Source organism: Acidovorax sp. Leaf73, assembly GCF_916855635.1.
GTDB classification, from domain to species: Bacteria; Pseudomonadota; Gammaproteobacteria; order Burkholderiales; family Burkholderiaceae_C; genus Acidovorax; species Acidovorax facilis.
The window spans coordinates 620,651-675,614 of record NZ_CAKASI010000004.1 but is presented as its reverse complement, the minus strand read 5'-3'; the positions used below and the strand labels follow the sequence as shown (position 1 = coordinate 675,614).

Genomic DNA, 54,964 nt, shown 5'->3' with positions numbered 1-54,964 from the left:
ATACCGGTCTGTGGGCGGAATTCGTGCGGCTGCGCTGGCGCACCCTCGCCCTGGCGCTGGTGCTGCTGGTTCTGTACCTGGGTCTGTTGGGCTTGGCGCAGCAGCACGGCGTGCGGTCCGCGCGCTGGCCGCTGCGCGTGCTGGCAGACGTGTACCTGTGGGCGGCCCTGCTCACGATCCTGGGTTGGGCCCATCACCGCCTCAATCGGCCCTGGCCCTGGCTGCGCTTGGCCAGTGAGTCGGTCTACCCCTGGTACCTGCTGCACCAGACGGCCATCATCGTGCTGGTGGTGTGGCTGGCGCCTGCGCAGCTGGGGCCGGTGGTGGAGCCGCTGGCCGTGGTGGCCGGGACGGTGGGGCTCTGCTGGGGGCTGACGGCGGTCGTGCAGCGTGTGGGATGGTTGCGGCCGTTGTTCGGGTTACCCGGCCGAAGCCAGGTGCCATCGGCCAGGCTGACGGAAGTGGGATTGTGTGCAGACCCGGTACCCCCCGTGCGCTGACAATACCGCCATGCCGCCCCGCGCACTTGCTTCCTCTGCCCAGCCCTTCATGCGGCCTGCGACCGACGCTGACTGTGCCAGTCTGGCCCGCGTTTGGCGACGGGCCTGGTGTTCCGCCAATCCATCCGTGGAGTCGGTGGCTCCGCCAGACCATTGGGAGGCCCGAGTCCGGGCGGAGTTTGGATTGCCCTGTGTAACACTGGTGCGTGCAGCCGGGCCAGAGATCACGGCGTTCCTGGTGCTGGACTTGGCCAGCGCCTATCTGCACCAGCTGTTCGTAGACCCCGATTTCCAGGGTCAGGGCGCAGGGGCCGAATTGCTGCAACAGGTGAACCGCCTGTGCCCGGACGGCTGGACCCTGCATGTGGCCACGGCCAACCACGGCGCGCGGCGCTTCTACGCACGCCATGGCTTGGTGGAGGGGCTGGTCGACACCCATCCGGCCACGGGCCGGGAGCGGGTGTTGTGCCGGTGGTCGCCCCCTGCTACGCCTGCCGCAGGCTGAACAGGTCGGTGATTCAGGCGGCCAGCGCTGCCTCGATATCCCCCGCCAGCTTCTTCGGCGCATCCTGCGGCGCATAGCGGCGGATCACCCGGCCGTCCTTGCCGACCAGGAACTTGGTGAAATTCCACTTGATCGCCTTGCTGCCCAGCAGGCCCGGGGCTTCGGCGGCCAGCCACTGGTACAGGGGTGAGGCATTGGCGCCGTTCACGTCGATCTTGGCCATCATCGGAAAGCTCACGCCGTAGTTGAGCTGGCAGAAGCTGGCGATCTCGTCGTTGCTGCCGGGGTCCTGGCTGCCGAACTGGTTGCAGGGGAATCCCAGCACCACCAGACCCTTGTCGGCATATTGCTTGTGCAGCTCTTCGAGCCCGCCGAACTGGGGCGTGAAGCCGCAGGCGCTGGCAGTGTTCACGATGAGCAGCACCTTGTCCTTGTATCGCGACAAGGGCACGGTCTTGCCGTTCATCTGCTGGGCTTCAAAGTCGTAGATGCTGGTGGGCATGCGGAACCTCCGGGGTTGGGATGACGGGCCATGGTAGCCCCTGCCGCCCATCCGCGTGCGGCGCGTGGCCTGCTCAGTGGGCCGTGGCGCCGGGGCGGCGAAACTGCAGCGCCGCGAGCAAGGATGCCAGCAGGATCAGCGCCCCACCCAGCACGGTCCGCGTGCTCAGGGTGGAGGCGCCCAGCAGGGCCGACGACACGCTGGCAAACATCACCTCCGACAGCATCACCAGCGCCGTGGTGCCCGCCGCCAGGCGCGCGGCGCCGAACTGCAGCGCCCAGTTGCCCAGCATGAGCACCCCCGCCAGCAGCAGGCCGGTGACGACCCAGGTGGTGTTGGGGGCAGGGAACGGCTCCACCACCCCCACTTGCAGCCCGATGCAGGCCACCACCAGCGCCATGAGCATGCAGCCGCCGAACATGGTGACCATGCGCGCAGGCCCCGGCACGGCGTGCAGGCGGCGCAGCGTGACGTTGGTGAGCGCGAACATGAAGCCGCCCAGCAAGGCCAGGCCATCGGCCAGCGACAGGTTCTGCAGCAGGCGCGTGGCGGGTGCGCCCTCGGGCAGCAGCACCAGCACCACGCCTGCAAAGGCCAGCGCCAGGCGCAGCAGTGCCGAGGGCGTGGGGCGCTCGCCCAGAATGCGCCAGGCCAGCAGCACGGCCCAGGCGGGCATCAGGTAGAACAGCAGGATCACGCGCACCACGTCGCCAATGGTCACGGCCCAGTTGAAGGCCACGTTGTTCAGCCCCGAGGCCAGCGCCAACAGCCACAACTGCGGGTGCGCCCGCACCTGCGCCAGGATCCCCGGCCGCCAGGCCAGCAGCGCCACCAGCACCACGGCGTACATCGACGCCGTGGCCCACAGCGGATGCAGCCCCGCCTGGTGCATGCGCTGAAACGGCCACCACGCCAGGCCCCAGACGAAAGCGTTGAACAGCAGGGCGGCAAAGGGCAGGGGAGATTGCATTGAGAGTAAAAATAGGCTCTAGCGCTTTATGGATAAGCGCTGGAAGCTATAAATTATGTAGCAATTTGCGCCAAGTCACACAGCGCTCAAAACAGGCACGCCCCAAGGCCAGTGCACCCGTGGAACTGGATCTGCCAGGCCAGCGGGTGCGTCCCCCTCAGGGGGAAGGCGCCGAAGGCGACTCAGGGGGATTCAGTGGTGCGTATCGTGCCGCGCAATGTCCAGCAAGTGGTTCACTTCGTCGCGGTAGTTGATGCAGTTGCGCTGGTGCCAGCGGCGGATAATCCACATGATTCCGGCCACCACGAGGCCAAAGGTGATGATCGCGCCAAACACCGATAGCCCCAGCTTGAGCGACAGGCTGTAGAACGCGCCCAGGCCCAGGATGCAGGCCTGTTCGTTGAAGTTCTGCACAGCAATCGACCGGCCCGCGCCCATCAGGTTGTGGCCCCGGTGCTGCAGCAGCGCGTTCATGGGCACGACCAGGTAGCCGCCCAGGCCGCCCAGCAGGATGAGGAAGGGTATCGCCAGCCAGATGTTGCTGATGAACACCATCAGGATCAGCAACAGCCCCATGCCAATACCCAGCGGGATCACCTTGGTGGCCATGTCCAGGCGCATGCGCATGGACGCCACCACCGCGCCCACGGCCGTGCCGATGGCCACCACACCGGTGAGGGCCGAGGCCTGCGTGGTGTTGTAGCCCAGCGCCACAGCCGCCCAGGCCAGCACGATGAACTTGAGGTTGCCGCCTGCGCCCCAGAACAGGGTGGTGGTGGCCAGTGAGATCTGGCCGAGCTTGTCGCGCCACAGGCGGCCGTTGCAGGCCCAGAAGTCGGGCAGCAGATTGAGTGCGTTGGCCAGCACGCTGCGCGAAGGGTCGGCGCGCAGGGGGCGCATCTCCACCCCGGTGTGCGGGATGCGGGTGTTGAACCAGGCCGCCAGCGCATACACCGCAATCAGAGCGGCGATGGCGGATTCGGCGGGCGTGTCCACGCCGGTGTCGATCATGGGGATGTCGATGCACAGCAGCATGTGCGACAGGTGCTGCCCCACCAGCTGGCCGCCAAACAGCACGCCGAGGATGATGGACGCAATGGTGAGCCCCTCGATCCAGCCATTGGCCTTGACCAGTTGCGAGGCCGGTAGCAACTCGGTGAGGATGCCGTACTTGGCGGGCGAGTAGGCCGCCGCACCCAGCCCCACCACGGCATAAGCCATGAGCGGGTGCGAGCCAAACAGCATCATGAGGCAGCCCACCACCTTGATGGCGTTGCTGACAAACATGACCTTGCCTTTGGGCAGGGCGTCGGCAAAGGCGCCGACAAAAGGCGCCAGCACCACATAGAAGAGCGCAAACATGGGCACCAGGGCGGCGCGCTGCCACTCGGGGGCACCTTCTGTACGCAGAAGCTCCACGGCGGCCACGAAAAGTGCGTTGTCGGCCAGCGAGCTGAAAAACTGCGCCGACATGATGGTGTAAAAACCGCGCTTCATCGAATGGCTGGTGGCAGCATCAGTTCGGCTGATGCCCTGTTAAATGTGGGGACCCTGGCAAGTGACGGACGGTTATATCACGCGGATAAACGGCCACGGTGCCAGAATCCGGTGCTTCCCACCCGGTCAAACCCCATGCCCCGTCCCATTGCCGCCACCATCCACACCGCCGCCCTGCACCACAACCTGGAGCGTGTCCGACAGGCGGCCCCTGATGCCAAGGTCTGGGCCGTGGTCAAGGCCAATGCCTACGGGCACGGCATCGAGCGCGCGTACGAAGGCCTGCGCGGCGCCGACGGTTTCGCGCTGCTGGACCTGGCCGAGGCCGAGCGCGTGCGCCACCTGGGCTGGCGCGGGCCCATCCTGCTGCTCGAAGGCGTGTTCGAGCCGCGCGACCTGGAGCTGTGTTCGCGCCTGGGCCTGTGGCACGCAGTGCATTGCGACGAGCAGATCGACATGCTGGCCGCCCACAAGACGCAGGTGCCGCACCGTGTGTTCCTCAAGATGAACTCGGGCATGAACCGCCTAGGCTTTGCGCCCCAGCGCTTTCGCGCTGCCTGGGCGCGCCTCAATGCGCTGCCGCAGGTAGACGAAATTTCGTTCATGACCCACTTCAGCGACGCCGATGGCCCCCGGGGCGTGGCGCACCAGCTGGCCGTGTTCAACACCGCAGCACAAGACCTGCCGGGTGAGCGCACGCTGAGCAACAGCGCCGCCACCCTGCGCCATGCGGCGGACGCGCGCGTGCGTGCCGACTGGGTGCGGGCCGGTATCGCGCTGTATGGCAGCGCCCCCGACTACCCGGAGCACACCGCCACACACTGGGGCATGCGCCCCACCATGACCCTCGCCACCCGCCTCATCGCTACGCAGCAGCTGCAGGCGGGCGACACCGTGGGCTATGGCTCGCGCTTCACGGCCGAGGGGCCGCTCTTGATTGGCGTGGCGGCCTGCGGCTATGCCGACGGCTACCCGCGCCACTGCGACACCGGCACACCCGTGCTGGTCAACGGCATCCGTACGCGGCTGGTGGGGCGGGTGAGCATGGACATGATCACGGTGGATCTCACGCCGCTGCAGCAGGCGGGCGTGGTCGCAGGGTTTGGCGCGGAAGTCACGCTGTGGGGCCAGGCCAGCAACGGCACGGTGCTGGGTGTGGACGAGGTGGCCGCCGCTGCGGGCACCGTGAGCTGGGAGCTGCTGACGGCGCTGGCCCAGCGGGTGCCAGTGTCGGTGGACGGCAACGCCTGATTCATCGACAAGTTCACGCACGGCCGTATGCTGGGCTGCAGCGGCGCGGCAAACTGGTGTGAAATGGCGCGGTTCTGGCCGAACATGCGGCCGGCGACCACCCACTTTTCACGGCAGGCGTTCCCTCCATGGCCACTTCCCGCAGCGACCGCAGCAGCAACAGCAAGAAGAAAACCTCCACCTGGCGCTCCGTGCGCATGCCGCACCACGGCACGGTGGCGCGCACCCTGCAGCAGCGCTACAGCCTGCGCTGGCATGGGCTGCTGATCGGCAGCTTCACGCTGCTGCTGATGTGGTGCACCTCCCATGTGCAGATGCTGCTCGGGGTGGAGTCGCTGGCGCTGCGGTATTTCGTGACCCTCTCGGTCGGCTACCTGGGCTACCTGCTGGTGCTGCGGGCCTGGGCGGCGCGGCTGGTACGGTCGGATCGGGACAAAGGGGGCGATGGCAGCAGCCTGGATGTGCCCGATGTGTCCTGGCCCAGCGGGTCGTCCGGCGGCGGCAGTGGCCAGGTGCCGCTGCCGCGCACCGGCGGCGGTGATTTTGGCGGCGGCGGCGCATCCGGTGACTTTGGCGGTGCGTGGACGCAGGGCCTGTCCAGCGGGGGCTCTGGCAGCGATTCCAGCGCGCTGGGCGACCTGGCCAGCGGCGCCGCCGACGCCATTGGCAGCGCCGACGAAGGCGCGGTGGTGGTGGTGCCCGTGGTGGCGATTTTTCTCATCGGCGCGGCGATCATCTTTGGCGCGGGCTCGCTGGCCATGCTGTTCTTTGGCTGGGACGTGCTGCTCACGGTGGCGGTAGAGATCGCCTTCTCGGTGGCCACCGCCCGTGCCGCTGTGGGCGTGGAGCGCGAGGGCTGGCTCACGGCTGCCGTGCGCCTGACCTGGAAGCCGCTGCTGGGCGCGCTGGTCTGCGCCGTGGTGCTGGGCGCCACCATCGACCATTTCATGCCCGGCGTGCAGTCGCTGCCCCAGGCCGTGCGGGTGATCCAGGGGCAGTGATGGAAAAGATGAAATGCTACTAAATTGATAGCTATAAATGTAGATCCATAAAGCGCTAGGCCCCGGTTTTCACCATTTTTCCCTCTTGGAGCGGGGGCGGGCCTCCTGCGCCTCCCGTCCCGTCGCTAGCTGCGGCAGTCCCGGCCGCCCTGGCAGCCGGTGTCGATGGCGTCCAGGTTGCTGCGCACCTGTGCCAGCAGGGCGAGCAGCTGGGCCTGCGTGGCGTCGTCACACCCCTTGAGCAGCGACGCCGCCAGCCCCCGGCGGGCGTCGCGCAGCGCCTGGTGCAGGGCCGCACCCTGGGCGCTCAGGCGCAGGCAGCGGCTGCGCTTGTCCTCGGCATTCGGTGCGCTCTCCAGCCAACCCTTGTCCTGCAGCATCCCCACCATGCGGGCCACCTGTGCCTTGTCGGCACCGCTGTGCGCCACCAGTTCGCGCTGCGTGGTGCCAGGGTGGCGCCCCACGAACATCAGCGCACGCACTTCGTTGTGCGTCAGGTCGGGGTGGATGGCGGCCATCGTGCGCACCATGTGCGCCCGGTAGACATGCAGCAGGTCGTGCATGGCTTCAAAGACATCGGCGGGTGCGTGGGTGGTCATGGCGATATGTTGTTGACAAAATCAACCAACACGCAGATCATTGGTTGACTAAATCAACATTCTACGCCATGAACGCACCTCTGCCTACCGCCACTCCCCCGGTTGACTCCGCACACCTTGCCGTCGAACGCGTCCGCCACCCATTGCAAGCCCGCCACCTCCAGGTGGTGCGGCGCACCGCCGTCAGCCCAAGTTTCGTGCGGCTCACCCTGGCCGGGCCCGAGCTGGCCGGGTTTGTGAGCGCGGGGTTTGACGACCATCTCAAGCTCATCCTGCCCCAGCCGGGCCAGGAGCGCCCCTCGCTGCCGTCCCTGCACGATGGTCGCCCGGTTTTCCCCGATCCGCGCCCCGTGCTGCGCGACTACACCCCTGCACGTTATGACGCCGCCACGGGCGAGCTGGACATCGAAATCGCCCTGCACGACGCAGGCCCCGCCACTGACTGGGCCGCCAGTGCCGCCGTCGGCCAGTGGGTGGGCATTGCCGGGCCGCGCGGCAGCATGGTGGTGCCCACCGGGTTTGACTGGCACTGGCTGCTGGGCGACGAAACCGCGCTGCCCGCCATCGCCCGCCGCCTGGCCGAGCTGCCCGCCCACACCCAGGCCACGGTGCGCATCCAGGTGCGCAACCCAGCCGACCAGCGCGTGCTGGCCAGTGCGGCACAGCTCGACCTGCAATGGGTGAGCGCGCTGCCCGCCGCCGTGGAAGCGCTGGCGCTGCCAACCGGCGCTGGGTTTGTCTGGGCTGCCGGCGAACACAGCGAGATGTCCGCCGTGCGCCGCGCCATGCTCGCCAAGCCGGGTGTGGACGCCAAGCGCATGCGCATCTCTGCCTACTGGAAGCGCGGCGCCGCCGATCACCACGAAGACTTAGTCCAGTGAACCTGAGAAATCGGCGGTACGTGAGTACCTAGCCGCCCCGCATGCTAGGCGGCGGGCGCAGCCGGGTTGTATACCCGGCGAGCACGGCAACGACGCATGCGGGGCGGCTAGGTACTCACCCAAAGGGCCGGGGCCCCACGAGTCGCAGTGCAGCGTTGCAGTCCTTGTCAAGGCGGCCAGCCTTGACTGCGGCCTGCGCCTCGCCCCGCACCCCTTGGAGCCCCGGCATACCGTCGATTTTTCAGGTTCACTGGACTACTCAGCGCAGCAGGGTAAGCCCCGCCGCCCGCTGCACTGCTTCGGTCATGTGGTGCAGCGCCTGCACGTTCAGGCGCCAGGATTGCCAGTACAGCGGCACATCCACCGGCTTGCCCGGAAGCAACTCGACCAGCGTGCCAGCCTCCAGGTCGTGCTGCACCATCGGGTCGGGCGTCATGCCCCAGCCCAGTCCGGCCCGGGTGGCCATGACAAACGCGTGCGCCTCGGGCAGCCAGTGCACGGGCGGCGTGAGTTTGCGGCGCGTGATGCGCCCCACAAACCGGGCCTGCAGCGCATCCTTGCGGTTGAACACCAGCATGGGCGCCGTAGCCAGCGCAGCAGCGGTTACCCCTTGAGCAAAGTAGCGCTGCATGAACGCGGGGCTGGCCAGCGCCCGGTAGCGCAGCGTGCCCAGCGGCAGCACCTTGCAGCCCTGCACGGGCTGCGGGTCGGCCGTCACGGCGGCCATCACCCGGCCTTCGCGCAGCAAGTTGGCCGAATGGTCCTGGTCCTCCACGTGGATGTCGAAGGTGATGTTCTGGTCCTGCGCGGCGCGTGCCATGGCGTGCGGGAACCAGGTGGCCAGCGAGTCGGCATTGACGCCAATGGCCAGGCGCGTGGACGTGTGCTGCCCACCGCCAATGGTGGCCAGTGCGTCGGACTCGCTCAGTGCCACTTCGCGTGCATGCCGGTACAGCGCCTGCCCGGCTTCGGTGGGTGTGCAGGGCGTGGCGCGGCGCACCAGCACCTGGCCCACGCGTTCTTCGAGCAGCTTCACACGCTGCGAAACCGCCGAGCGGGTGACGTGCAGCACGGCAGCCGCGCGCTCGAAGCTGCCCTCATCAATGACGGTAGCAAAAGCGTGGAGCTGGGCAGAGTCAAGGTGCATGGGGCGTAAGCCATTCTGACGGATCGTTAAAAAGTATAGCTGGCGTAACCTGCCTGCGATCCCCACAATCCACCCATGAGCTCCACAGCCTTTCTCCACGGATTCACTTCGACGGCCATCTTGATCATGGCCATTGGCGCGCAGAACGCCTTCGTGCTGCGCCAGGGCCTGCGGCGCGAGCACGTGCTGCCGGTGGTGCTGGTGTGCGCGCTGTCCGATGCGGTGCTGTTGCAGGCGGGGGTGTGGGGCATGGGCGGGGTGCTGCTGGCACGCCCCGAGTGGGCGCTGTTCATGCGTTGGGCGGGGGCGCTCTTCCTGGCCGCTTACGCTGTGCAGGCCGCCAGCCGCGCGCTCAAGCCCGGCCAGTTGCTCGTGTCCGCCAACGGGCCGGGGGCGAGCGTGCGCACCACCGTGCTCACGGTGCTGGCGCTGACCTGGCTGAACCCGCATGTGTACCTGGACACCGTGCTGCTGCTGGGCACCATGGCCACCCCGTATCCCACCTGGGGCCGGGCCACCTTTGCCGCCGGGGGCTCGCTGGCCAGCGCCCTGTGGTTCCTGGCCCTCGGGTTTGGTTCGCGCTGGCTGGCACCCTTGTTTGCCTCGCCCGGGGCGTGGCGAGTGCTGGACGCGGGCACGGCCGCCACGATGATGGCTTTGGCGGCGGCAATGGTTCTAAGCTAAGAAGGACAAGTTCGTTACACGGAGAAGCGACTTGCGCCATAGTGGGGGACTGACTGACCTGGAGTGATTCCCCATGCGTTTCAAGACACTTTTGCTCGCGGCCGCCCTGGCCACGGCGCTCCCGCTGGCCGCGCAGGCCAAGACCTTCCGCTGGTCCCGATCGGTGGATATTTCCACCTGGGACATCCACACCCAGAACGTGGGCGTGAACAACACCATGCACGGCGCGGTGTACGACACGCTGGTCGAATACAACAGCAAGACCTTCAAGCCCGAGCCGTCGCTGGCCACCGAGTGGAAGCTGGTCAAGCCCACGCAGCTGCGCCTGACGTTGCGCAAGGGCGTGAAGTTCAGCGACGGCAGCGAGTTCACGGCCGACGACGCCAAGTTCTCGCTGGAGCGGGCCAAGGCCAAGACCTCCAACTTCGCCGTCTACACCCAGGGCATTGACCGCGTGGAAAAGGTCGATGCCTACACCATCGACATCCACTCCGACCTGCCCAACCCGGTGCTGGTGAACCAGCTGACCGAGCTGCGCATCATGAGCCGCGCCTGGGCCGAAAAGAACAAGTCGGTCGAGCCCAAGGACATCAAGACCAAGGACGAAACGTACGCCCACCGCAATGCGCTGGGCACCGGCCCGTACCAGCTCAAGCAGTGGGCACCCGACCAGCGCGTGGTGCTGGAGCCCAACCCGCACTGGTGGGGCAAGGGCAAGTACCCCACCAACCTGACCGAGATCGTCTACACCCCCATCAAGGCCGACGCCACGCGCACGGCGGCGCTGCTGTCGGGTGAGATTGACTTTGTGATCGACCCCAGCCTGCAAGACTTGGCGCGCATCAAGCAGACGCCCACCCTGCAGGTGCTCGAAGGGCCGGAGTACCGCACCATCTTCCTGGGTCTGGACCAGTTCCGCGACGAGCTGCCCGGCTCGGATGTGAAGGGCAAGAACCCGCTGAAAGACCTGCGCGTGCGCAAGGCGCTGTACCAGGCGATCGACATCCAGTCCATCCAGCGCGTGGTGCTGCGCGGCCTGGCCCAGCCCACGGGCACGCTGATTGCCAACCAGGTCAACGGCTGGACCAAGAAGGCCGATGTGCGCTACCCCTTCGACCCCAAAGCCGCGCAAAAGCTGCTGGCCGACGCGGGCTACCCCAACGGGTTTGAGGTGGACTTTGCCTGCAGCGCGGGCCGCTACATCAACGACGAGCAGCTGTGCCAGGCCATCACGTCACATTGGGCCAAGGTGGGCGTTAAAGCCAAGCTGCGCTCGTTGCCGTTTGCCACCTACTTCCCGATGATCCAGCGCAACGAAGCGAGCATCTACCTGCTGGGATGGGGCGTGCCCACGTTTGACGCGTTCTACAGCCTGCAGTCGCTGGTGCGCTCGCCCGGCGCGGGTGGGGATGGCAACTTCAACCTGGGCCGCTTTTCGGACCCGCAGATGGATGCGCTGATCGAGCGTGTGAAGAAGGAAACGGACACCGCCACGCGCAACAGCCTGATCGAGCAGGCGCTGATCAAGGAGCACGAGCTGGTCTCGCACATCCCGCTGTACAACCAGGTGATCCCGTGGGCGGGGACGAAGAAGGTGGAGATCATCCACCGGGCGGACAACCGGATTGATTGGCGGTATTTGAAGGTGAATTGAGAGTGACAACCCCCTGAGGCGCTTCGCGCCTTCCCCCTTCTCTCGAATTGCTGAACAATTCGGGAAGGGGGACGCCGCCAGCGTGGCGGGGCGGCCCTTGCGCGGCGGCCCTGGCCTGGGCCGCGCCAGTTTCAAAAGCCGCGCACTCTAGCGGCGGTGATGTTTGGTTCCTGGGAAATTCAGGCCAGCGCGCGCTGCACTGCCGGGCGCTCCAGCATGCGCTGGGTGTGTGCAAACACCTTCGGGAACGAGGAAATGTCCACGCCGTCGCTTTTCAGCCAGGTGCCAATGGTGAACAGGTAACCGTCTGCCACGGTGTACTGCTCGCCCATGACCCAGGGGCCCTGGTCCGCTTTGGGCAGATAGTGGCTTTCGATGAGGTTGAAGCACTCGGTCATGTTCTGCGGCACCTTGCGCTGCATCGCCGCCTGGGCTTCGGGCTCATCGGCCCAGCGGCTGGCGCGGGGGCGGTGGGCGTGGGCGATATGCACGGTGGAGGCGAGGTAGCTGTGGAACTCCTGCATGCGTGCAAAGCCATGGGCATCGGTGGGGGCCAGGCGTGCCTCGGGAAAGCTCTGCGCCACGTAGGCCAGCAGTGCGGCTGTTTCGGTCAAGGTGCCGTGCGGCGTGACCAGCGCAGGCACACGGCCCTTGGGGTTGACGGCCAGGTACTCGGGCGTGCGTTGCTGGGCAGCGGCAAAGTCCACCCGCACCAGCTGGTGCGGGGCGCTGGCCTCTTCCAAGGCAATGCGAACGGCCTGCGCGCAGGTGCCGGGGGTGTAATAGAGCGTGAGAGTGGCCATAGGTAGTTTGCTATATATATGATAGCTGTTGGAGCTTTGCAGATAAGCGCTGGAGGCTACTTGGTTTTGAAATTTCTCAGTACAGTCCCCGCGTGCGTGCCATCAGCCGCGTGAGGCCCAGCAGCGCGTCGGTGTGGGGCGTGGGCGTGCCGGTGATCTGGCCCAGCTCGCGCACCGCGCCCACCAGGGCGTCGATCTCCATCGGCTTGTTCGCTTCCACGTCCTGCAGCATCGAGGTCTTGAACGCGCCCAGCTTGCGCGTGACGGCATGGCGGTCCTCGGGCTGCTGGTCAATCGGCAGGCCCAGTTGGTCGCCGATGGCCTTGGCTTCCAGCATCACGGCACTCACAAAGCCGCGCACCAGGTCGTCGTCGAGGATACGGTCGGTGGTGGCGCCGGTGAGCGCGCTGATGGGGTTCATGGTGAGGTTGCCCCACAGCTTGAACCAGATGTCCTTCTGAATGCAGCTGCTCACCTCCACATCGATGCCACCGCGCTGCAGCGTGTCGGCCAACGCTTGCAGGCGCGCGCTCTGGCTGCCGTCCGGCTCGCCTACGATGAGGCGGTTGCCGAAATGCTGTTTGACGAAACCCGGCGCTTCGAGCGAGCAGCTGGTGTGCACCACGCTGCCCACCACGTTGCGCGCCGGGATGGCCTGGGCAATCACGCCGCCCGCGTCCACGGATTCGAGGGCACGCCCCTGCGCGGCGCCGCCGAAGCCGTCGAGAAACCACCACGGCACGCCGTTCATGGCGGTGAGCACGATGGTGTCCGGCCCGATCAGCGGCGCCATGGCACGCGCCACGTCGGGCAGGCCCGGGGCCTTGACGGCGACCACGACCAGGTCTTGCACGCCCAGCGCTGTCGGGTCGCTGTGGGCCGTGACTGCCACCTGTGCCAAGGTGCCGTCCGCGCGCCGCATGCGCAGCCCCTCGGCCTGCAGGGCGCGCAGCGTGTCGCCGCGCGCCACCATGCTGACCGGGTGGCCCGCTTGCGCCAGGGCCACGCCCAGCCAACCTCCGATGGCGCCTGCGCCGTAAATACAAACTTTCATGGTGGTCGTGCCTTTGTCTTCCGGTGAGTGTCGTGGTGAATCGGTGTGTGGTGTCTTGTGGGCTTCAGTAGCCCGCAGGGCGCGCTGGTGTGCCCCCAGCGTCGGCGCGAAAGCGCGCCAGCAGATTCTGCGCAGCGCTGGCCAGCAGCATGGTGTCCACGCCCACGGCCACAAACAGTGCGCCCGCCGCCAACCACTGGCGCGCCTGGGATTCGGTGGTGGCCAGGATGCCTGGCGCTTTGCCCGCACGCAGGATGCGGGTGATGCCGTCGTGGATGGCGGCCTGCACGTCAGGGTGCCCTGGGTTGCCGGGGTGACCCATGGAAGCCGACAGGTCGGCCGGGCCGATGAACACGCCGTCCACCCCTGGCGTGGCGGCGATGGCGTCGAGGTGGGCCATGGCTTCCACCGTTTCTGCCTGCACCAGCAGGCAGATCTGCTGGTTGGCCTCGTGCACATACTGGGGGTAGGCCTGCCAGCGCGACGAGCGGGCCAGCGCGCTCCCCATGCCGCGCACACCCTCGGGCGCGTAGCGCGTGGCGCGCACCAGCTGCTGGGCTTGCTCGGCCGTGTCCACCATGGGCACCAGCAGGGTCTGTGCGCCGATGTCCAGGTACTGTTTGATCAGTGCCGTGTCGCCCACGGGGACGCGTGCGATGGGGTGGGGCGCCTGCACGCCGGGGGGCAGCGCGCTGCTGGCGCTGGCGATGGCCTGCAGCTGGTGCAGGATGGAGCGCAGGTCATTGGGCGCATGTTCGCCATCGACCAGCAGCCAGTCGTAGCCGGTGCCCGCTAGGATTTCGGCGCTGTAGGCATCGGCCAGCCCGAGCCACAGGCCGATCTGCGCCTGGCCCTGGGCCATGGCCTGTTTGAAGCGGTTGGTGGGTGTCTGCAATCTGAACTCCGTGCGGCAGTGCCAAGCCCGCCATCGTACGGGCTGTTGCTATTCCAGTGGGCATGGCCGCTATAGTCGGCTGCCCCCACTTCGGGGCAGCCTCAACGACACCTGCCATGGCCAAAGAAAAAACCACGTTCACCTGCACCGAATGCGGCGGTACCAGCCCGCGCTGGCTGGGCAAATGCCCGGCCTGCGGTGCCTGGAACACGCTGATTGAGCAGGTGGCCGAGGCCGGGCCGGGCAAGAACCGCTACAGCGGCTCGCAATTTGCCGGTTTGAACCAGGCCCAGGCCGTGATGCCGCTGTCGGCCATCGAGGCCAGCGATGTGGAGCGCACACCGAGCGGCATCGACGAGCTGGACCGGGTGCTGGGCGGCGGCATTGTCGAAGGTGGTGTGGTACTGATCGGTGGCGACCCGGGCATCGGAAAATCCACCCTGCTGTTGCAGGCGCTGGATGCGCTTCAGCGCGCAGGGCTGCCCACCTTGTATGTGACGGGTGAGGAAAGCGGTGCCCAGGTGGCCCTGCGCTCGCGCCGCCTGGGGCTGGACCACAGCCAGGTCAACGTGCTGGCCGAGATCCAGCTCGAAAAGATCCTGGCGACCATCGAGTCCATGCAGCCTGCGGTGGCCGTGATCGACTCGATCCAGACCGTGTACTCCGACCAGCTCACGTCCGCGCCCGGCTCCGTGGCGCAGGTGCGCGAATGTGCGGCGCACCTCACGCGTTGTGCCAAGGCCTCGGGCGTGGCCATCGTGCTGGTGGGGCATGTGACCAAGGAAGGTGCGCTGGCCGGGCCGCGCGTGCTGGAGCACATGGTGGACACGGTGCTGTACTTCGAAGGCGACACGCACAGCCAGTTCCGCCTGGTGCGGGCCATCAAGAACCGCTTCGGCGCGGTCAACGAAATCGGCGTGTTTGCGATGACCGAGAAGGGCCTCAAGGGCGTGAGCAACCCCAGCGCCATCTTTTTGAGCCAGCATTCCGAGCCTGTGCCCGGCAGCTGCGTGATGGTGACGCTGGAGGGCACGCGCCCGCTGCTGGTGGAGATCCAGGCCCTGGTGGACAGCGGTGGCCCCAGCCCGCGGCGTCTGTCCGTGGGCCTGGACAAGGACCGCCTGGCCATGCTGCTGGCCGTGCTGCACCGCCACGCGGGCGTGGCCTGCATGGACCAGGACGTGTTCGTGAATGCCGTGGGCGGCGTGCGCATCAGCGAGCCAGCGGCCGACCTGGCGGTGATGTTGTCCATCACCTCCAGCCTGCGCGGCAAGGCGCTGCCGCGCGGCTTTCTGGCGTTTGGCGAGGTGGGGCTGGCGGGCGAGGTGCGGCCCGCGCCTCGCGGCCAGGAGCGCCTGAAGGAAGCTGCCAAGCTCGGTTTCAGTGTGGCCGTGGTGCCCAAGGCCAATGCGCCCAAGAAACCCATTGAGGGGCTGACCATCCACGCGGTGGAGCGGGTGGAAGAGGCCATGAACGTGGTGCGGGGCTTGTAAGCAATGCCCACAGCCACACACGGTTGAGGCCGTAAGACAATCCCAGCCTATGAATCTGCGCAATATCCTGGTGCCCCTGGGGGCGGTGGCCCTGGTCGGGTTTGGTTTTACAGCCTATGGCTGGGCCGGTGTGGCGGCCGTGGTGGGCGGGCTGGTCATGTGGGCCCTGCTGCATTTCACGCGGCTGGTGAATGTGATGAAGAAGGCCGCCAAGCGCCCCATCGGCTATGTGGGCAGTGCGGTCATGCTCAATGCCCGGCTGGCTGAGGGCGTGAACCTGATGCATGTGGTGGCCATGACGCAGGCGCTGGGGGAACTGCTGTCGCCCGAGGGCGCTGACCCCGAGGTGTACCGCTGGACAGACGGCACCCAGTCGCATGTGACCTGCGAGTTTCGCCATGGCAAATTGGTGAAATGGACGCTGGTGCGGCCGGAGGGCGAAGTGGCCGCCACTCCCCCCCAAGGCTGACCGCTGCACAGGCCCTTGCCCTTGGCGGGGCACCATTTGCTGCACTGCACCCTGGTGCCCCGGTTCCTGGCCCGCTGCGGCCCCGTAAAATCCCGGTTTTGCGACCCACAGCAACCAAAGGATTCCCATGAGCCCCGTAGTTCCCTCGATGGCCGACCGTGACGGCAAGATCTGGATGGACGGCCAGATGGTCGATTGGCGCGACGCCAAGATCCATGTGCTGACCCACACCCTGCACTACGGCTGCGGCGCCTTCGAAGGCGTGCGCGCGTATAACACGGCCAACGGCACGGCGATCTTCCGCCTGGAAGAGCACACCGACCGCCTCTTCAACAGCGCCAAGATCCTGCGCATGAAGATCCCGTTCACCAAGGAAGAAGTGAACGAAGCCCAGAAGGCCGTGGTGCGTGAAAACAAGCTCGAATCCTGCTATCTGCGTCCATTGACCTGGATCGGCTCGCAAAAGCTGGGTGTTTCACCCAAGGGCAACCAGATCCACCTCATGGTGGCCGCCTGGGCCTGGGGCGCCTACCTGGGCGAAGAAGGCATGAAGCGCGGCATTCGCGTCAAGACCAGCAGCTACACCCGCCACCACGTCAACATCACCATGACGCAGGCCAAGGCTGTGAGCAACTACACCAATTCCATCCTCGCCAACATGGAAGCGCTGGACGACGGCTACGACGAAGCACTGCTGCTCGACAGCTCTGGCTTCGTGTCCGAAGGTGCGGGCGAAAACATCTTTGTCATCAAGAACGGCGTGATCTACACGCCCGACCTGTCGGCCGGTGCCTTGAACGGCATCACCCGCAACACCGTGTTCCACATCGCCAAGGACCTGGGCCTGGAGATCGTGCAAAAGCGCATCACGCGCGACGAGGTGTACATCGCCGACGAAGCGTTCTTCACCGGCACGGCGGCTGAAGTGACCCCCATCCGCGAACTCGACCGGATCGAGCTGGGCAGCGGATCACGCGGCCCCATCACCGAAAAAATCCAGAGCGCCTTCTTTGACATCGTCAACGGCCGCAACTCCAACTACGCCCACTGGCTCGCGAAAGTCTGAACACCATGTCCCAAGCCGCCATCGAACTCCTGGCCAAGGACCTCAATGCCCAGGGTGGGGTTTTCTGCCCCAGCCCCAAGGCCGATATGAAAATCTGGAACAGCCACCCCAAGGTGTACCTGGATGTGGCCCGCACCGGCGAGGCCAAGTGCCCGTACTGTGGCACGGTGTACCGCTTGAAGGCGGGCGAGCACGTACACGCTGGCCACTGATTGATGCCCGTGGGAACCGGCGGCGCATCGGCGCCGCCCACGTTGACCGTGGCGGTGCTGACCCACAACGAGGCGCACCGTATTGAGGCCTGCCTGAAAAGCGCCGCGTTCGCCGACCAGCTGCTGGTGGTGGACAGCGGCAGCACGGACAACACCGTGGCCATCGCCCAAAGCCTGGGCGCCGAAGTCCACAGCTATCCCGACTGGCAGGGCTTTGCCGTGCAGCGCAACCGGCTGCTGGTGCATTCGCGCGGCGACTATGTGTTTTTCCTCGACGCTGACGAGGTGATGACACCCGCGTTTGCGCAGGAGCTGCAGGCCATCGTCCGTTCGGGCGAGCAGGCAGTGTGGACCATCCGCTGGCGCATGGTGGCCTATGGGCACGAGCTCAAGTATTTCCGGTCGCAGTCGCAGATCGAGCGCCTGTTTGTGCGTGCGCTGGTGAAGGAATACACCGGGGTGGTGCACGAGCAGGCCCAGCTCCATGCCCTGCCCGGTGGCGCAGCGGTGCCGCGTCGCCTCATCAAGGCGCGGCTGCTGCACTACTCCCGCACCACGGTGCGCGGCAGCCTGGAGAAGCTCACCCAGTACGTGATGCTCGGTGCCGCCAAGCGGGCGGAGGCGGGCAAACGCGGCGGGGTCTTGCGAGGCCTGGCGTCGGGCGGGTCGATGTTCCTGCGTCTGTATGTGTTCCGGCTGGGCTTTTTGTGTGGCGGCGCGGGCTTTCTGTACTGCCTGTTTGTGGCGCTGGAGGGCTTTTTCCGGTACGCCGCCCTGCACTACGACCGCGACAGCCTGACGGGGCGGGTGATTCGCTGATGACGTCTCCGCAGGATACCCACCGCTGGTTTTCCCGTTGCGCCAGCATTGGCGCGTTCATGGTCCCGGGGCTGGCGCTGTGGCTGCCCTCGGGCTATTCCTACGGCGCCGTGCTGCTGCTGCTGGCCACGCTGGCCAGCGCGCCGCTGTGGTGGCGCCGCCCTGCGCCGCGTGCCGCCTGGTGGCTGACGGCGGCTTTTTCGTGCATGGCTGCGCTGTGGATGCTGGATGTGGGGGCCACCTGGGGCTGGGGCAGCATGGATCGGCCGGTCAAATACCTCCTGGCCTTGCCCTGCATCTTTTTCCTGATGACGTTCGAGCCCCGTGCCGCCTGGCTGTGGATGGGGGTGGCGGTCGGCGCGGTGGGCAGCGGGCTGGTGGCGCTGTACCAGACCTTCGTGATGGAGCTGCCGCGTGCCAATGGATTTACCAACGCCATCCAGTACGGCAATCTGAGCATGCTGCTGGCCGTGATGAGCGGCCTGCTGCTCGTTGTGCAATGGAAGCGCTGGTGCCTGTGGCAGCGGTTGCTGCTGGCCAGCGCCATCGGGCTGGGTGCCGCCGGCTCGGTGCTCTCCCAGTCGCGCGGCGGCTGGCTGGCGCTGGTGCTGTTGCTGCCCGTGTGTGCCTGGCTGCTGGTGCGCACCACCGGGCAGCGGCGCGTGTACTGGGGCCTGTGTGCGCTGGCGCTGGCGGCGGCTGCGCTGTCGCAGGTGCCTGCGGTGGAGCAGCGGGTGGACGAGGCGCGCCAGGAAGTGCAGGTCTACAAGGACCACGGTGACGGCCGCAGCTCGGTTGGCCAGCGGCTGGCGCATTGGCGCCTGGCGTGGCAGATGGGCTGGGACCGGCCCTTCACCGGCTGGGGCCGGGCCGGGTACACCGACGAGAAGGCCCGGCGCGTGGCCGCCGGGCTGGCGCATCCCGTGGTGCTCGAATTTGGGCACGCGCACAACGAAATCCTGGACCTGTTTGCCAAACGCGGGCTGCCTGGCGTGCTGTTGCTCATGGCGTTCTATAGCATTCCGCTCGCGATGTTCTGGCCCACGGCGCGGCGCATTCGCGACGGTGCCGGCAAGATGGACAAGGAGTCGCTCTCGCTGTGCCTGGTGGGTGTGATGGTGCCCCTGTCGTACATCGGTTTTGGGCTCACGCAAGTGTTTCTGGCTCACAACAGCGGCAACATGTTCTACCTCTTCATGTGCCCCCTGGTGCTGGCGGCCCTGCACGAGCGGCGCACGCGCATGGGCTGCCCAAGACCGCTTTAGATGAAGCTCCCCCTGAGTCGCTTCGCGCCTTCCCCCTCTCTCGCTGCGCGGGAGGGTGGCGCCACCCGTGGCCTGGCAAAGCCAGCTCCACGGTGGCACTGGCTTGGGCCGCGCCAGTTTCATGGTCTGCGGGTGACGCGTAGCGCCATGGAAAACTGAGACGAAAGATTTCCCTATGCACATTCTGCTCATCAACAACTCCCCCATCCCTGTCTACGGCTACGGCGGTACCGAGCGTGTGATCTGGGATCTGGGCAAGACGCTGGTGCAGCTGGGTCACCGCGTGAGCTATCTGGTGCCCGACGGGTCCAGCTGCGACTTCGGCCATGTGCTGCCCATCCGCCCCGACGCACCTTGGGAGGGCCAGATCCCGGCCGATGTGGACATTGCGCATTTCCAGTTCAACCCCCGCACCGAGCTGAGCCGGCCCTATCTGGTCACCGAGCACGGCAACGCGCGCAAGCCCAAGCCGCTGCCGCTGAACACCGTGTTCCTCTCGCGTGACCACGCCGCGCGTTACGGTTCCACCGAGTTTGTCTACAACGGACTCGATTGGAGCGGCTATGGCCCTGTGGACTTTGACCGCCCACGGCCCCACTACCACTTTCTGGGCAAGGCGGCCTGGGGCGTGAAGAACGTGCGCGGCGCGATCAAGGTGGCCAAGATGGCTGGCGTGGAGCTGGACGTGCTGGGCGGAGACCGCATCAACTTCAAGCGCGGCTTTCGCTGGACGCTGTCGCGCAAGATCCACTTTCACGGCATGGTGGGCGGCTCGCAGAAGACCAGCCTGCTCAATGCCTCGCGCGGGCTGATCTTTCCGGTGCGCTGGCACGAGCCCTTTGGCCTGGCCGTGATCGAAAGCCTGTACTTCGGCTGCCCGGTGTTTTCCACGCCCTACGGCGCATTGCCCGAGCTGGTGCCGGTGCACTGCGGCGTGCTGTCGGCCGAAGCCTCCGTGCTGGCCGAGGCGGTGCGCAACAACCGCTTTGACGCCCGCGCCTGTCACCAGCATGTGGTCGATCACTTCGGCGCCGAGCGCATGGCCCGCAACTACCTGCGCATGTACGAGCGCGTGCTGGCGGGTGAGAAGATCAACGCCCAGCCGCCCGTCATCCAGGGGCCTGCGCGCGAACTGCCCTGGAAGGGCTGAACCCCCCCCTGAGGCGCTGCGCGCCTTCCCCCGGAGGGGGACGCACCCAGTGGCCCGGCAGAGCCGGTTCCACGGGTGCACTGGCTTGGGTGCGCTCCGGTATCGAAGGGCGTGAACATCGCGGGCTGGTTGCTTGGCGGTGCAGGACCGTCTACCAGCGTGCACATATCGTCCTACCCGTGCCCGCTCGGACTGGGCCGGTCGAAGCCAGTGCACGTTCCGCGCGGCGGAGGCGTGTGAAAAACTGATCGAATTGGCCGCTAGCGCTTATTCATCAAGCGCAATTCGCTATCTAATTAATAGCAAAAGTCACCTCTGCCCCGCGCCCTGCGCTCCCACGGCTGCCAGCGCAGCCCGCCATTCCGCTTCCAGCACGGCCACGAGCGCCGCCGCTGGCATGGGGCGCACCGCCGCCACGCCCTGGCCGGCCCACAGGGAGAGGTAGTCCGCCCGCCCCGCCTCGGCAGAGGCCCGGCGCAGCGCGCCGGTGAGGGCGTTCTGCACCGGGTAGGCTGGCACATCGGCCTCGTGCGCGTGCAGCCGCTGCAGCATCGTGTTGACGATGCCACGCGCCGGGCGGCCCGAGAAGACGCGGGTGGTGCGCGTGTCCGTGCCGGTGGCGTGGGCCAGCGCATCACGGTAGGCCGGGCCGATGCCCGACTCGTCGCAGGCCAGGAAGGCCGTGCCCATCTGCACCGCCTCGGCGCCCAGGGCCTGGGCCGCGGCGATGCCTCGCCCGTCCATGATCCCGCCGGCCGCGATCACCGCCACGCCCCGGGGGCGCAGCGCATCCACGCACTGCGGGATGAGGGCCATGGTGCCCACCATGGACGCCGCAAAGTCGGCCTGCGAGGGGCCCTTGGCGGCAGGGGCCTTTTCTGCGGGCGCAAGGCCCTCGGCCTGCAGACGGCCCGTGGGCAAAAAAGTGCCCCGGTGGCCGCCCGCCTCCATGCCCGATGCGACCACCGCGTCCGCGCCCACATCGGCCCAGGCCACGGCCTCGGCCACGGTGGTGGCCGTGCCGATGACGGTGCAGCCCGCGCTGTGCAGCCGCTCGACCTGCGCGGCGTTCAGGATGCCGAAGGTAAAACTCGCCACGGCCGGGCGCGCTTCGACCAGGGCGTCGAACTGGGCCGCAAAGTCCTCGCACCAGCGCGCGGGCACGGCGGGCGTGAGGCCGAACTCCGCATACAGCGGCGCCAGACGGGCCACGGCCTTTTCCACCGTGGCCGCATCGGGCGCGGGCGTGTCCTGCACGAAGAGATTGAGCCCGAAGGGCCGGTCGGTGCGCCGCCGCACCTCGGCCGCCGCCTCGGCCATGGCTGCGGGGGAGCGCATGCCGCAGCCCAGGGTGCCCAGCCCGCCCGCTGCGGACACGGAGGCAGCCAGCGCCGGGGTGTCGGAACCCGTCATGGGCCCCTGGATGATGGGCAGACGCAGGGAGAGGGCGGTGCGCAGGCTGCGGTGGGGCATGGTGGCGTTCCGTTCGCTAAGAGTGAGAGGAAGAGAAGCGTTGTCAGTCGCGTAGCACTTGCTGCAGCGCATCCAGGGCCGCGGACCGGTAGCCGTGGCGCCACACCAGCAGCGTCTGCAGGGTGGTCAGGGGGTGCTGGGCCAGCAGCGCGGCGTGGGGCGAGAGCTGGAGCACCGAGCGTGGCACGATGCCCACGCTGCCACCCCCCGCCACGCTGGCCAGGATGGCGTGGTACGAGCCCAGTTCCAGCGTCTGCATGGGCGGGGTGCGGGTTGCGAACCAGTCCTGCGCCACCCCCCGGTAGGTGCAGCCAGGCTCGAACACCGCCAGCGTGCCGGGCACCACATCCTGCGGGCCGGACACGGGCGGATGCCCCGTGGGCAGCACCAGGATCAGTTCCTCGGCGAACACGGGGCTGGCTTCCAGCGCAGGGTCGGGCGACTGCCCTGGCGGCCAGGCCACCAGCACGGCGTCGAGCGCATGGGCGCGCAGCCGCTCCAGCAGTTCGCGCGTGGGGGCGGTCGACAGCTCCAGCGCCACCCCGGGCCACTGGCGGTGCAGTTGCGCCAGCGGGGCGGGCAGGCGGCTGGCGGCGGTGCTTTCCATCGAGCCCAGGCGCAGGCGTCCCGTGGGCTGGCCTGGCCGCACGGCCTGCCGAGCCTCCTCGGCCAGCGCCAGCAGCCGGTCAGCGTAGCCCCGCAGCACCTCGCCCTCGGGCGTGAGCGCCATGCGCTTGCCCTCGCGCAGGAACAGCGGAGTGCCCAGGTCGGCCTCCAGCTGGCGCACCCGCGTGGTCACATTGGACTGCACGCGCTGCAGCCGCTCGGCCGCGCGCGTGACGCTACCCTCTGCCGCCACGGTGCGGAAGATGTCGAGGGCGGCCAGATTGAGTGGGGGGGATACTTTATCCATCTTGAAAAGTATGAATGTCAAAAATTCAATCTCTTGCTAAGATCATAAGACCCCGCATCCGACGCCGCAACTCCCGTCCCACCGTCCCACCGCGCAATCGCCCCCATGCCGTGATCCAGGCCACTTCTTCTTCCACGCTTGCATCCACCCGCCGTGGCGACACCGGCTCCTCCGCGCTCCAGGTCGCACTGGCGGGCATGGCCGCGCTGGCGGCCGCCATGGGCATCGGCCGCTTTGCCTTCACACCGCTGTTGCCCATGATGCTGCACGACGGCATGGTGGACATCGCCACCGGCAGCTGGCTGGCCACGGCCAACTACGCGGGCTACCTGGGGGGTGCGCTGCTGTACATGGCCTTGCCCTGGCTGGGTCGGCGCCTGGGCGCGGTGCCCGGCAACGCGGCCCTGGTACGGGGCGGGCTGGTGGCCACGGTGCTGCTCACAGCCGCGCTGGCCCTGCCATGGCCCGTGCTGTGGCCGCTGATGCGGTTGCTGGCCGGTGTGGCCAGCGCCATGGTGTTCCTGGGCACGGCCAACTGGTGCATGGGCCGGCTGGCCCACCTGGGGCATCCGGCCCTGGGCGGGTTGATCTTTTGCGGTCCGGGCCTGGGCATCGTCGCCACCGGCCTGCCCACCAGCGCCATGGTGGCAGCGGGCTGGAGCGCCGCCACGGGCTGGGCGGTGTTCGCCGTGCTTGCCGCCTTGCTGTGCGCGCTGGTGTGGCCGGTGGTGCGGGGCAGCGAAGCCTCCTCGGTGGTGCCAAGCGCCGCAAGCACGGCGGCCACGGCGCCACCTCCGCCCGCGCCGCATCCGGCAGCCGAGCGCGCCCTGCTTGCGCTGGCCTATGGCCTGGCCGGCCTGGGCTACATCGTCACGGCCACCTTCCTGCCCGTGATCGCGCGGGCCGCGCTGCCTGCAGGCTCGGCCTGGCCCGACCTGTTCTGGCCCATCTTCGGCGCGGGTGTGGCGTTGGGGGCGCTGCTGTCCACGCGCATTCACCCAGCGCGGGACCGGCGCCTGCTGCTGGCGGGGGCCTACCTGCTGCAGGCGGCGGCCATCGGCCTGGGCCTGCTCTGGCCCGGCCCGGCAGGCTTTGCATTCGGTAGCCTGCTGCTGGGCCTGCCCTTCACGGCCATCACGTTCTTTGCGTTGCAGGAGGCGCGACACCAGTGGCCCCAGGCGGGCGCAGGCTTCACCGGCCTGATGACCGCGCTGTACGGTATCGGCCAGATCGCGGGGCCGCCCATGGCGGCGGTGCTCCTGGCGCGCGCGGGCTCGCAGGCGCAGGGGTTTGACTGGGCGCTGGGTGTGGCGGGGGCTGCGCTGGGGTTGGGGGCGGCGCTGTATGCGCTGATGGCCTGGCGCTGGAGAACGTGAGCTAAGCTAAAAATGGCCTGTAGCGCTTATCCAATGAGCGCATGCAGCTATCGATGTGATAGCTATTGGGGGAGGGGCAACCGCAGCACAAAGCACGCGCCACTCGCGCCATCCGGCCGGTCCTCGCAGTGCACCGTGCCGTTGTGGCGCCCTGCAATCGAGCGCACCAGCGCCAGCCCCAGGCCCACGCCCCCGGCGCGCTCGCTGGCGCCGGGCAAGCGGTAGAAGGGCTCGAAGATGCGTTCACGGTGGGTCACGGGCACGCCCGGACCCCGGTCGCACACGCGCACCTCGGCGTGACCCTGGCGGCGTTCGACCACCAGGGTGATCTCGCCGGTGCTGTAGCGCCGGGCGTTTTCCAGCAGGTTGCGGATGGCGCGGCGCAGAAGCTTGGGGATGCCGCGCACATCCACGGAGTCCGAACTCACGTCCAGATCGGCGTCCACGCGTGCACACTCTTCGGCGGCCAGACCGATCAGATCCACCAGCTCCACGGTACCCACATCGGCTTCGCGCGCATCCAGGCGGCTGGCCAGCAGGATCTCGTCCACCAGCTGGTCCAGCTCGGCAATGTTGCGCAGGATTTCCTCACGGAACGCGGGCGAGGGCTGCTGCCCGCCCATCAGCTCCAGCCCCATGCGGATGCGGGTGAGCGGTGAGCGCAGTTCGTGCGAGGCGTTGGCCAGCAGCGATTTGTGCGACTTGACCAGCGTTTCCACGCGCGCAGCGGCGGCGTTGAACTGGCGCGCGAGGTCGGCCACTTCGTCCTGCCCTTGCTCGGGCACACGCACCGACAGGTCGCCCTCGCCAAACTTTTGCACGCTGCGTTGCAGGGCTTCGAGCCGCAGCGTGAGGCGCCGGATGATGGGGTACACACCCACGGCCACGGCCAGGCCCACGATGCCCAGCAGCCACAAAAAGCCGAACGGTGGCCGGGTCCAGAACGCGGCGTCGCCCTGGTTCGGACCTCCGGGTCGGCCGCTCCGATCGCCGCGTGGCTGGCGAGGCGCCATCTGCAGCAGAAAGACCTGCCCGGTGTCCGATTGGATCTGGAATTCAATGCCTTCGCCCGGCTCGCTGGGCTGGCGCGTGGCCAGGCCCTTGAGCACCTGCGTGCCGTTGGGATCGCGCAGCACCATCTCGCGCGAGGGCGGCACGAACGGCTGGGCGTTCTGCGCCTTTTGTTCCTCGGCCATGCGCCAGGCCCAGCCCACGGTCAGCGTCAGCACCGCGATGCCGCCGACCACGGCCAGCCAGATGCGCAGGTACAGACGGCGGGAGAAGGGGGTGGAAAGGGACATTCAGCAAAAGTGGAGGTGCGCGCCGCAGCGGGGCCGCGCCCTACCGGTCAGTCTTGTTGTTTCGCAAAAACGTAGCCCACGCCACGCACCGTGAGGATGCGGCGCGGGTTCTTGGCGTCGGCCTCGATGGCGGCACGGATGCGGCCCATGTGCACGTCGATGGAGCGGTCAAACGCCTCCAGCTCGCGGCCGCGCACGGCCTCCATGATCTGGTCGCGCGTGAGCACCCGGCCCGCGCGCTCGGCCAGCGCCACCAGCAGGTCGAACTGGTAGGAGGTGAGGTCGGCCAGCTCGCCTGCCACGGTCACGGTGCGGGCGTCGCGGTCGATCTCCAGCGTGCCAAAACGCAGGACCTGCGTGGCCGCCGTTGCATTGCCGCCATCGGTGCGGCGGCGCAGGATGGCGCGGATGCGGGCCAGCAGCTCGCGCGGCTCAAACGGCTTGGGCAGGTAATCGTCGGCACCCAGCTCCAGGCCGATGATGCGGTCCATAGGGTCGCCCTTGGCGGTGAGCATGAGCACCGGCACCTGGGCCGCATGGCCTTGCAACGAGCGGATGCGCCGGCACACTTCCAGGCCGTCCATGTCGGGCAGCATGAGGTCCAGGATCACGAGGTCGGGCAGCGGCCCGGCGTCGGGCCCCTGCAGTTGCGCCAGGCCACTCTTGCCGTCCGCGCGGTGCGTGACCTGCAGGCCCGACTGGCCCAGGTACTCGCCCACCATCTGTGCGAGGCGGGCGTCGTCTTCGATCATCAGCAGTTGGGAACTCATGGGGGCAGTGTAGTAGCGGGTGGCTTCATGGTCGCCAAGGGCTGTCTCGGTGCGTTGTCGGCCATGTAAACCTCCCGTAAAGCCACCAAGCCCGTGCAGCCGTACGACCGCGGCCAGACTTGCCCTGCCGCGCGGTCCCGCCCGGGCCGCTTGTGTTGCACGCATGCCATGCGCAGGAGGCGCAGCTTCTTCTTGTGTGGGCACTGCTTTGCCCCTACGCTCGGAGCATGAATTCGCCCTTCCTTACGCCGGGATGCCACGGCGCCAGCCCGCCGTCCGCATGACGCTCCCGGAGCCTCGCCTTGCCCCGTCCGGGCGCGACGTCTCCGTGGCGATCGTGGAGGACGATCCGCGCACGCGGCGGCGGTTCGAGCACGCGCTGGCGCGGGCCGACCGCCTGTGGCTGGCCTACTCTGCGGGCACGGTGGGCGAGATGGTGGCTTGGCTGCGCGACAACCGTGTGGACGTGCTCCTCGTGGACCTCGGGTTGCCCGACGGGTCCGGCCTTCAGGTCATCAGCCATTGCCGCAAGCTGTCGCCCGGAACCGAGATCATGGTCATCAGCATGTTCGGCGACGAAGCCAACATGATGCGCGCCTTCGAAGCCGGCGCACGCGGCTACCTCCTCAAGGACGGGACCGAAGACGATCTCGCCGACCACGTCCTGAGCCTGAATGCCGGCGGATCGCCCATGACCCCCATCATCGCGCGCCAGTTGCTGACACGTCTGTCGCCCGCGCCAGCGACGACCAGTGCGCTTCCCGCCGATGCGACCTTGACGGCGCGGGAGCGGGATATCCTCGCCAAGCTTGCGCGCGGCTACACCTACGCCGAAACCGCAGAGATCCTGGGCATCTCGCCTTCCACGGTCCAATCGCATGTCAAGAACATCTACAGCAAGCTGGCGGTTCATTCAAAGACGGAGGCGATTCACGAGGCGCGGCAGCTGGGGCTTCTGTAGCAGGCTACCGGGCATGCCGCGGGAGGCGCCGCTGCGCGTGCTCTGGATTGCGGTGCTGTGGGTGCTTCTCTGCGGCACGGTGCAGGCCCAACCGGAGGTAGGGACGATTGCGCAGGCCCATGCGTACCTCGAACCCGATGGCGCCGAACCCTGGGCGGGGCTGGTGGCGCTTCCGCATCTCTGGGACAAGGCCTACCCCGGCAAGTCAGGGCGCGCGCGCTACCTGCTGACGCTTCCCCCCGTGCCGTCAGATGGAATCCTCAGGGGGGTCTATTTCCCCAGGGTGGGCAACCAGGTCGAAGTCTTCGTCGGCGGCGATCTGATTGCACACCGCGGCGTGCTGGGCGACGGCCGCACCGATGCGACCAAGGCGCCGCTGTGGGTGCCCGTGCCTGCGCGCCTGTTGTCACAAAGCGTCCCCACCGTGCTGGAGGTTCGTGTAGCCGTGCAAGCGGTGCGCTGGGGTGGACTGGCCGCACCGCGCTTCGGGCCTGAGGCCGTGCTTCAGCCGCAGTACCGCGAGCGCTATGTCTGGCGGCAGTGGGGCGCAGTGGCCGTGGTGTTTGCACTGGCCCTCACGGGCGTGATTGCCGCAGGGCTGTGGCACCTCAACCGGGAGCCGGTGTACGGCTATTTCGCGCTGTGCGCGCCGTTCGGGATGCTGCGCTTCGGCGACCGTCTGTGGAGCACCTCGCCCCTGGGATGGCCGGTGTGGGGTGGCATCGTGGCGTTCTCGCTGGCGGTGCACGTCCTGCTGCTGGTGCGCTTCTCGCTGGCTTTGATCGGCCTCGACGGGCTCGGGGCCCGGCGGGCGTTCTGGGTGCTGCTGCTCGCTGAAACCCTCCTGGTGTCAGCAGCTTTTGGCCTGTTCCAGCCGGAGTACTGGACCGCCGCCCTGGGATTGCTGTTCGTGCCTGCGGTTGGGGCCTATGTCATCGCTGCACGGGAAGCGATCGTGGCCCGCAAGCCCGAGGCCATCGCCTTCTGTATTGCCAGCTTCGTTCCCATAGGCGCGGGCCTGTACGACTTCCTGGAGATCCGCATCGCGACAGAAAGCGTGGGCCGCTCTTCGTACCTTCCTCTGGCGACCATGCTCTTCGTGCTCCTGATGGGCTGGCTCATCCTGGATCGTTATGCCCGCCAGGTGCGTGCATACCAGGCCCTGAGCAATTCCCTGGACGAGAAGGTGCGCCAGCGCGAGCGTGAGCTGGAGGTCAGCTACGCGCTCCTGCAGCAGGAGCATGAGCAGCACGCGGCCCTGCAGGAGCGCCAGCGCATCATGCGCGACATCCACGACGGCGTGGGATCGCAACTGGTGGGGCTGCTCAGCCTCATTGGCAAAGGCCGGTCCAGCCGGGCCGCGCTGCGTGAGCATGCCCACGCGGCGCTCGATGAACTGCGCATGGCCGTGGACGCCATGCAGCCGGTGGACGGTGACCTGGCCACCGTGCTGGCCACGCTGCGCTACCGGCTACAACCGCGGCTGGCTGCCTCGGGCATCTCGGTCGATTGGCAGGTGGACGAAGAACTGCCCACGCTGGACAGCCTCACACCGCACAGGGTGCTTCAGATCCAGCGCATCCTGCTGGAGGCATTCACCAACGTGCTGCGGCATGCGCAGGCCACCCGCGTACGGGTCAGCGCGCGCCAGCAGCCGGGGCCGGCACGCCAGCCCGATGATGAGTCGCCGTGTCTGGTACTGGAGATCGCCGACAACGGCATCGGCATGCCCGGCCCGGCTGCAGCCGGGGGCCAGGGGCTGGCCAACATGCGCGCACGCGCGCAGGCTATCGGCGCGCAGCTGGATGTCACGTCTGTGCCGGGCCAGGGGACGTGTGTGCGGATTGCGTTGCTGGGGGAGCCTGCACCCGCGATGCCAGCCACACCAGCACCAGCACCGGCAGCCCCAGCAGCGCCGTCGATGTGAAGAACTGCGCATAGCCAAACGCATTCACGTAGTCGCCCGAGAAACCCGCCACAAACTTGGGCAGCAGCAACATCATCGAGCTGAACAGTGCGTACTGCGTGGCCGAGTAACTCACGTTCGTCAGGCTCGATAGATAGGCAATGAATGCGGCCGACGCAATGCCACTGGCCAGGTTGTCGGCCGACACCACGGCAATCAGCGCCGTCAAGTCGTGTCCGTGGCCCGCCAGCCAGGCGAACAGCAGGTTGCTGGCCGCGCTCAGGATGGCGCCCAGCATCAGGATGCGCATCACGCCAAACCGCATCGACAACACGCCGCCCACAAAGGCGCCGGCCAGCGTCATGATCACGCCGTAGATCTTGGTCACGGCGGCGACCTCGTCCTTGGTGAAGCCCATGTCCACATAGAACGGGTTGGCCATGATGCCCATCACCACATCGCTGATGCGGTACACGGCGATGAGCGCCAGGATCAGCGCCGCGTGCCAGCCATAGCGGCGCAGAAAATCGGCAAAAGGCTCCACCATGGCGCTCTGGATCCACTCCGCCGCGTTGCGCGCAGGGGGCAGTTGCACGGGCGCGGGCTCGCGTGAGAACAGCACGGTGACCACGCCCACGGCCATCGAGGCCGCCATCACGAGGTACGCCACTTGCCACGCGCTGTTCTGGTAGGCCGCAGCGCCTTGTGCGATGGCTTGGCCCACGGCGGGCGCCACCTCGGAGCGTGCTGCAATCCACAACACGCCCGCTCCGGCCCAGATCATGGCCAGGCGGTAGCCCGTCTGGTACGACGCTGCCAGCGCCGCCTGGTGGTTGGCGTCGGCGGATTCGATGCGAAACGCATCGAGCGCGATGTCCTGCGTGGCCGAGCCAAATGCCACGGCCAACGCGCACCACACGATGGGCCCCAGGGTCTGGCGCGGGTCGGCCAGCGCCATGCCGATGAGCCCGGCCACGATCAGCGCCTGCGACAGCAGCAACCAACTGCGCCTGCGCCCCAGCGCGTGTGTGAGCAGCGGAATCGGCAGCCGGTCTACCAGTGGTGCCCACACCCACTTGAAGCCATAGGCCAGGCCCACCCAGCTCAGGTAGCCGATGGTGCTGCGGTCAATGCCCGCCTCGCGCAGGCGAAAGCTCAGCGTGCCCAGTACCAGCAGCAGTGGCAGCCCGGCCGAGAACCCGAGCGTAAGCATGCGCAGGCTGGCGGGCTCCAGGTACACGCGCAGGGTCTGCAGCCAGGGCGTGCGGTGCGGCTTTTCCGGGGTGAGGTTGGGGGCGGATGAAGTGGAGGTGTCTGACATGGGCGCGTGGAGGTTTTGTCTATCATCGCCGACACACCCTTGTAGCCAGCCTGTCGGCCTCCATCTGCGCGGCAGGCTTTGGTGTGTTGTGTGCCAGCGCCGCTCATTATTCCTTCTGGGATTGCCTTGTATGTGTCTTTTCTGCCCCGCTCCCTCTGTTGCGCCCTCGTCCCCGTGGTCGGCGCGCCGCGCCTTCCTGCTGGCGGCAGGCGCCAGCGCTGCGGCGCCAGTGCTCGCGCAGGTCGAGGTGGGCTCGGCATCCAGCCTGCGCAAGCTGGTGCCCGCTGAAACGCTGGAAAACTCCGCAGCCCAGCAGTACCAGCAGATGCTGCAGCAGGCCAAGGCCAAGCGCGCGCTGGCACCCAGCGACCACCCGCAGCTGCAGCGCCTGCACGCCATCGCCAAGCGGCTGATTCCGCACACCATGCCGTGGAACGACCGCGCCAAACAATGGCGCTGGGAGGTCAACCTCATCGGCAGTTCGCAGATCAACGCCTTCTGCATGCCCGGCGGCAAGATTGCGTTCTACACCGGCATCCTGGACCAACTCAAGCTCACCGACGATGAGACCGCCATGATCATGGGCCACGAAATGGCCCACGCGCTGCGCGAACATGCGAGAGAGCGCATCGCCAAGACACAGGGCACCAACCTGGCGCTGCGCCTGGGCTCGCAGCTGCTGGGGCTTGGCGACCTGGGCCAGGCGGCGGCGGGGCTGGGTGGGCAGCTGCTCACGCTGCAGTTCAGCCGCTCGGACGAGACCGATGCCGACCTGGTGGGGCTGGAGCTGGCCGCCCGCGCAGGCTACCAGCCCTCGGCCGCCGTAAGCCTGTGGCAGAAGATGGGCAACGCCAGCGGCAGCAAGCAGGGCGGGCTGGCGTTTTTGTCGACACACCCTTCAGGCCCCGCGCGCATCCGTGAGCTGGAGGTGAATGTGCCCAAAGTGCAGGGCCTGTACGAGGCGGCGCGGCGCAACGGGTAGTCGTGGACGGCGGGTGGGTGGCAGAGGCGCGCCATCGAAAGGTGTCTGGGAATCCTGATGCTACTGTTTTAATAGCTGTTAGCGCTTGATGAGTAAGCGATAGCGGCCAATTTGACTAAGAATTTGGCTGCCGTGGAGCTATCCCACGCTCACCCGGTTGCGGCCCGCGTTCTTGCTTTGGTACAGCGCCTTGTCGGCGCGTGCAATGGCAGCTTGCAGGTCTTCGGCGCTGTGCACCTGGGCCACGCCAAACGACATGGTCAGCGCAATGGGCGCCTGGCCCACGTCCAGCGGCGTTTGCTCGATGGCGGCGCGGATGCGTTCGGCGGTGGCACAGGCGGCGTCCAGCGTGCTGGCGGGCATCAGCGCCAAAAACTCCTCGCCGCCCCAACGCGCCAGCACGTCCCCTTCGCGCAGGTTGGCGGCCAGCACATTGGCCATGGCCACCAGTACCTCGTCACCCACGGCGTGGCCGTATTGGTCGTTGATCCGTTTGAACAAGTCCACATCACACAGCAGCAGGGTGACTGGCGCACCGTCGCGCTGGCTGCGCGCCAGCGCGTTGGTGGACAGGGCTTCGAAGTGGCTGCGGTTGGCCAGGCCGGTCAGCGGGTCGAGCGTGGCCTGCTTGCGCAAGCGGGCCTCCGCGATCAGGATCGTGCGGCGGTAAAAGGCCGACAGCGCGGCCGACATGGCGAACACCAGACAGATGTGCACCCAGTTCACGATGTTGACGCTGCGGGCGGGCAGGGGGTCGAGCGGGCCCAGGTGGCTGCTCAGTGCATGCAGGCCCAGGTAGTACGCCAGCAACGCCAGCACCATCGGCGCGGCATACCCGCGCGTATTGGCAATCACGATGGCAGGAATGAACATCAGCAGGTAGTAGTGAAACCCGCTGTCCCAGCCGATGAGCAGCGATCCCAATGCCGAATGCCCCACCACCTCCAGCCAGATCAGCACCAGCCCGGCCACGTTGTAGCGTTTCTGTATGAGCCGGTATGCGCCCAGGTACATGCCGATGCTGATCACGTTGATGGCCGCCAGGGGCAGCGAGCCCAGCCACAGAAACAGCACGATGTAGCCGACATCAATGGCCGCTGCGGTCAGCGCCACCCGCTGCACCATGGCCCAGTAAGCCTTGCCCGCCAGGCTGGAGCCGCGCTGCGGTGCTAGGGGAGGGCGTGGCTTGAAGGTGGGGTTCATGGCGCGAAAGCGGGGCGGGGCGGATGGAGCCTGGGCAAGGGTGCCACAAGCTGCTTACAACACGATACATCGTAAGCATGCAGACCATCGGCGGTCCGCAGAACTGGCCGCTTTTGCAACGCATATCCGCCCCGGGCGGGCGCCTGGGTGGGGCGGGGCGACCTCCTAAAAGGAGAAAGTAGTAGTCAAATTTGCCGCTAGCGCTTGTCCATCAAGCGCTGGCAGCTATCAAAAAGATACTAATGAGGCGATGTGCAGCGAAGCGCTGCGGGACGTTTCTGAGGCTCTTCTGGCACGTCTCAGGTCCCGCCCACGTAGGGATTGCTCTGGCGCTCACGCCCGAAAGTGCTCTCGGGCCCATGCCCCGGGATGAACACCGTCTGGTTGCCCATGGGCCACAAGCGCTCTGTGATGCTGTCGATGAGCTGCTGGTGGTTGCCCTGCGGGAAATCCGTGCGGCCCATGCTGCCCGCAAACAGCACATCGCCCACAAACGCCCGGTCGATCTGCGGCGCGTGGAATACCACATGCCCGGGGGTGTGCCCGGGGCAGTGGCGCACGTTCAGGGTCTCGTTGCCGATCTGCACCGTGTCGCCATCGTGCAACCAGCGCGTGGGCGTGAAGTGCTGCGCGGGCGGAAACCCAAACATCGCACTTTGCTGCGGCAGGCCGTCAATCCAGAACTGGTCGCCCGGGTGGGGGCCAACGATGGGCAGCGAAAGCCGCTCTGCCAGCTCGCCCGTGCCGCCCGCGTGGTCGATGTGGGCGTGGGTGAGCCAGATCTGTTCGAGCGTGAGGTTAAGACGTTTTATTTCAGCGAGCAGCACCTCCAGGTCGCCGCCGGGGTCGATCACGGCGGCTTTGTGGGTGGCGTCGCACCAGACGAGGGAGCAGTTTTGCTGGAACGCGGTGACGGGGATGGTGAGGTAGTGGAGCATGGTGGGTGAGGTGGTGGCGTGTATTTTTGCAGGCCTGGCGCACGGCGGCCGGGAGAGGCTCAAGCCCGTGCCAGCCGATCGACGAGGAAATTCACCAGCACGCGCACGCGCAGCGGCATGTGCCGGTTGGCGGGATACAGCAGGGAAAACGGGCGAGAGGCACCGGCATGGGCGGGCAGCACCTCCCGCAAGGCGCCGCTGTGCAGATCGGCCTCCACAATGAACCGGTAGGTCTGCAGCAGCCCTGCGCCTGCACGCGCCAGGGTCACGGGACCCAGGATGTCGTCGGCGCAGCGCAGGTGGCCTTGGGTGGGCACCTCCACATCGCGCCCGGCGGCGTCGCGCAGTATCCATGGCACCGCTTGGCCGCTGCTGGGCAGCACAAACTGGATGCATTCGTGCGCCGCCAGGTCGGCGATGGCATGCGGTGTGCCGCAACGCGCCAGGTACGCCGGGGCGGCGACCACCACCAGGGCGGCGTCCTCCAGCTTGCGCGCCACCAGCCCCGAGTCGATGGGGGCTCGACCGCGCACGGCCAGGTCAAAGCCTTCTTCGGTGAAGTCCACGTTGCGGTTGCTCAATTGCAGCTCCAGCTCCACGTCGGGGTAGGCCTGCGCAAATGCGGGCAGCAGGGGCAGGATGCGGCAGTGCCCGTAGGAGGTGGGCAGGCTGAAGCGCACGAGGCCTGCCGGGCTTTGCTGTTGGCCCGACAGCTCGCGTTCTGCCTCGGCCAGCTGGCCCAGCGCCTGGCGGCATTGCTCGTAGTAGCGCTTGCCTGCGTCGGTCAGCCGCACCTGGCGCGTGGTGCGCTGGAACAGCCGCACGCCCAGGCGCGCCTCCATGCGCGCCACCGATCGGCTCACGGCTGCCGCCGTCAGCCCGGCCGCCTGGGCGGCGGCCGTGAAGCTTTGCCACTGCGCGGTCAGGCAGAACAGTTCGATGCTGCCCAGCTTCAGGTCGTCAAATTGGCGCGCCATGTTCTGTTTATTACTTGATGTAATCAGTGAAATTCCTGAAGCCTAGTTTATTGCTGTTTGCATCCTCAATACCATCGCTTCATCTTTCCACCACGCTCCAAAGGCAACCCCATGAAGCTGTACTTTTCTCCCGCCGCCTGCTCCCTGTCGCCCCACATCCTGTTGCGCGAATGTGGCCTCACTTTCGACCTGGAGAAGGTCGATACCGAGCGCCACCGCACGGCAGATGGGCGCGATTTTTATGCCATCAACCCCAAAGGCCAGGTGCCTGTGCTGGAGCTGGCGGACGGCTCCCGCCTCACCGAAGGCCCGGTCATTGCGCAGTACATCGCCGACCAGGCCCAGGCCACGCAGCTCATGCCCGCAGCCGGTACGCTGGCGCGCTACCGGGTGATGGAGTGGCAGAACTACGTGAGCACCGAGCTGCACAAGTCCTTCACGCCCTTGTTCCACGCCGGGCTGGACGACAACGCCAAGGCCACGCTGGCCGCTCTGCTGCGCAAGAAGATGGACTGGCTGGACGCGCAGCTGCAGCACGGCCCCTACCTGACGGGCGAGCACTTCACGGCGGCCGATGCCTACCTTTTTGTGGTGCTGGGTTGGGCCAAGTTCGTGAAGCTGGACATCAGCGACCTGGCCCATCTGCAGGCTTTCCTGCGCCGCGTGGCCGCGCGCCCCGCCGTGCAGGCCGCGATGCGGGCCGAAGGGTTGCTGGGCTGAGAGGCCATTGCTTCATTCCAAGGAAAATAGCCATGCCTTACATCAACATCAAAGTGACCCGTGAAGGCGTCAGCAGTGCGCAAAAAGCGGCGCTGATCCAAGGCGCCACCGATTTGCTGGTGCGCGTTCTGAACAAGGAGCCCGCCACCACCTTTGTCGTGATCGACGAGGTCGAGACCGACAACTGGGGCGTGGCCGGTGAAACGGTGACCGTGCGCCGCCAGCGCGCTCGCGCCGCCGCCGACGGGAGCGCGCCATGAGTGACCCGCGCTTTGACGCAGTCGCCGCCGTGCTGCAGGAATATTTCGACGGCCTGTGCCACAGCGATACGCAGCGCCTGCGCCGCGTGTTCCACCCGCAGGCGGTCTATGCCTGCGCCACGGCCGAGCCTGCGGTGATCCTGCGCATGGAGGAATATTTCCCCATCGTGGACCAGCGCCCCTCGCCCGCCAGCCGGGGCGAGACGGTGCAGGAGCGCATCCTGTCCATCGAGTTTGCCGGGCCGGTGACGGCTTTGGCCAGGGTGGAATGCGCCATCCTGCCCAAGCACTTCACCGACCTGCTGACCCTGATCCACGTGGACGGGCGCTGGCAGATCATTGCCAAGGTGTTTCACTACGAGCTGGATCGCTGAGGCGGCGGTGCGCGCAAGCCGGTGGGCGAGTTCCTCTTCTCGGAAGGACTCATTGATTGATAGCTTCTAGCGCTTGTCAGATAAGCGCTAGAGCCCAATTTGGCTAAAAGACCGGCAGCAGGCACCACCTGCGGTGGGCCCGCCTCACAGGTTGGTTGCCGCGACCACTTCCGACATGTCGGTCAGCCCCTGCAGCACCTTCTCGATGCCGTCCTGGCGCAGGGTCAGCATGCCGGCGGCCAGTGCCGAGTGGCGGATGTCCGAGGCGGGGGCGCGGTGGCGGATGTGCTGGCGAATGGTCTCGTCGCTCATCATCAGCTCATGGATGCCCAGCCGGCCGTGGTAACCATGGCCTTCGCACTTCGTGCAGCCCACATGGCGCCACAGGCGCAGCTCGCCCTGTGCGCCGCCGTGCTGCTGGCGCCAGCGCGCCACCTGTGCCTCGCGGGCCTCGGGGGAGTTGTTGGTGCCGCTGTCCAGGTACTGCGATGCCAGGCCCAGCAGCGTGTCGTGGTCGGCCACACGTGGCTCGCGGCAGGCTGTGCACAGGCGGCGCACCAGGCGCTGGGCCAGGATGGCGAGCAGCGAATCGGAGAAGTTGAACGGGTCCAGGCCAATCTCCAGCAGCCGCGCAATGCTCTCGGGCGCCGAGTTGGTGTGCAGGGTGGACAGCACCAAGTGCCCCGTCAGCGAGGCCTCGATGGCGATGCGCGCGGTTTCCTCGTCGCGCATCTCGCCGATCATGATCACGTCGGGGTCGGCCCGCAAAAAAGTGCGCATGGCGGCGGCAAAGGTCCAGCCGATGCGCGGGTTCACTTGCACCTGGCGCAGGCCCTCCTGCGTGATCTCGATGGGGTCTTCGGCCGTCCAGATCTTGCGGCCTGCGGTGTTGATGTCGCGCACCACCGAATGCAGCGTGGTCGTCTTGCCGCAGCCCGTAGGGCCGCACACCAGCACCAGGCCATAACTTTTTTGCACCACGGAGCGCAGCGCCAGCAGGTTGGGCTGGCTCAGGCCGATGTTCTCCAGCGGCAGGGGCTTGGCACCCGCCAGCAGGCGCAGCACCACGTCTTCCAGTCCGCGCGAGGTGGGCACGGTAACCACACGCAGCTCCACCGGTGGGCCTCCGAAGCGCGCGAAGTCGATCTTGCCGTCCTGGGGCTTGCGGTGCTCGGAGATGTCCATGCCCGCCATGATCTTGATGCGCGCCACCATCGCAAAGCGGTAGCGCGCGGGCAGCTCCAGGTAGGGCGTGAGGTCGCCGTCGATGCGCAGGCGGATGCGCACGTTCTGCGGCGCGGGCTCGGTCTCGATGTGGATGTCGGACGCGCGGTGGTGAATGGCTTCGTCGATCACCGAGTTGATGAGCCGCACCAGGGTGTTGTCCGACTCGCTGATCACGTCGGCCTGCTCGGAGTCTGCGTCCGGGACGGTGCTGCCCAGGTTGGCGGCCAGCTCGCGCGAGGTGGCGCGGGCAGCGGTGGTGGCGTCGGCGCCGCCAGACTGGGTGCGGTAGGCGCGGTGAATGGCGGGCATCAGCGTGCCTGGCGCGGCCTGCAGCGGAATGAGCCGCCGCTGCGTGAGAAACCGCAGTTCGTCCAGCAGCACGCGATCGAGCGGGTCGGCCATCAGCAGCACCAGCGCGTCATCGCGCGCAATCAACGGCAGCACCGATTCACGCTCTGCCATCGCCCGGGGCACCATGGCCAGGGCCGCCGGATCGGGGGTGATGTCGCCGGGGTGCACGGTGTAGTCGCCCAACCACGCGGCAATAACCTGGCGCAACTGCTCCTGGGTCAAGACACCGTCATCCACCAGGATCTGCCCTATCAGCCGGTTCTGCCCGGCGCTGCGCTCCTGCTGCTGGGCATGCAGGCCGTCTTGCAGGGCCGACGGGGACAACATGCCGGCGTGGATCAGCGCCTCACCCAGGTGCCGCGCCTTGCCGACGGTGGGATGGGGGGCGGAGAGCTGTTTCCACAAGGATTCCGCATTGGGAGGGCGGAATCCGTGGGCGGGGAGGGAGGGGGGAACAGCGGTGTCGGTCATCAAGGGTCAGGAGCGGGCATCGTCAAAGGCTGAAGTCATAGTCCACCGTGATGGGAGCGTGATCTGAGAACTTTTCACCTTTGTAGATGGATTCAGCACGTGCCAGCGCCGCGAGCGCGGGGGTGGCCAGGTGGTAGTCCAGCCGCCAACCCACGTTGTTGGCATACGCCTGCCCCCGGTTGCTCCACCATGTGTAGGCGGTGTCTGTGGCGGTAGGTTGTAACTGACGGTAAACGTCTATGATGCCGCCGCCCTCATCAGTTGTGTGCAACAGTTTTGTCATCCAGGCCCGTTCTTCGGGTAAAAAACCACTGTTTTTCTGGTTGCTGCGCCAGTTTTTGAGGTCGATTTGCTGGTGCGCAATGTTGATGTCGCCGCACAGAATGAAGTCACGTTCGCGCTTGACTTTCATCAGGTGGGGATGGATCTCAGCCAGGAACCGGAACTTGGCCTGCTGGCGTTCTTCGCCCGAGGAACCACTCGGAAAGTAAGCGCTGATGATCGACAGCTTGCGGGCCGGTGTGTCAAAACGCAGCTCCACATATCGGCCTTCTGTATCGAATTCCGCTGACCCATAGCCAATGACTACATCAGAGGGTTCGTGCCGGGTATAGATGCCCACGCCGGAATAGCCCTTTTTTTTGGCATAGTGGAAGTGGCCCTGCAGGCCCGCCATGCGCTCGAACCGGTTGGCCATGTCGGCAGCCTGGGCCTTCACTTCCTGTACACAAATACAATCCGGCCGCGTGGCTGCCATCCAGCTTTCCACGCCTTTGCTGGTGGCCGAGCGGATGCCATTGAGATTGAGGCTGGTTAACTTGAACAAGGAATTCCCCATGGTGGATGTTGGCGCGCAAACCTCTGAACAGGGCCAGCTGGCGCAGGATTTTGTACGTTTTGCCGTCGAATCTGGCGTGCTGCGGTTTGGCGAATTCAAGACCAAGGCGGGGCGCCTGAGCCCGTATTTCTTCAACGCAGGGCTGTTCGACGATGGCCGCAAGATCGGGCGGCTCGCGGAATTCTATGCAAAAGCCCTGCTGGCCAGCGGCATCGAATTCGACATGGTGTTTGGCCCTGCCTACAAGGGCATTCCGCTGGCCGCTACCGTGGCCGTGGAGCTGGCGCGCCTGGGCCGCAACGTGCCCTTTGCCTACAACCGCAAGGAGGCCAAGGACCACGGCGAGGGCGGCACGCTGGTGGGCGCACCCCTCAAAGGCCGGGTGCTGATCGTGGACGACGTGATGTCGGCTGGCACCGCCGCCCGCGAGTCCATCGCCATCATCCGCGCTGCGGGTGCCACGCCGCATGCGGTTGCAATTGCGCTGGACCGCCAGGAAAAAGCCACGGAGAATGGCCAGGACGTGGACCACAGCGCCGTGCAGTACGTGCGCGAGCAACTGGGCATGCAGGTGTGTGCCATTGCCCGGTTGGCAGACTTATTGCTGTATCTCTCCCAAAACGGGGAAGAGGGGATGCGCTCGCATCACGAAAAGGTGCTGGCCTATCGCCAGCGGTACGGTGTTAACGAAGGGTAGACCATTTGAGCAAGTCGGCGTGGATCATGGGCGGGGTGATGCTGCTCACCTTGGGCGCAGAGCTGGCCTCGGCACAGTCCCAGGGTGCGACGGGCGGTATTTACACGTGCGTGGACCGCAACGGCCGTCGGCTGACGGCCGACCGGCCCATCCCGGAATGCCTGGACCGCGAGCAGCGCGAACTCAGCCCTTCGGGCATCACGCGCCGCCAGATTGGCCCCTCGCTCACCGAGCTGGAGCGCGCAGCCCAGGATGCCCAGAACCGCAAGGATGCCGAAGAGCGCGCCCGTGTGGTGGAAGAGCGCCGCCGCGAACGCGTGCTGGTGGCTCGCTACCCCGACAAGGCCGCCCACGATGTGGAACGCGCTGCGGCCATCCAGATGGTGGATGACGTGACGGCCACCGCAGAAAAGCGAACGCTGGAGCTGAAGGCGGAGCGCAAGAAGCTCGATGTGGAGATGGAGTTCTACAAGAAGGACCCCAACAAGGCCCCCATGACGCTGCGCCGCAAGATCGCTGAGATTGACGACAGCCTGGCCGAGCAGCAGCGCTTCATCGCGGGGCAAGACCAGGAAAAGCGCCGCGTGCATGCGCGGTTTGACACCGAGCTGTCGCAGTTGCGCAAGCTGTGGGATGCGCAGCGTGTGCCCCCCTCCGCAGCGTCTGCTGTCGCGGCGCCCGCTGCCAGCGCGGTGCCTGCGGGCGGCAGCCGATAACCCACCGAGTTAGGGTAGCAGCGGACCAGAGAACGCGCCGCATCGCTGCCTCGGATGGACAGCATAAAAGCAAAGGGGCCGAAAGGCCCCTTTGCTTTTGCGGCAGCTTCAACAGCCTTGCGCTCAGTCCGCCAGTTTGGCGCGCAGCAGTTCGTTGACCTGCGTCGGATTGGCCTTGCCCTTGCTGGCTTTCATGACCTGGCCGACCAGCGCGTTGAAGGCCTTGTCCTTGCCCGCGCGGAACTGCGCCACGTTGTCGGGGTTGGCGGCAATCACTTCGTCGATGATCTTCTCCAGCGCGCCGGAGTCGTTCATCTGCTTGAGTCCCTTGGATTCGATGACGGCATCCACGTCGTTCGACTCTCCGGTCCACAGCGCATCAAACACTTGCTTGGCGGCGTTGTTGGAGATCGTGCCGTCGGCAATGCGGCCGATCAATGCGGCCAGCTGCGCTGCAGTTACAGGAGCTTGCTCGATACCGGTCTCCGCCATGTTCAGGCGGCGCGACACCTCTCCCATGATCCAGTTGCTGGCCAGCTTGGGCTGGCTGCAGGCTTTGGCGGCCGCTTCAAAGTACGCCGCCATGGCCTTGCTCTGCGTGAGCGTGGTGGCGTCGTACTCGGGCAGGCCATAGTCCGCCACAAAACGTGCGGCCATGGTACGAGGCAATTCGGCCATTTGCGCCCGTTCCTCCTGCACCCACTGCTCTGAAATGTGTAGTGGAGGCAGGTCGGGGTCTGGGAAGTAGCGGTAGTCCGCCGCATCTTCCTTGGTCCGCATCGCGCGCGTTTCGCCCGTGTCCGGGTCGAACAGCACGGTGGCCTGCTGGATCGCGTGGCCGTCCTCGATCTGCTCGATCTGCCAGCGGATTTCGTAGTCGATGGCCTGCTGCATGAACTTGAACGAGTTCAGGTTCTTGATCTCGCGTCGCGTGCCCAATTCGGCGCCGGGCTTGCGCACCGACACGTTGGCGTCGCAGCGGAAGCTGCCTTCCTGCATGTTGCCGTCGCAGATGCCGATCCAGGTGACGATCTTGTGCAGCTCCTTCGCGTAGGCCACGGCCTCTTCGGACGAGCGCATGTCGGGCTCCGTCACGATCTCCAGGAGCGGTGTGCCCGCGCGGTTCAGGTCGATACCACTCTGGCCGATGAAGTCTTCATGCAAGGACTTTCCTGCGTCTTCTTCGAGGTGGGCGCGCACCAGGCGCACGGTCTTTTTCTCATCGCCCAGAAAGAATTCCACCTCACCGCCTTGCACCACCGGAATCTCGAACTGGCTGATCTGGTAGCCCTTGGGCAGGTCGGGGTAGAAGTAATTCTTGCGCGCAAAAATGCTCACTGGCGCAATGTGGGAGCCCAGTGCCAGTCCTAATTTGATAGCGCAGGCCACGGCCTCGCGGTTCATCACGGGCAGGGTGCCCGGCAGGGCCAGGTCCACCGCGCAGGCTTGCGTGTTGGGCTCGGCGCCAAAGGCGGTGGGCGCGCGGCTGAAAATTTTGCTCTGGGTTGCGAGCTGGGTGTGGGTTTCGAAGCCGATGACAACTTCGTAGCCATGGATCAGTTTGGCGGTCATGTCAGAAGCCCTCCGGACGGCGGAGGTGGAAGTCGGTGGCTTGCTGCAGGCGGTGCGCAGCGTTCAGGAGGCGGGCTTCCTGGAAGTAGTTGCCCAGCAACTGCAGGCCCACTGGCATGCCGCCCTCGCCAAAACCGGCGGGCACGCTCATGCCGGGCAGCCCGGCCAGCGAGCCGGGCAGGGTGAAGATGTCGGCCAGGTAGTCGGCCAGCGGGTCGTTGCCATGGTCGCCCAGCTTCCAGGCCACCGTGGGGGCCACGGGGCCGGCGATCACGTCGCAGCTCTTGAAGGCATTCTGGAAGTCGTCGGCGATCATGCGGCGGATCTTCTGTGCCTGCAGGTAATAGGCGTCGTAGTAGCCGTGCGAGAGCACATAGGCGCCGATCATGATGCGGCGCTTGACCTCGTCGCCAAAACCTTCGGCGCGGGTCTTCTTGTACATGTCCACCAGATCGGTGTAGTCCTTGGCGCGATGGCCGAACTTCACGCCGTCAAAGCGGGAGAGGTTGGACGATGCTTCGGCCGGAGCAATGATGTAGTAGACCGGAATGGACAGCTGCGTGCGGGGCAGGCTGATGGGCACGAGCTTGGCGCCGAGCTTCTCGTATTCCTTCAGGGCACCATCTACGGCGGCGCGCACATCGGGCGCCAGGCCTTCTCCAAAGAACTCGGCGGGGATGCCGATGCGCAGGCCATCGATGCTGTCGTTGAGCTTGGCGCTGAAGTTTTCGGCAGGCACATCGAGCGACGTGGAGTCGCGGTCCGGGTCGGGGCCGCACATGGCGGACAGCAGCAGCGCGCAGTCTTCGGCCGAGCGGGCCATGGGGCCGGCCTGGTCGAGGCTGGATGCAAACGCGATCATGCCGTAGCGGCTGGCGCGCCCATAGGTGGGCTTGATGCCGGTAATGCCGCAGAACGAGGCGGGCTGGCGGATGGAGCCGCCGGTGTCGGTGCCGGTGACGGCCGGGGCCAGGCGTGCGGCCACGGCCACGGCGCTGCCGCCGGACGAGCCGCCCGGGATGCGGTCGGTGGCCCAGGGGTTGCGCACGGGGGCGGGGGCATCAAAGCCCACGGGGGCGACGGCCGAGTTTTCGTTGGCCGAGCCCATGGCGAACTCGTCGCAGTTGAGCTTGCCCAGCGTCACAGCGCCAGCATCGGCCAGCTTGGTGACCACGGTGGCGTCAAAGGGCGACTGGTAGCCCGCGAGCATCTTGGAGCCGGCGGTGCTGGGGAAATCCTTGGTGACAAAGATGTCCTTGTGCGCAATCGGCACGCCCGCCAGCGGGCCGGCGGTGCCTGCGGCGATGGCGGCGTCTTGCGCGCGGGCCTGGGCCAGGGTGATGTCCGGGTTCACGGCCACGTAGGCGCCCAGGTTCTGGTGGGCCTGTGCGCGGGCTAGGAAATGCTGGGCGGCCTCGACGGCCGAGACGCGGCGCTCGCGCAGCTCGGTGGCCAGCTGGGCCACGCCCAGGTCATGCAATGCGGTGGAAGTCATGCGGCGGGGCTCTTACTCGATCACTTTGGGCACGAGGAACAGGCCTCGTTCGACAGCGGGGGCGCTTTGCTGGTTGGCTTCGCGCTGGTTGGGCTCGCTGGCCAGGTCTTCGCGCAGGCGCAGCTGCACGTCCTGGATGGCGGCCACGGGGTGGGCCAGGGGCGTGACGCCCGAGGTATCCACAGCCCGCATCTGTTCCACGATGTCAAAGAAACCATTGAGCTGCGTGAGCATGCGCTCACTTTCGGAAGGTGTCAGCTCAAGCCGCGCCAAGTTGGCAATGCGGCCGATGTCCTGGGGGGTCAGTGCCATAGGGAGGAGAATCTAGAGAAACCAGAAGTAAAGCTGTGATCCGGTGCTCGCCGGAGGGAGTTATTCACAGGGGATGGGGTATTATCCCGGCTTTGCCGCAAAGCTCCCGGAATGGGAGTCAATTGCGTGAAAAAAGCCAATAAACACCCCTGAAATACCTGGCGATGGCAGGCCGACGCGCATGCCGTGCCCGAGAGGACTTTTGAATGTTCGGAGCTTTCCGTCGGTACTTCTCCACCGACCTTGCCATTGACCTTGGCACAGCCAACACCCTCATCTTCGCCCGCGACAAAGGTATCGTTCTTGATGAACCTTCCGTCGTTGCCATCCGCCACGAAGGTGGCCCCCACGGCAAGAAAGTCATCCAGGCCGTAGGTCGTGAAGCCAAGGCCATGTTGGGCAAGGTGCCCGGCAACATCGAAGCCATCCGGCCCATGAAGGATGGCGTGATCGCCGACTTCGTGATCACCGAGCAGATGATCAAGCAGTTCATCAAGATGGTGCACCCGCGCACGCTGTTCACCCCCAGCCCGCGCATCATCATCTGTGTGCCCTGCGGCTCCACCCAGGTCGAGCGCCGCGCCATCAAGGACGCGGCCGAGGCTGCGGGCGCCACGGCGGTGTACCTGATCGAAGAACCCATGGCTGCTGGCATCGGCGCTGGTCTGCCCGTCTCGGAAGCCTCGGGCTCCATGGTCGTGGACATCGGTGGCGGCACCACCGAAGTGGGCGTGATCTCGCTGGGCGGCATGGTCTACAAGGGCAGCGTCCGCGTGGGCGGTGACAAGTTTGACGAGGCCATCATCAGCTACATCCGCCGCAACTACGGCATGTTGATTGGCGAGCCCACGGCCGAAGCCATCAAGAAGAACATCGGCTCGGCTTTCCCGGGCTCCGAAGTGCGCGAGATGGAAGTCAAGGGCCGCAACCTCAGCGAGGGCGTGCCACGCAGCTTCACCATTTCGTCCAACGAAGTGCTGGAAGCCCTGACCGACCCGCTCAACCAGATCGTCTCGGCCGTGAAGAACGCGCTGGAACAAACCCCCCCTGAGCTGGGCGCCGACATTGCCGACCGGGGCATGATGCTGACCGGCGGCGGCGCTCTGCTGCGCGACCTGGACCGCCTGCTGGCCGAGGAAACCGGCCTGCCTGTGCTGGTAGCCGAAGACCCGCTGACCTGCGTGGTGCGCGGCTGCGGCATTGCCCTGGAGCGCATGGACCGCCTGGGCAGCATTTTCACGAGCGAGTAAGCCAGCGGGCCTGTATGCTGCAGGCACTTTTTTCGCTCTGAATTGCATGACTGCACCTGCTCCAATGCTTGTTTCTGAGCACCCGCCCGTGGATGTGTCTCCACGGTGCCGACCCTGACCGCTGCGCACCATGCCCCTGGGTACTCTGGAGCGCAGCGCTCCCCCTTTCTTCAAACAGGGCCCTTCGGCCCTGTCGCGTTTGGCTGTGTTCAGCGCGCTGGCGCTTTTCCTCATGGTGGCCGATGCACGCTTTCAGATCACCGGCCCCTTCCGTCAGGCCGTGGCCACGGTGCTGTACCCCGTGCAGTGGCTCATGCTGCAGCCCGTGGAATTCGCCAGCCACGGGCGCAGCTATTTCCAGTCGCTGCAAACCGCGCAGGATGACCTGGATGCCGCCCGCAAGAAAATGACCGTGATGGGCCAGCGGGCCAACCAGGCAGATCAGCTGGCGATGGAAAACCAGCGGCTGCGCAAACTGCTGGAGCTGCGCGACCGGCTGCAGACACCCGCCCAGGCGGCCGAGGTGATCTACGACACGGCCGACCCCTACACGCGCCGCGTGGTGCTGGACCGGGGCCAGATGGGTGGCGTGGAACTGGGCGCCCCCGTGATGGATGAAGCCGGTGTGCTGGGCCAGGTCACCCGCGTGTTCCCGCTGGTCAGCGAAGTCACCTTGCTGGTAGACCGCGATCAGGCGATTCCGGTGCTGAACATCCGTACCGGTGTGCGCGGCGTGGCCTATGGCGACCCGGTGGCGGGCCATGGCGGTGGCATGGAGCTGCGCTTCATGCCCGCCAATGCAGACATTCGCGAGGACGACCTGCTGACCACCAGCGGTGTGGACGGTCTGTACCCGCCCGGCCTGCCTGTGGCGCGCGTGGTGCGGGTGGAGCGCCGTGCCGACTCTGCGTTTGCGCGCATCTATTGCATACCGCTCGCCCAGGTGCAGGGCGCGCGCCATGTGGTGGTGCTCAAGCCGCTGGCCGACAATGAACTGGCGCGTCCCGAACCCGCCCCGGCTGTCCCCGCCAACAAGCGCGGAGGCCGCAAGTGAGCCACCGCTTGACCCCACAAGGAGGCCCACGATGATCATGCCGCGTGGTGAGCCCCTGCTGATGCCGGTGAACCCGGTCTTCATCTGGGCCAGCTTGGCTGTGGGCCTGGCCATCAACATGCTGCCGCTGGGCCGCATCGTCTGGACGCCCGATGTGCTTATGGTGCTGCTGGTCTTCTGGGGCGTGCACCAGCCGCTGCGCATCGGCATGGGGGTAGCGTTCCTGCTGGGCCTGTGCATGGACGTGAGCCAGTCGGCGCTGCTAGGCCAGCATGCGCTGTCCTATACCGTGCTGTCGTTTGGCGCGATTGCCATCCACCGCCGCCTGCTGTGGTTCAGCGTGCCGTCGCAGGCCTTGCAGGTGTTGCCCCTGTTTGCCCTCGCCCACGCGATCGAGCTCTTGCTGCGGATGGCGTCCGGGGGCATATTCCCGGGGCTGTGGAGTTTTCTCGCACCGGTGCTGGAGGCCCTGCTGTGGCCCCTGGCCAGCTGGGTGCTTCTGGCACCGCAGCGCCGCCCGCCCGACCGCGACCAGAACCGGCCTCTGTAGCCCATCATGCCTTTCTTGATGCCCGCGCATTTCGCCAGCGTTCCGCCTTGGCCCCTGGGGGTTGAGCCTTGGCTTGCGCGCGCCCGAATGGGAGGGTGGGCGTGACTGAGGTGCGCAGCAGCGAAGCCGATGCTTCGCGCTTTCGGGTGCGGGCACTGGTCATCGGCGCCCTGGTGTTTTTTGCGTTCTGCCTCATTGCTGCCCGGCTGGTGTATCTGCAGGTGGTCCGGCACGAAGACCTGGCGGCGCAGGCCGAGAGCAACCGCACGGCGGTGGTGCCCATCGTGCCCAACCGGGGGCTCATCCTGGACCGCAACGGCGTGGTGCTGGCCACCAACTATTCGGCCTACACACTGGAGATCACGCCCTCGCGCGTCGGGGTGCTGGACGAGACCATCGACGAGCTGTCCAAGGTGGTGGAAATCCAGAGCCGTGACCGGCGCCGCTTCAAGCGGCTCATGGAAGAGTCGCGCAACTTCGAGTCCCTCCCCATCCGCACGCGGCTGACCGACCAGGAAGTGGCGCGGTTCACCGCACAGCGCTACCGTTTTCCGGGCGTGGACATCAAGGCACGGCTGTTTCGCAACTACCCGCTGGGTGACGTGGCCAGCCATGCCATCGGCTACATCGGCCGCATCAACCAGACGGAGAAGGCGCGCATCCAGGACTCCGAAGACGAGGCCAACTACCGGGGCACCGAATACATCGGCAAGCTGGGCATCGAGCAGAGCTTCGAGTCAGCCCTGCACGGCGCCACCGGGGTCGAGCAGATGGAAACTTCGGCCGGGGGGCGGGCGGTGCGCAAGCTCTCCAGCCACGCGGCCACGCCCGGCGACAGCGTGATGCTGTCGATCGACATCAAGCTGCAAAAGCTCATTGAAGACATGTACGGCAACCGCCGGGGCGCGTTGGTGGCCATCGACCCGCGCAACGGCGAGATCCTGGCGCTGGTGAGCAAGCCCACGTTCGATCCCAATCTGTTCGTCGAAGGCATCGACGTGGAGAACTGGACCGCGCTCAACGAATCCATCGACAAGCCCCTGCTCAACCGCGCCATGCGCGGCACCTACCCGCCGGGCTCCACCTACAAGCCTTTCATGGCGCTGGCCGCGCTGCAGCTGGGCAAGCGCTCGCCCAGCATGGTGGTCAACGACCCGGGCTTTTATACCTTCGGCGGCCACACCTTCCGCAGCCACGAGGGCGGGCTGGGCGGGGTGGACATGCATCGCGCCATCCAGCAGTCGAGCAACACGTATTTCTATTCGCTGGCGGTGGAGATGGGTGTCGATGCGATCCATGACTTCATGAAGCCGCTGGGCTTTGGACAGTCCACGGGCATCGACCTCAATGGCGAAGTGCGCGGCACCTTGCCCAGCACCGAGTGGAAGCGCAATGCCTACAAGCGCCCCGAGATGAAACGCTGGTTCCCCGGCGAAACCGTGTCGCTGGGCATTGGCCAGGGCTACAACAACTTCACGATGCTGCAGCTGGCGCTGGCGCAGGCCACGCTGGCCAATGGCGGTATTCGCTACCGGCCGCACATGGCCAAGGCGGTGAAAAACGCGGTCACGGGCGCCGTCACCGAGATCAGCCAGCCGCCGGGAGTGGATCTGGGTTTTTTGCCGAAGAACGTGGACATCGTGCGCAACGCCATGGTGGCGGTGAACAAGGGCGGCACCGGCACGCGCGTGTTTGCCGGGGCGCCCTACACCTCGGGCGGCAAGACCGGCACAGCCCAGGCGGTGACGATGGGCCAGAACGTCAAATACAACGCCAAGGCGCTGGAAGAACACCAGCGTGACCACTCGCTGTTTGCCGCCTTTGCTCCTGCCGAAAACCCCACCATCGTGATTGCGGCCATCGTGGAAAACGCCGGTTTCGGCGCTGCGCACGCCGCCCCCATCGCGCGCCGGGTGTTTGACTACTGGCTGCTGGGCGACTATCCCAACGAGGAAGACATGGCGGCTGTGCAAAAAGGCCTGGCCTCGGCCCCGATCGGCAAGCCCCGCAAAGCGGTCGATGTGCCGCTGATTGCGCCATAGTTTGCTATATAAATAATAGCTGTTTGCGCTTTGTGGATAAGCGCTAGAGTCCGTTTTGGCTTGAAATGGCCGCGCCCGTGGTGCCCGTGCCACCTGTGGAACAGGCTCCGCCAGACCATGGATGGCGTTCTCCTGAGAGGAACGCGCGGAACGGCTCGGAGGGCGTACCGCGCCTCTCAGGCCCGTTGCGTCCGGCCCGCGCGCGCAGCAGGCTGGATCTGGCTGAACACCAGCGCTGCCACGATGAGCGCGGCGCCACCGAGCCCCGCCCAGCCCAGCCTCTCCCCGAGCAGCACCCAGGCTGTGAGGGCCGCGAACACCGGCTCCAGCCCGAACACGATGGCGCTGCGCATGGCGTCCACGCGCTGCTGGCCCCAGGCCTGCAGCGTCACCACCACTACGCTGGCCAGCAGGCCCAGGTACAGCAGCGCCAGCAACGCATCCAGAGGCAGGTCGGCCACGGACCGCAGCCAGCCCATGCCCTCGCCCTGCGCAAGCAGCAGCGCGGTGGACGCCAGCGCCATCACCGTGGCCTGCGCGGCGGCCATGCGGGTGGCCCGCAGCGGCTGCGCGGCCGTGCGGCGTGCGCACTCTTCCAGCGCCAGGATGTACAGCGCGTAGAACACGGTGCTGGCCAGCGTCAGCGTATCGCCCAGGTTCCAGGGCTCGTTTTCGTGGAACATCAGCGCCATGCCCGCCAGCGCCATCACGCAGGCACCCCAGAGTCGCCAGCCATAGCGCCGTCCCAGGAAGGCCATGGCGATCAGCGGCACCACCAGCACGTTCAGGCCGGTGACAAACGCATTGCGGTTGCTGCTGGTGCGCGCGAGGCCCTCGATCTGCAGCCAGAACGCCAGGAACAGCAGCAACCCCAGCGCGCAGCCCCAGCGTCGCTCGTGGCGCAGCATGCCGCGCCACAACGGCGCCAGCACCAGCAGCGCGATCACGAACCGCAGCCAGATGATCTGCAGCGCATCCAGGTGCGCCGAGAGCAGTTTCATCGCCGGAAAGGTGGTGCCCCACACCACGGTCACAGCCAACAGGGCCATCAGGCCCCAGCGTTCAGTACGCATCGACAAATTCCTAAATACCCAAAAGAAAAAAGGGCCGCCGGTTGCCCGGGCGGCCTTTGCAGTGCGGCGCGGCGCGGATTTGATCAGTGGCTGACCTGCCCCAGAAACGCGCGGATGCGGTCATTGGCCGGGTTGCTGAAGAACTCCTGCGGCGGCGCATCGTGCGCAATGCGGCCTTGATCGAAGAACATCACGCGGTCGGCCACCTCGCGCGCAAAGCCCATTTCGTGGGTGACCACAATCATGGTCATGCCACCACGCGCGAGGCCTCGCATCACGTCCAGCACTTCCTTGACCATCTCGGGGTCGAGTGCCGATGTGGGCTCGTCAAACAGCATCACCTTGGGCTGCATGGCCAGCGCCCGTGCAATGGCCACCCGCTGCTGCTGTCCGCCCGACAGCTGCCACGGGTACTTGTGTGCGTGGTCCTGCATGCCCACGCGGCGCAGCAGCTGCATGGCTTCGTCGTTGGCCTGGGTGCGCGGGGTGCGGCGAATGCGGCGGGGCGCCAGCGTCACGTTGTCCAGCACGCTCATGTGGCCGAACAGGTTGAACTGCTGGAACACCATGCCCACCTCGCAGCGCTGGCGCTGCAGGGTGGTGAGGTCGTCGCACACCTCCACGCCATCGATGGTGATGCGCCCGCTGTCGTGGGGCTCCAGGCGGTTGATGGCGCGCAACAGCGTGCTCTTGCCCGAGCCCGAGGCGCCGATGATCACCGTCACCTCGCCGGTGTGGAACACGGTGGAGACGTCCTTGAGCACCTGGTGTGCACCAAACGACTTGCACACCCGCTCGGCCACGATGTAGGGCTTGGGCTGGTTGGTCGTTGCGGTCATCGGTTGCGCCCTTCCACGTCAAAGCGGTACTCGACGGCGTTGGAGACTTGCGTGACCAGCGTGGTCAGCAGCAGGTAGGTGATGGCCACCGTGGTCAGCGTGGCAATGGGCTGGAACGTGGCCGACTGGATGCGGTTGCCCACGTTGGTCAGCTCCACCACGCCGATGGCGTAGGCCAGTGACGAGTCCTTGAGCAGTGCCACAAAGTTGCTCACCAGCGGCGGCAGCGAGATCTTGAACGCCTGCGGAAACACCACGTCCAGGAACACGTGCATGCGGCCCAGGCCCAGCGCCTTGGCGGCCTCGGTCTGACCCCGGGGGACGGCCAGCAGGCCGGCGCGCAGGGCTTCGGCGTTGTAGGCGCCCACGTTCAGCCCCAGGGCCACGACTGCGGCGGCAAAGTCGGGCAGGTTCAGCCCCGGCACCAGCACGGGCAGGGCAAAGTACACAAACAGGATCTGCACCAAGAGCGGCGTGCCGCGAATAGCCCAGATGTACACGCCGGCAATCCAGCGCACGGCCGTCCAGCGGGCGGTGCGGGCCAGCGCCGCCGCCGTGCCCAGCACCAGGCCCACGGCACCACTGACCAGCGTGAGCCACAGCGTGGTGCGCGCGCCTTCGGAAAACGCCTGGGCGTTGGGGCCGATGGGGTCGGGAAAGAACGAAAGCAACTGGCCCAGCAACGAGAGGGCCAGAACCATCAGCACCAGTGCAGCGACCAGCGTGGCATTGCTGCGTTGCTGTCGGGACCAGCCTTGTGGCCAAAGAGCGAGAAGCATGGATCGGACGACCGGAAGGTCTTGGTTGGAAATCGGGTCGGCGGCAGGACCATGGTGACGCCGTCAAAAACAGCAAAGGGTGCGCAACGGGCCAGGCCCAGCGCACCCCGTAGCGTGTTTTTATATCAGTTGCAGCGCACGTCTTCGTTGAAATACTTCTTGGAGACGGCGGCGTAGCTGCCATCGGCCAGCACTTCGGCAAACGCCTTGTTCCAGGCATCGGCCAGGCCGGTGTTGCCCTTGGCCATGGCGGGGGCGATGCGTTCGATGAACAGCATGTCGCCGAGCTTGAACCCGGCCTTGACGTTCTTGGCGGCGGCTTCCTTGGCCACGAACTTGTCGCTCACCCAGGCGTCGACGCGCTTGGAGATCAGGGCGCGCTGGGCGTCGGTGTCCTGCGGGAAGTTCTTCACCTCCTTCACCCCGGTGAGCTTCTGCACGTTTTCCAGGTAGCTGGTGCCGGTCTGCACTGCCACCACCTTGCCGGTCAGGTCCTTGGCGTTGCGGATTTTTGCGTCCATGGCCACGATGATGCCGCCCGAGCAGTAGTGGGGGTTGGCAAACGTGACGGCCTTGGAGCGTTCTTCGGTCACGCCGTGCGAGGCGATGACAGCGTCCCAGCGGCTTTGGCCCAGGCCGGTCAGCAGCGCGTCAAAGCCCAGCGTCTTCCATTCGAGCTTCAGGCCCATCTTCTTGACCACCAACTCTGCCACTTCCACCTCGAAACCCGTCAGCTTGGTGCCTTCGAAGAAGTTGAACGGGGCAAACTGGCCTTCGGTGGCCACGATGATCTTGCCGTCCTTCTTGATTTCGTCCAGCGTGCGGGCCTGGACGGCGAGGGCAGCGCACAGCGCCACGGCGGTGACAACGGCAGACTTGAAAAACTTCATGGCAGGTTCCTGTGGGGGTGGTTCAGGTACAAAAAATCCGGCATGCGGGTAGGCAAGCCGGAGCGGGTGAATGCAGGCATCGCCAACAGCGATGGGCCTCGTCATCAAACGGAAATGCGCAGAAATTATAGGACGGGCGTTCACATTCGGGCCATGCAGGGCAACCCCGATGACCTCGGGGCGCCCTGGTGGTAGGCCAGCTCAGCTTAGCAAGCATGATGCCATCCGGGGGCACGAGCCCCTTCGGGCCTCGGCTAGCGCAGGAACGCGTCGTAACCCGTCTTGAGGATCAGCGTGCTCACCACCACGATGAAGATGCCACGCACAAAACCCGTGCCGTGCTTGAGCGCCAAGTGCGTGCCCAGCAGGCTGCCCACCACATTGGCGATGGCCAGCGTCACCGCAAAGTGCCACCACACATGGCCCTTGGCGGCAAACAGCGCGATGGCGGCGATGTTGGTGGCGCAATTGAGCAGCTTGGCCGAGGCCGAGGCGTTCAGGAAGTCATAGCCCAGCAGCCGCACAAACAGAAAAACGAAGAAACTGCCGGTGCCCGGGCCGAAGAAACCGTCATAAAAGCCGATGACCACGCCGATCAGGCACGCCGCCAGCACTTCGGCCCTGCCCGCAAAGCGGGGTGTGTGGTGCCGCCCCAACTCTTTCTTGGCCAGCGTGTAGACCAGCACCCCCAGCAGCACCAGGGGCAGCAGCTTGCGCAGGAAGTCGGCCGACATCACGGTCACGGCCCAGGCGCCTGCAAACGACCCCGCAAAACCGGCCGCTGCCGCGGGCAGCATGGCCGACCAGCGAACCTGCACCTTGCGGCTGTACTGCCAGGTGGCCATGGCCGTGCCCCACACCGAGGCCGCCTTGTTGGTGCCCAGCAGCGTGGCAGGGGGCGCCCCGGGGAAAGCCGCAAACAGGGCCGGCACCATCACCAGCCCGCCACCCCCCACGATGGCATCCACGAAGCCTGCGAGCAGCGAGGCAAAGGTAATAAAAATCCATTCCATCGCAGGATTTTCGCAGCTTGCCTGCTATGGATTCAGGACTCCTCGGGGCACTGGCGAAAGGGAGGCCAGCGTAGAACAGGCAAGAAAAAGGCGCTGGGATCGCCAGCGCCTGGAAAAAAACGCACCTCGTTGGGTGCTTGAAATTTGTTTATTGGTAGAAAGAGTGTCTCCTCGGGCCCCTCGCTTGGCACACCGAAGCGCGCTTTCGAGTGCCGCAACTGTAGCGACTGCACTCCGCTGGTGCATTGGGGGTTTCCCGCCCCCGTTGTGGGGCAGTGATCGGGTTTCCAGGGGCGGAATCGGGGTGTTGGGGTTGGCACGGCTCGTGCAATCGCGCTTGTAACAATTTGCGAAAGGGAGCCGCCATGCGGGGAGTCAACCACCGGTTCGTTGGGGTAGGGTCGCTGTGTCTGGGCCTGTGCGCGAGTGCGCTGGCGCAGACGGCGCCAGAGGTGGCGGCGGGAGCGGTGCCTTCCTTGTCCCTCACACGTCCCGGGCTGGTGGCGCAGTCCACGATCAGCGCGGCAGATACCGCGTGGATGATGACCTCCACAGCGCTGGTGCTGCTGATGACGCTGCCGGGCATTGCCCTGTTCTACGCAGGCATGGTGCGCAAGAAGAACGTGCTCAACACCATGGCCAGCGTGGTGGCCATTGCCGCGCTGGTCAGCCTGCTGTGGTTTGGGGCGGGTTACTCGCTGGCCTTCACCCCGGGCAGCCCCTGGCTGGGGGGATGGGACCGCATCGGCTTTGCGGGCCTGGACTTTCAGCTCGCTGGCGGCAAGCTGGCCGTAAGCCATGTGGCGCCGCACATCCCCGAGTCGGTGTACGCCATGTTCCAGCTCACGTTTGCCATCATCACCGCCGCGCTGCTGGTGGGGGCGTTTGTCGAGCGCATGCGGTTTTCCGCCATGCTGATCTTCATCAGCCTGTGGACCCTGCTGGTCTACGCCCCGGTGGCGCACTGGGTGTGGGAGCCAGGGGGCTGGCTGGCCCAGATGGGTGCGCTGGACTTTGCCGGAGGCTCGGTGGTGCACGTGAATGCGGGTGTGGCCGGGCTGGTGTGCGCGTGGTTCCTGGGGCGGCGCACGGGCTATGGGCGCGAGGCGTTCGAGCCCTACAACCTGGGGCTGACCATGGCGGGCGCGGGTTTGTTGTGGGTGGGCTGGTTCGGCTTCAACGCAGGCTCTGCCGTGGCCGCCGACGGCCGTGCGGGGCTGGCGATGGCGGTGACGCACCTGGCCGCAGCGGCGGGGGCCTTGTCGTGGATGCTGGGCGAGTGGGTGGTGCGCGGGCGGCCATCCCTGTTGGGGCTTTGCTCTGGCCTGGTGGCGGGCCTGGTGGCCATTACGCCTGCTGCGGGTTTTGTCACGCTGCGCTCGGCAGTGGTGATTGGCGTGGTAGCGGGTTTGGCCTGCTACTGGGGCGCCACGGGGCTCAAGCGCCTGCTGCGCGCCGACGATTCCCTGGACGTGTTTGGGGTGCATGGCATCGGCGGCATCGTGGGCTCGCTGCTCACCGGCATGCTGGCCAGCCGCACCGTGGGGGGTGTGCCAGGCAGCTTGCTCACCCAGGCCATTGGCGTGGGCGCTGTGATGGCCTACAGCCTCGTCGCAACCGCCGTGCTGTTGTGGATCACCAACCTGGCTGTGGGCCTGCGGGTGGATGAGCAGAGCGAGCAGACCGGGCTCGACATTGCCCAGCACCGTGAGCGCCTGGGGTAGATGGAAGCCCCCCTGAGCCGCTTCGCGTCTTCCCCCGAGGGGGACGCCACCCGTGGCCTGGCAAAGCCAGTTCCACGGTGGCACTGGCCTGGGCTGCGCCCCTGTCATGGCCAGTTGGTGGTGCGCAGCGCCATGGATGACTGAAATGCCATAAGGAGCCGACCATGCCCGATTCCGAC

The 54,964-nt window shown here is 66.6% G+C and carries 55 protein-coding genes (2 of these 55 cut by a window edge); 29 read left to right on the top strand and 26 right to left on the bottom strand.

Features of this window, described 5'->3' with window-relative positions:
- Together LPA35_RS16440 and LPA35_RS16435 are read left to right on the top strand one after the other, a co-directional pair.
- Window positions 1–500: the 3' portion of an acyltransferase gene (locus LPA35_RS16440; RefSeq protein ID WP_228897682.1), read on the top strand. It extends 730 nt beyond the left edge of the window; the window shows 500 of its 1,230 coding nt (coding positions 731–1,230); the start codon falls outside the window, past its left edge; the stop codon is at window positions 498–500.
- Between the two features lie 10 nt (window positions 501–510).
- Window positions 511–1,005 carry a GNAT family N-acetyltransferase gene (locus LPA35_RS16435; protein ID WP_370641453.1) on the top strand — a complete coding sequence of 165 codons (495 nt, stop codon included), beginning with the start codon at window positions 511–513 and terminating at the stop codon, window positions 1,003–1,005.
- Between the two features lie 13 nt (window positions 1,006–1,018).
- On the opposite strand, the gene LPA35_RS16430 is transcribed toward LPA35_RS16435, so the two are convergent.
- From LPA35_RS16430 to lplT, 3 genes are all read right to left on the bottom strand, one after another.
- Window positions 1,019–1,507, bottom strand: coding sequence for a glutathione peroxidase (locus tag LPA35_RS16430; RefSeq protein ID WP_228897680.1), 489 nt, complete (start codon window positions 1,505–1,507; stop codon window positions 1,019–1,021).
- A 73-nt stretch (window positions 1,508–1,580) separates the two neighbouring features.
- The gene (locus LPA35_RS16425) at window positions 1,581–2,477 is read right to left on the bottom strand and encodes a DMT family transporter (protein ID WP_121421937.1); all 897 of its coding nucleotides are present in this window, start codon (window positions 2,475–2,477) and stop codon (window positions 1,581–1,583) included.
- A gap of 192 nt (window positions 2,478–2,669) precedes the next feature.
- On the bottom strand, window positions 2,670–3,974 hold the full coding sequence (gene lplT, locus LPA35_RS16420) for a lysophospholipid transporter LplT (protein WP_228897679.1): 1,305 nt from the start codon (window positions 3,972–3,974) through the stop codon (window positions 2,670–2,672).
- Window positions 3,975–4,109: 135 nt separating this feature from the next.
- Here lplT and alr point away from each other — a divergent pair, with 135 nt between their 5' ends.
- On the top strand, window positions 4,110–5,225 hold the full coding sequence (alr, locus tag LPA35_RS16415) for an alanine racemase (RefSeq protein WP_228897678.1): 1,116 nt from the start codon (window positions 4,110–4,112) through the stop codon (window positions 5,223–5,225).
- A 128-nt stretch (window positions 5,226–5,353) separates the two neighbouring features.
- The gene (locus LPA35_RS16410; protein ID WP_055399833.1) at window positions 5,354–6,226 is read left to right on the top strand and encodes a hypothetical protein; all 873 of its coding nucleotides are present in this window, start codon (window positions 5,354–5,356) and stop codon (window positions 6,224–6,226) included.
- A 125-nt stretch (window positions 6,227–6,351) separates the two neighbouring features.
- Here the strand turns inward: LPA35_RS16410 and LPA35_RS16405 are convergent, their stop codons facing one another.
- Window positions 6,352–6,825: a MarR family winged helix-turn-helix transcriptional regulator gene (locus LPA35_RS16405; RefSeq protein WP_121507872.1), complete on the bottom strand. Its 474-nt coding sequence runs from the start codon at window positions 6,823–6,825 to the stop codon at window positions 6,352–6,354.
- Window positions 6,826–6,893: 68 nt separating this feature from the next.
- Between LPA35_RS16405 and LPA35_RS16400 the strand changes: the two genes are divergently transcribed.
- Window positions 6,894–7,706: a siderophore-interacting protein gene (locus LPA35_RS16400; protein WP_228897677.1), complete on the top strand. Its 813-nt coding sequence runs from the start codon at window positions 6,894–6,896 to the stop codon at window positions 7,704–7,706.
- 259 nt (window positions 7,707–7,965) lie between these two features.
- On the opposite strand, the gene LPA35_RS16395 is transcribed toward LPA35_RS16400, so the two are convergent.
- Window positions 7,966–8,853, bottom strand: a complete 888-nt coding sequence (locus tag LPA35_RS16395; RefSeq protein ID WP_228897676.1) for a LysR family transcriptional regulator ArgP — start codon at window positions 8,851–8,853, stop codon at window positions 7,966–7,968.
- 75 nt (window positions 8,854–8,928) lie between these two features.
- Between LPA35_RS16395 and LPA35_RS16390 the strand changes: the two genes are divergently transcribed.
- The gene (locus LPA35_RS16390) at window positions 8,929–9,537 is read left to right on the top strand and encodes a LysE/ArgO family amino acid transporter (RefSeq protein ID WP_228897675.1); all 609 of its coding nucleotides are present in this window, start codon (window positions 8,929–8,931) and stop codon (window positions 9,535–9,537) included.
- Between the two features lie 73 nt (window positions 9,538–9,610).
- Window positions 9,611–11,191, top strand: a complete 1,581-nt coding sequence (locus LPA35_RS16385; RefSeq protein WP_228897674.1) for an ABC transporter substrate-binding protein — start codon at window positions 9,611–9,613, stop codon at window positions 11,189–11,191.
- 179 nt (window positions 11,192–11,370) lie between these two features.
- Here LPA35_RS16385 and LPA35_RS16380 read toward each other — a convergent pair whose 3' ends face one another.
- The 3 genes from LPA35_RS16380 to hpaI form a co-directional block, all read right to left on the bottom strand.
- Entirely contained in the window at window positions 11,371–11,994 is a 624-nt protein-coding gene (locus LPA35_RS16380) for a glutathione S-transferase family protein (RefSeq protein WP_228897673.1), read from the bottom strand.
- 76 nt (window positions 11,995–12,070) lie between these two features.
- Window positions 12,071–13,048, bottom strand: coding sequence for a 2-dehydropantoate 2-reductase (locus tag LPA35_RS16375; protein WP_228897672.1), 978 nt, complete (start codon window positions 13,046–13,048; stop codon window positions 12,071–12,073).
- 64 nt (window positions 13,049–13,112) lie between these two features.
- On the bottom strand, window positions 13,113–13,943 hold the full coding sequence (gene hpaI, locus LPA35_RS16370) for a 4-hydroxy-2-oxoheptanedioate aldolase (protein ID WP_228897671.1): 831 nt from the start codon (window positions 13,941–13,943) through the stop codon (window positions 13,113–13,115).
- A gap of 116 nt (window positions 13,944–14,059) precedes the next feature.
- On the opposite strand from hpaI, the gene radA reads away from it, so the two are divergent.
- From radA to LPA35_RS16335, 7 genes are all read left to right on the top strand, one after another.
- Window positions 14,060–15,436, top strand: coding sequence for a DNA repair protein RadA (gene radA / locus LPA35_RS16365; protein ID WP_121507864.1), 1,377 nt, complete (start codon window positions 14,060–14,062; stop codon window positions 15,434–15,436).
- 49 nt (window positions 15,437–15,485) lie between these two features.
- Complete coding sequence (locus LPA35_RS16360) at window positions 15,486–15,905, top strand: glycerate kinase (protein ID WP_228897670.1); 420 nt, start codon at window positions 15,486–15,488, stop codon at window positions 15,903–15,905.
- Between the two features lie 127 nt (window positions 15,906–16,032).
- Window positions 16,033–16,971 carry a branched-chain amino acid transaminase gene (locus LPA35_RS16355; protein WP_121421947.1) on the top strand — a complete coding sequence of 313 codons (939 nt, stop codon included), beginning with the start codon at window positions 16,033–16,035 and terminating at the stop codon, window positions 16,969–16,971.
- Between the two features lie 5 nt (window positions 16,972–16,976).
- A complete protein-coding gene (locus tag LPA35_RS16350) occupies window positions 16,977–17,183 on the top strand; it encodes a zinc-finger domain-containing protein (protein ID WP_055399857.1) in 207 nt (68 codons plus the stop codon).
- A gap of 3 nt (window positions 17,184–17,186) precedes the next feature.
- The gene (locus tag LPA35_RS16345; protein WP_228897669.1) at window positions 17,187–18,002 is read left to right on the top strand and encodes a glycosyltransferase family 2 protein; all 816 of its coding nucleotides are present in this window, start codon (window positions 17,187–17,189) and stop codon (window positions 18,000–18,002) included.
- Window positions 18,002–19,267 carry an O-antigen ligase gene (locus LPA35_RS16340; protein ID WP_228897668.1) on the top strand — a complete coding sequence of 422 codons (1,266 nt, stop codon included), beginning with the start codon at window positions 18,002–18,004 and terminating at the stop codon, window positions 19,265–19,267. The genes LPA35_RS16345 and LPA35_RS16340 overlap by 1 nt, the downstream gene beginning before the upstream one ends.
- Before the next feature lie 175 nt (window positions 19,268–19,442).
- Window positions 19,443–20,417, top strand: a complete 975-nt coding sequence (locus tag LPA35_RS16335; RefSeq protein WP_228897667.1) for a glycosyltransferase — start codon at window positions 19,443–19,445, stop codon at window positions 20,415–20,417.
- A 309-nt stretch (window positions 20,418–20,726) separates the two neighbouring features.
- Here LPA35_RS16335 and LPA35_RS16330 read toward each other — a convergent pair whose 3' ends face one another.
- On the bottom strand, window positions 20,727–21,890 hold the full coding sequence (locus tag LPA35_RS16330; RefSeq protein ID WP_228897666.1) for a nitronate monooxygenase family protein: 1,164 nt from the start codon (window positions 21,888–21,890) through the stop codon (window positions 20,727–20,729).
- Between the two features lie 43 nt (window positions 21,891–21,933).
- Window positions 21,934–22,803, bottom strand: coding sequence for a LysR substrate-binding domain-containing protein (locus LPA35_RS16325; protein WP_228897665.1), 870 nt, complete (start codon window positions 22,801–22,803; stop codon window positions 21,934–21,936).
- A gap of 113 nt (window positions 22,804–22,916) precedes the next feature.
- Here LPA35_RS16325 and LPA35_RS16320 point away from each other — a divergent pair, with 113 nt between their 5' ends.
- Entirely contained in the window at window positions 22,917–24,179 is a 1,263-nt protein-coding gene (locus tag LPA35_RS16320) for a YbfB/YjiJ family MFS transporter (RefSeq protein ID WP_370641459.1), read from the top strand.
- 62 nt (window positions 24,180–24,241) lie between these two features.
- Here the strand turns inward: LPA35_RS16320 and LPA35_RS16315 are convergent, their stop codons facing one another.
- The gene (locus tag LPA35_RS16315) at window positions 24,242–25,480 is read right to left on the bottom strand and encodes an ATP-binding protein (protein WP_228897664.1); all 1,239 of its coding nucleotides are present in this window, start codon (window positions 25,478–25,480) and stop codon (window positions 24,242–24,244) included.
- 47 nt (window positions 25,481–25,527) lie between these two features.
- Window positions 25,528–26,250: a response regulator transcription factor gene (locus LPA35_RS16310; protein WP_055401574.1), complete on the bottom strand. Its 723-nt coding sequence runs from the start codon at window positions 26,248–26,250 to the stop codon at window positions 25,528–25,530.
- 280 nt (window positions 26,251–26,530) lie between these two features.
- Between LPA35_RS16310 and LPA35_RS16305 the strand changes: the two genes are divergently transcribed.
- On the top strand, window positions 26,531–27,211 hold the full coding sequence (locus tag LPA35_RS16305) for a response regulator transcription factor (RefSeq protein WP_228897663.1): 681 nt from the start codon (window positions 26,531–26,533) through the stop codon (window positions 27,209–27,211).
- Between the two features lie 13 nt (window positions 27,212–27,224).
- On the top strand, window positions 27,225–29,138 hold the full coding sequence (locus LPA35_RS16300; RefSeq protein WP_228897662.1) for a sensor histidine kinase: 1,914 nt from the start codon (window positions 27,225–27,227) through the stop codon (window positions 29,136–29,138).
- Here LPA35_RS16300 and LPA35_RS16295 read toward each other — a convergent pair.
- A complete protein-coding gene (locus LPA35_RS16295; protein ID WP_228897661.1) occupies window positions 29,020–30,438 on the bottom strand; it encodes an MFS transporter in 1,419 nt (472 codons plus the stop codon). The two genes, LPA35_RS16300 and LPA35_RS16295, sit on opposite strands and share 119 nt — an antisense overlap.
- A gap of 130 nt (window positions 30,439–30,568) precedes the next feature.
- Here LPA35_RS16295 and LPA35_RS16290 point away from each other — a divergent pair, with 130 nt between their 5' ends.
- A complete protein-coding gene (locus tag LPA35_RS16290) occupies window positions 30,569–31,420 on the top strand; it encodes a M48 family metallopeptidase (protein ID WP_055401567.1) in 852 nt (283 codons plus the stop codon).
- A gap of 138 nt (window positions 31,421–31,558) precedes the next feature.
- On the opposite strand, the gene LPA35_RS16285 is transcribed toward LPA35_RS16290, so the two are convergent.
- From LPA35_RS16285 to LPA35_RS16275, 3 genes are all read right to left on the bottom strand, one after another.
- Window positions 31,559–32,623, bottom strand: coding sequence for a GGDEF domain-containing protein (locus LPA35_RS16285; protein ID WP_228897660.1), 1,065 nt, complete (start codon window positions 32,621–32,623; stop codon window positions 31,559–31,561).
- A gap of 299 nt (window positions 32,624–32,922) precedes the next feature.
- A complete protein-coding gene (locus tag LPA35_RS16280; protein WP_228897659.1) occupies window positions 32,923–33,561 on the bottom strand; it encodes an MBL fold metallo-hydrolase in 639 nt (212 codons plus the stop codon).
- A gap of 59 nt (window positions 33,562–33,620) precedes the next feature.
- Window positions 33,621–34,538: a LysR family transcriptional regulator gene (locus tag LPA35_RS16275; protein ID WP_228897658.1), complete on the bottom strand. Its 918-nt coding sequence runs from the start codon at window positions 34,536–34,538 to the stop codon at window positions 33,621–33,623.
- 111 nt (window positions 34,539–34,649) lie between these two features.
- Here LPA35_RS16275 and gstA point away from each other — a divergent pair, with 111 nt between their 5' ends.
- From gstA to LPA35_RS16260, 3 genes are read left to right on the top strand one after another with little or no spacing between them, the layout of a single operon-like run.
- Window positions 34,650–35,258: a glutathione transferase GstA gene (gene gstA, locus LPA35_RS16270; RefSeq protein WP_218301239.1), complete on the top strand. Its 609-nt coding sequence runs from the start codon at window positions 34,650–34,652 to the stop codon at window positions 35,256–35,258.
- A gap of 32 nt (window positions 35,259–35,290) precedes the next feature.
- Complete coding sequence (locus tag LPA35_RS16265) at window positions 35,291–35,518, top strand: 4-oxalocrotonate tautomerase family protein (RefSeq protein ID WP_121421962.1); 228 nt, start codon at window positions 35,291–35,293, stop codon at window positions 35,516–35,518.
- Window positions 35,515–35,892, top strand: coding sequence for a nuclear transport factor 2 family protein (locus tag LPA35_RS16260; RefSeq protein WP_055400737.1), 378 nt, complete (start codon window positions 35,515–35,517; stop codon window positions 35,890–35,892). The genes LPA35_RS16265 and LPA35_RS16260 overlap by 4 nt, the downstream gene beginning before the upstream one ends.
- Window positions 35,893–36,036: 144 nt before the next feature.
- Here the strand turns inward: LPA35_RS16260 and LPA35_RS16255 are convergent, their stop codons facing one another.
- Window positions 36,037–37,875: a GspE/PulE family protein gene (locus tag LPA35_RS16255; RefSeq protein WP_228897657.1), complete on the bottom strand. Its 1,839-nt coding sequence runs from the start codon at window positions 37,873–37,875 to the stop codon at window positions 36,037–36,039.
- Between the two features lie 88 nt (window positions 37,876–37,963).
- Window positions 37,964–38,767, bottom strand: coding sequence for an exodeoxyribonuclease III (locus LPA35_RS16250; protein WP_228897656.1), 804 nt, complete (start codon window positions 38,765–38,767; stop codon window positions 37,964–37,966).
- A 10-nt stretch (window positions 38,768–38,777) separates the two neighbouring features.
- On the opposite strand from LPA35_RS16250, the gene pyrE reads away from it, so the two are divergent.
- Both pyrE and LPA35_RS16240 read left to right on the top strand, forming a co-directional pair.
- On the top strand, window positions 38,778–39,476 hold the full coding sequence (pyrE, locus tag LPA35_RS16245; RefSeq protein WP_055394401.1) for an orotate phosphoribosyltransferase: 699 nt from the start codon (window positions 38,778–38,780) through the stop codon (window positions 39,474–39,476).
- Window positions 39,477–39,481: 5 nt separating this feature from the next.
- On the top strand, window positions 39,482–40,192 hold the full coding sequence (locus LPA35_RS16240) for a DUF4124 domain-containing protein (protein ID WP_121421966.1): 711 nt from the start codon (window positions 39,482–39,484) through the stop codon (window positions 40,190–40,192).
- A 123-nt stretch (window positions 40,193–40,315) separates the two neighbouring features.
- Here LPA35_RS16240 and gatB read toward each other — a convergent pair whose 3' ends face one another.
- From gatB to gatC, 3 genes are read right to left on the bottom strand one after another with little or no spacing between them, the layout of a single operon-like run.
- Window positions 40,316–41,764 (bottom strand): Asp-tRNA(Asn)/Glu-tRNA(Gln) amidotransferase subunit GatB, encoded by a 1,449-nt coding sequence (gene gatB / locus LPA35_RS16235; RefSeq protein ID WP_228897655.1) that lies wholly within the window; start codon window positions 41,762–41,764, stop codon window positions 40,316–40,318.
- 1 nt (window position 41,765) lies between these two features.
- The gene (gene gatA, locus LPA35_RS16230) at window positions 41,766–43,259 is read right to left on the bottom strand and encodes an Asp-tRNA(Asn)/Glu-tRNA(Gln) amidotransferase subunit GatA (RefSeq protein WP_228897654.1); all 1,494 of its coding nucleotides are present in this window, start codon (window positions 43,257–43,259) and stop codon (window positions 41,766–41,768) included.
- Window positions 43,260–43,271: 12 nt separating this feature from the next.
- Window positions 43,272–43,571, bottom strand: a complete 300-nt coding sequence (gatC, locus tag LPA35_RS16225) for an Asp-tRNA(Asn)/Glu-tRNA(Gln) amidotransferase subunit GatC (protein ID WP_055394393.1) — start codon at window positions 43,569–43,571, stop codon at window positions 43,272–43,274.
- Window positions 43,572–43,777: 206 nt separating this feature from the next.
- Between gatC and LPA35_RS16220 the strand changes: the two genes are divergently transcribed.
- The 4 genes from LPA35_RS16220 (at window position 43,778) to mrdA (ending at window position 48,467) form a co-directional block, all read left to right on the top strand.
- Complete coding sequence (locus tag LPA35_RS16220; RefSeq protein ID WP_005798130.1) at window positions 43,778–44,821, top strand: rod shape-determining protein; 1,044 nt, start codon at window positions 43,778–43,780, stop codon at window positions 44,819–44,821.
- Between the two features lie 130 nt (window positions 44,822–44,951).
- A complete protein-coding gene (mreC, locus tag LPA35_RS16215; RefSeq protein WP_055394389.1) occupies window positions 44,952–45,875 on the top strand; it encodes a rod shape-determining protein MreC in 924 nt (307 codons plus the stop codon).
- Window positions 45,876–45,906: 31 nt separating this feature from the next.
- Entirely contained in the window at window positions 45,907–46,425 is a 519-nt protein-coding gene (gene mreD, locus LPA35_RS16210; RefSeq protein ID WP_055394387.1) for a rod shape-determining protein MreD, read from the top strand.
- A gap of 101 nt (window positions 46,426–46,526) precedes the next feature.
- Window positions 46,527–48,467: a penicillin-binding protein 2 gene (gene mrdA / locus LPA35_RS16205; RefSeq protein ID WP_228897653.1), complete on the top strand. Its 1,941-nt coding sequence runs from the start codon at window positions 46,527–46,529 to the stop codon at window positions 48,465–48,467.
- Between the two features lie 176 nt (window positions 48,468–48,643).
- Here mrdA and LPA35_RS16200 read toward each other — a convergent pair whose 3' ends face one another.
- From LPA35_RS16200 to LPA35_RS16180, 5 genes are all read right to left on the bottom strand, one after another.
- The gene (locus tag LPA35_RS16200) at window positions 48,644–49,540 is read right to left on the bottom strand and encodes a DMT family transporter (protein WP_055394385.1); all 897 of its coding nucleotides are present in this window, start codon (window positions 49,538–49,540) and stop codon (window positions 48,644–48,646) included.
- An 83-nt stretch (window positions 49,541–49,623) separates the two neighbouring features.
- Entirely contained in the window at window positions 49,624–50,379 is a 756-nt protein-coding gene (locus LPA35_RS16195) for an amino acid ABC transporter ATP-binding protein (protein ID WP_228897652.1), read from the bottom strand.
- A complete protein-coding gene (locus tag LPA35_RS16190) occupies window positions 50,376–51,158 on the bottom strand; it encodes an amino acid ABC transporter permease (protein WP_121421972.1) in 783 nt (260 codons plus the stop codon). The genes LPA35_RS16195 and LPA35_RS16190 overlap by 4 nt, the downstream gene beginning before the upstream one ends.
- 125 nt (window positions 51,159–51,283) lie before the next feature.
- Window positions 51,284–52,048 (bottom strand): ABC transporter substrate-binding protein, encoded by a 765-nt coding sequence (locus LPA35_RS16185; protein ID WP_228897651.1) that lies wholly within the window; start codon window positions 52,046–52,048, stop codon window positions 51,284–51,286.
- Window positions 52,049–52,302: 254 nt separating this feature from the next.
- Entirely contained in the window at window positions 52,303–53,061 is a 759-nt protein-coding gene (locus LPA35_RS16180) for a TSUP family transporter (RefSeq protein ID WP_055394375.1), read from the bottom strand.
- Between the two features lie 365 nt (window positions 53,062–53,426).
- Between LPA35_RS16180 and LPA35_RS16175 the strand changes: the two genes are divergently transcribed.
- On the top strand, window positions 53,427–54,785 hold the full coding sequence (locus tag LPA35_RS16175; RefSeq protein WP_228897650.1) for an ammonium transporter: 1,359 nt from the start codon (window positions 53,427–53,429) through the stop codon (window positions 54,783–54,785).
- A 164-nt stretch (window positions 54,786–54,949) separates the two neighbouring features.
- On the top strand, window positions 54,950–54,964 hold the start of the coding sequence (locus LPA35_RS16170; RefSeq protein WP_121421975.1) for a hypothetical protein. It continues 318 nt past the right edge of the window; the window shows 15 of its 333 coding nt (coding positions 1–15); its start codon is at window positions 54,950–54,952; the stop codon falls past the right edge of the window.

Coding starts and splice junctions, on each gene's coding strand:
- LPA35_RS16380 (WP_228897673.1), bottom strand. CDS start 11,994: ATGGCCACTCTCACGCTCTATTACACCCCCGGCACCTGCGCGCAGGCC.
- pyrE (WP_055394401.1), top strand. CDS start 38,778: ATGGTGGATGTTGGCGCGCAAACCTCTGAACAGGGCCAGCTGGCGCAG.
- LPA35_RS16185 (WP_228897651.1), bottom strand. CDS start 52,048: ATGAAGTTTTTCAAGTCTGCCGTTGTCACCGCCGTGGCGCTGTGCGCT.
- LPA35_RS16190 (WP_121421972.1), bottom strand. CDS start 51,158: ATGCTTCTCGCTCTTTGGCCACAAGGCTGGTCCCGACAGCAACGCAGC.
- LPA35_RS16405 (WP_121507872.1), bottom strand. CDS start 6,825: ATGACCACCCACGCACCCGCCGATGTCTTTGAAGCCATGCACGACCTG.
- LPA35_RS16280 (WP_228897659.1), bottom strand. CDS start 33,561: ATGCTCCACTACCTCACCATCCCCGTCACCGCGTTCCAGCAAAACTGC.
- LPA35_RS16175 (WP_228897650.1), top strand. CDS start 53,427: ATGCGGGGAGTCAACCACCGGTTCGTTGGGGTAGGGTCGCTGTGTCTG.
- LPA35_RS16330 (WP_228897666.1), bottom strand. CDS start 21,890: ATGCCCCACCGCAGCCTGCGCACCGCCCTCTCCCTGCGTCTGCCCATC.
- LPA35_RS16260 (WP_055400737.1), top strand. CDS start 35,515: ATGAGTGACCCGCGCTTTGACGCAGTCGCCGCCGTGCTGCAGGAATAT.
- LPA35_RS16180 (WP_055394375.1), bottom strand. CDS start 53,061: ATGGAATGGATTTTTATTACCTTTGCCTCGCTGCTCGCAGGCTTCGTG.
- LPA35_RS16310 (WP_055401574.1), bottom strand. CDS start 26,250: ATGAGTTCCCAACTGCTGATGATCGAAGACGACGCCCGCCTCGCACAG.
- gatB (WP_228897655.1), bottom strand. CDS start 41,764: ATGACCGCCAAACTGATCCATGGCTACGAAGTTGTCATCGGCTTCGAA.
- LPA35_RS16340 (WP_228897668.1), top strand. CDS start 18,002: ATGACGTCTCCGCAGGATACCCACCGCTGGTTTTCCCGTTGCGCCAGC.
- mreD (WP_055394387.1), top strand. CDS start 45,907: ATGATCATGCCGCGTGGTGAGCCCCTGCTGATGCCGGTGAACCCGGTC.
- gatA (WP_228897654.1), bottom strand. CDS start 43,259: ATGACTTCCACCGCATTGCATGACCTGGGCGTGGCCCAGCTGGCCACC.
- LPA35_RS16345 (WP_228897669.1), top strand. CDS start 17,187: ATGCCCGTGGGAACCGGCGGCGCATCGGCGCCGCCCACGTTGACCGTG.
- LPA35_RS16285 (WP_228897660.1), bottom strand. CDS start 32,623: ATGAACCCCACCTTCAAGCCACGCCCTCCCCTAGCACCGCAGCGCGGC.
- LPA35_RS16375 (WP_228897672.1), bottom strand. CDS start 13,048: ATGAAAGTTTGTATTTACGGCGCAGGCGCCATCGGAGGTTGGCTGGGC.
- LPA35_RS16325 (WP_228897665.1), bottom strand. CDS start 22,803: ATGGATAAAGTATCCCCCCCACTCAATCTGGCCGCCCTCGACATCTTC.
- LPA35_RS16385 (WP_228897674.1), top strand. CDS start 9,611: ATGCGTTTCAAGACACTTTTGCTCGCGGCCGCCCTGGCCACGGCGCTC.
- LPA35_RS16395 (WP_228897676.1), bottom strand. CDS start 8,853: ATGCACCTTGACTCTGCCCAGCTCCACGCTTTTGCTACCGTCATTGAT.
- LPA35_RS16335 (WP_228897667.1), top strand. CDS start 19,443: ATGCACATTCTGCTCATCAACAACTCCCCCATCCCTGTCTACGGCTAC.
- gstA (WP_218301239.1), top strand. CDS start 34,650: ATGAAGCTGTACTTTTCTCCCGCCGCCTGCTCCCTGTCGCCCCACATC.
- alr (WP_228897678.1), top strand. CDS start 4,110: ATGCCCCGTCCCATTGCCGCCACCATCCACACCGCCGCCCTGCACCAC.
- LPA35_RS16400 (WP_228897677.1), top strand. CDS start 6,894: ATGAACGCACCTCTGCCTACCGCCACTCCCCCGGTTGACTCCGCACAC.
- LPA35_RS16435 (WP_370641453.1), top strand. CDS start 511: ATGCCGCCCCGCGCACTTGCTTCCTCTGCCCAGCCCTTCATGCGGCCT.
- LPA35_RS16300 (WP_228897662.1), top strand. CDS start 27,225: ATGCCGCGGGAGGCGCCGCTGCGCGTGCTCTGGATTGCGGTGCTGTGG.
- gatC (WP_055394393.1), bottom strand. CDS start 43,571: ATGGCACTGACCCCCCAGGACATCGGCCGCATTGCCAACTTGGCGCGG.
- LPA35_RS16355 (WP_121421947.1), top strand. CDS start 16,033: ATGAGCCCCGTAGTTCCCTCGATGGCCGACCGTGACGGCAAGATCTGG.
- LPA35_RS16410 (WP_055399833.1), top strand. CDS start 5,354: ATGGCCACTTCCCGCAGCGACCGCAGCAGCAACAGCAAGAAGAAAACC.
- LPA35_RS16295 (WP_228897661.1), bottom strand. CDS start 30,438: ATGTCAGACACCTCCACTTCATCCGCCCCCAACCTCACCCCGGAAAAG.
- LPA35_RS16290 (WP_055401567.1), top strand. CDS start 30,569: ATGTGTCTTTTCTGCCCCGCTCCCTCTGTTGCGCCCTCGTCCCCGTGG.
- LPA35_RS16305 (WP_228897663.1), top strand. CDS start 26,531: ATGACGCTCCCGGAGCCTCGCCTTGCCCCGTCCGGGCGCGACGTCTCC.
- LPA35_RS16220 (WP_005798130.1), top strand. CDS start 43,778: ATGTTCGGAGCTTTCCGTCGGTACTTCTCCACCGACCTTGCCATTGAC.
- LPA35_RS16430 (WP_228897680.1), bottom strand. CDS start 1,507: ATGCCCACCAGCATCTACGACTTTGAAGCCCAGCAGATGAACGGCAAG.
- mreC (WP_055394389.1), top strand. CDS start 44,952: ATGCCCCTGGGTACTCTGGAGCGCAGCGCTCCCCCTTTCTTCAAACAG.
- LPA35_RS16275 (WP_228897658.1), bottom strand. CDS start 34,538: ATGGCGCGCCAATTTGACGACCTGAAGCTGGGCAGCATCGAACTGTTC.
- LPA35_RS16360 (WP_228897670.1), top strand. CDS start 15,486: ATGAATCTGCGCAATATCCTGGTGCCCCTGGGGGCGGTGGCCCTGGTC.
- radA (WP_121507864.1), top strand. CDS start 14,060: ATGGCCAAAGAAAAAACCACGTTCACCTGCACCGAATGCGGCGGTACC.
- LPA35_RS16390 (WP_228897675.1), top strand. CDS start 8,929: ATGAGCTCCACAGCCTTTCTCCACGGATTCACTTCGACGGCCATCTTG.
- LPA35_RS16195 (WP_228897652.1), bottom strand. CDS start 50,379: ATGACCGCAACGACCAACCAGCCCAAGCCCTACATCGTGGCCGAGCGG.
- LPA35_RS16315 (WP_228897664.1), bottom strand. CDS start 25,480: ATGTCCCTTTCCACCCCCTTCTCCCGCCGTCTGTACCTGCGCATCTGG.
- LPA35_RS16350 (WP_055399857.1), top strand. CDS start 16,977: ATGTCCCAAGCCGCCATCGAACTCCTGGCCAAGGACCTCAATGCCCAG.
- LPA35_RS16425 (WP_121421937.1), bottom strand. CDS start 2,477: ATGCAATCTCCCCTGCCCTTTGCCGCCCTGCTGTTCAACGCTTTCGTC.
- LPA35_RS16265 (WP_121421962.1), top strand. CDS start 35,291: ATGCCTTACATCAACATCAAAGTGACCCGTGAAGGCGTCAGCAGTGCG.
- LPA35_RS16200 (WP_055394385.1), bottom strand. CDS start 49,540: ATGCGTACTGAACGCTGGGGCCTGATGGCCCTGTTGGCTGTGACCGTG.
- lplT (WP_228897679.1), bottom strand. CDS start 3,974: ATGAAGCGCGGTTTTTACACCATCATGTCGGCGCAGTTTTTCAGCTCG.